We start from the raw sequence: 57,671 nt of genomic DNA, 5'->3' as shown, positions 1-57,671 counted from the left end.
AAGGATAAAATAATTATGTCAAACGTTACTTTACCAAACCTACCGTATGCAAAAGACGCGCTTGAGCCACATATCAGTGCCGAGACGTTAGAGTATCATCACGATAAGCATCATGCTGCTTATGTGAATAAATTGAACGAATTGCTACCAGGTTCTGGTCTAGAAGACAAAACGCTATCAGAAATCATCGTAGCAACGGCGAAAGATGACAGCAAGCAAGGTATGTTTAACCAAGCAGCCCAAGTATGGAACCACACGTTCTATTGGAACTGCATGACGCCAGACAACGGCGGCGGCGAACCTACTGGTGATCTAAAAGCTAAAATCGAAGAAGATTTTGGTAGCTATGATAAATTCCGTGAAGAGTTCAAAAACGCAGCAATGACTCAGTTTGGTTCAGGTTGGGCATGGTTAGTTGCTGATAAAGTTGGCGGCAAACTGTCTATCGCTAAAACGGCTAACGCTGATACTCCACTTGCACATGACCAAGTAGCGGTATTGACTTGTGACGTGTGGGAACATGCATACTACATCGATTATCGTAACCGTCGTCCTGACTATGTTGACACGTTCCTAGACAAGCTAGTGAACTGGGACTACGCAAACGCAAAATATAAAGGTCAAGATGCTGGTGTTGAAGAGTAATCTTTAACCATTAAGTATTTGATTAATAAAAAAGGACGCTGAGAGGCGTCCTTTTTTTGTTATATAATCTCTTTACAATACTAATCAGTCTTTTAATGCTTTTGTCCAAAAGGTTCTCAAAGAGTCAATATAGCGTTGGATATCAGTCTCCGATAATATAATACTCTTGTTAATGAAAAGGTTTGGAGCAATTTTATATAATTGTTTTGCAGCACTACTCCCAGGACCGTGTTTGATTGCGTTCGCAGCATTTCTTAGTTCTTTATGTAGTATTTTCCAGTCAGGACAAGCATCAATATTGTAATTCTTTTTAGCTAACATAGGCTTTAAAGTATTTGTTTGATCTGACTTAAAGATTCTTTTCTTTTGGCGCTCAAACATATGAAACAGCCAAACTGCCGTAGAGTTTACAAACTCTTGCCTTAATTCTTGTTCTATGGAAAGGTGGCTAATTTCCTTGAAATAAGCATCTTCTTCTATATCTGCTTCATCGTCTATATCAGGATCGAAGTTCTTTGATTTTCTTTCAAGAAATTTCCTTCTTTTTTCTGTGGCTTCTAATTCGATATCTTCAAAGCTATTTAATAATCGAGTAAGAGTTGCTCGTTCGAATCCATCTATTTCGTGCTTGATATCTAGCTCCACTATTTTAGGGTACATTAAATTACTCCGCTACATTAATTTAAATTTATCTAAAGTCTTACTTTTATAAAAATATTTTTTATTGAGCATACTACTTTTCTTAAAGCGAACATGTAAATCACAACACCTTAAACCCAAATCTCCCCAACGCTTCCCGCAACATCGCAATATTATAATACGCATGCGCATTGACAGTGTTTTGAAAGAAGATATAGAGCGTATCAAAATGCTGACGCTGATTGGCAATCGCTTGCGCCCAGTCCTGCATCTCCGCCTCGCTATAGCGATAATCGTGACGGTCAGCTGCACTCATCGCATCCCACCAGTTTAGATTATTACCGTGCATGCGCAGATAGCCAGTGCGCTCGGTAAATATCAGCCGTGACGGCGGTAGTCCGCTGACCTTAGGATAATCAACGCTGCACCAAATCAGCCCTTGCTCGATAAAGCTATCGACCACTTTCGGGGTATGCCAGCCATTATGACGAAACTCAACGGCTAACGGATAATCTTTAAACCAGCTGACAAGGTTTGCTAGATATAGACGATGTTCGCGGGTACGATCAAAGCCATGTGGGAATTGTAATAATAGTGGCGCTAGACAATCGGCTTCGATAAGTGGCGTGAGGGCAGTAAGAAAGGCTTGCGCGTGTTCGGCGGTACCTTTACGTGCATGAGTGAAGTCTTGATGGAGTTTGACGGCAAATTTTAATTCACTGTCTGTTTGCACATAGGCTTTATTGACCATACCGGCAAAGGCTTTTTGTCCGATAGGCGCGTAGAATGTGCTATTGATTTCTACTGCGCCATATTGTTTGGCGTACTCCCGTAAGAAGTCCGTTTTTTTGGTGCCAGTAGGGTAGAGCGTGCCGAGTAAATCGGTATCGCTATAACCACCAGTGCCGAGGTATATTTTTGGTGAAAGATTGGAGGAATCAGTAGAGCTATTACCAGTATTAGTAGCCTGATTTAAGGAGTTAGAGGTCTCGGAACTATTATTAATCATAAATGAATTCCTTATCAGGTGAACTTTATCAGGTAAACGTTGAGGTTAAAAAAGCAAAGTAGATAAAGCCATAAGCCATAAAACAAATAATAAAGTCAGTGCCAAAAATTGTGCTGCTGATCCTACATCTTTACCTATCTTGGCTAATGGGTGCTGCGCAGTTGATGTGTGGTCGATACTGGCCTCTAACCCTGTATTAAACAGCTCAACGATAATAGATAAAAAAGAGGCGATAAGCAGGATCATTTTTATAGTGATGGTCAAAGGGATGAATACGAGCGCAATGAGCAAGACTAAATTGAGCCAAAATGCTTGTCGAAAAGCCGCTTCATTTTTATAGGCCGCCATAAAGCCATCGGCAGAGTAGCCAGCAGCTTTAACGATTCTCCCAAATCCTGCCTTACCTTTTACATTATCAGCGAAGCTTTCAGCAGTTTCCGTTCCCGACTCTGGCGTATAAGCAGCATGGTCATGATGGTCATGATGATTGGGCGGTTCAGGCGAGTGAGAAATAGGCTGTTTATCAGAGTTAGGCTGTTTAAGGTCGCTCATATGTAAGTCTCAATCATCGTTGTAGAATAGTTGTCAGTTTAGCACGCACAAACTTACTTTTGTCTAGCCCATAACCATTCGATGAGTGCCAATAGCGCATCGCCTTCTGTGCTTTTATTAATGCCGTCACCAATACTGCTATCAACATCACTACCAAGCTCACGAGTAATTGCTGCACGTCCATCATTAAATAGCGATTGCGCATAGTTAGTGGCATTATCAACGCCCATCAATTTTACATAAGTAGATTTGTCTAGTTTTTCATCGCTGCCGGCAGGTTTGCCGAGCGTATCGGTAGAGGTCGTTACGTCTAAAATATCATCTTGTACTTGAAAGGCGAGACCAATATGCTGGGCGCATTCTTGTAATGCCATACGCTGCGGAGCGGTAGCGCCAGCACAAATGCCGCCCATCAGCATGGCTGCTTCAATCAAGGCACCGGTTTTATCACGGTGGATAGCTTCTAAATCGTTTTGTGAAATGCCAGTAGTGGCTTCGGCATTGAGATCTAGCATTTGACCGGACACCATACGCCGTGCGCGCGGTGCAAAGATAGCAAATAGCTGGCTGGCGATAGCTGAATCAAAAGGCGCAAAGGTGGGCATCTCTGCCGTTAATACCTCAAAGGCTAGCGTCTGTAATACATCTCCTGCAAGCAGGGCGGTTGATTCTTCAAAGACGATATGCGCAGTTGGTTGACCACGGCGCAGCTCGTCATCGTCCATACACGGTAAGTCATCGTGCACCAGCGAATAAGTATGTAGCAACTCTACTGCCAACGCAGCACGGCGACACATATCATAATCCGAGTCGTTTTCTAACAAAGCTTCCAAACCATCGGCGTTAGCCATGCTATTTTCACTATAATTATTATTATAGGTGCTAGCAAAGGCGCTGGCGACTAATAATGGGCGTACCAATTTACCTTGACCGGTCATTACATAACGGCACGCATCAAGCAGCGGACTTGGCAGCTCAGCATAAGCAAATAACACGTCAATATCTTGGGCTAATTGCGTGCGCACATCGTGATGAAACTGCTTGGTATTGGTAAAAGGCATAAAGCAGCTATCTGCAAGGTTTGGCGTAAAAGAAACAGTCATAATCCAACCATCTATCAGGTGAATAATAAAAATATCGTTAGTGTAGCATGATAGATTATATTCCTTCTGCCACACGTTGCCTCCGTGAATCATTTTTTACGCTTTAGGGTTAAAAAAACCGTTTGAAACACTGCAATACGATAACAAGCCGTTGTTACGTATTGGCGACTTAACTTAGCGGCTGAATATGTTTTGATAAGAGGTTACGTTAAGCGTTTGCTTTTCACGCGCTAATTCTAGTATACAAACAATCACTTAAGGCAGATTGCTAGTCAGGTAAAGGGCTGCTGTCGATTTAAGAATGACTTGCGAGTATGGTATTAGCTTGTGACAGTCGGGGGCATAATCCCCTACACTAATTGGCGTGAAATTGGTCTAGCGATTAATTAGTGGGGTTTTACACCATTATTTAATCGAAAAACGACTATCAGACCAATTCTCAGTCAACAGCTACAACGGTAGTAATATAATATAAGTACATAGAACATCAGTACATAGCTATAAATGTACAAGCATAAGCGCTGGATAATAAAGATATCTTCACTGTTTAATCTGGCTTGCTTTTATTACAACTATCACAACCACATCACCACAACGTTGCTTGTGATAATTGTAATAAAAGTACAGATTAGCGGTGCTATTACCCATTTTTCTAACAATAACTGGCTATGTACTTTAATTTTAAAACTTTTAATTTTAAAACGTAGCTTTCGTTATATAGCAAGGAGTTCCAAATGGTATACCAAGGAAATCGCATTACGGTGACAATGCTAGAGGATGGCATCGCCAACATGCAGTACAACGCCGAAAATGAGAGCGTGAACAAGTTTGATGCTGAAACTAATAAGCAATTTGCTGAAGTTGTTAACGCGTTAGAAAAAGCGGATGACGTTAAAGGTTTGATCGTAACATCAAGCAAAGGCGTGTTTATCGCTGGTGCTGATATCACTGAATTTGTGGCGTCTTTTAAGCAGCCAGAAGAAGAAATTAAAGATTGGGTTATTAATATCAATGATGCCTTTAATCGCTTTGAAGATTTGCCATTCCCGAAAGTAGCAGCTATCAATGGCGCAGCGCTTGGCGGTGGTTGTGAGATGACCTTGGTTTGTGAATACCGTGTCATGAGTGACAAAGCGATCATCGGTCTACCAGAAACTCAACTGGGTATCTTCCCAGGTTTTGGTGGTACGGTTCGTACTACGCGTGTCATTGGTATCGATAATGCGCTTGAGCTGATTGCGACTGGTACACCAAAGAAAGCACTTGATGCGCTAAAACTAGGCTTGGTCGATGCGACCGTTGCTGCTGATGACTTGCAAGATGCGGCCATTGATTTGGTCAAAAAATGTATCTCAGGTGAGCTTGATTGGAAAGCGAAGCGTGAAGAGAAGCTGGTTCCAGTTAAATTAAATCAGCTTGAGCAAGCGATGGCATTTAACAGTGCCAAAGGTATGATTTTTGCCAAAGCCAATCCGAAGCAATATCCTGCGCCAGCACTGGCTATTGCTGCGATGGAAAAACACGTTAACTTACCACGTGATAAAGCAATCGAAGTAGAAGCCGCTGGTTTTGCAAAAGCGGCGAAAACCCCACAAGCAGAAAGCTTGGTTGGTTTATTCTTGAGCGATCAGTTGGTTAAGAAGTTAGCCAAGCAGCATAGCAAAAAAGCACATGAAATCAATGAAGCTGCGGTACTAGGCGCAGGCATCATGGGCGGCGGTATCGCTTATCAAGCAGCCAGCAAAGGCTTGCCAATCATCATGAAAGATATCAAGTCTGAGCAATTAGACCTTGGTATGGGCGAAGCCAGCAAGTTACTTGGTAAAATGGTCGATCGCGGCAAAATGACCCCAACTAAAATGGGTGAAACCTTAAGCCGTATCCGTCCTACTTTGAATTATGGCGATTTTGCTGAGACTGACATCGTTATCGAAGCGGTCGTAGAAAATCCAAACGTCAAACGTGCGGTACTAAAAGAAGTCGAAGGCTTGGTAAAAGATGATTGTATCTTAGCCTCAAACACTTCAACTATTTCTATTACTTTCTTGGCTGAAGCACTTGAGCGTCCAGAAAACTTCGTTGGTATGCATTTCTTTAACCCAGTACATCGTATGCCATTGGTCGAAGTTATCCGCGGTGAGAAATCATCTGAAGAAGCGATTGCGACGACTGTTGCGCTAGCCTCTAAAATGGGCAAAGTGCCTGTTGTCGTTAACGATTGCCCAGGCTTCTTAGTTAATCGTGTATTGTTCCCATACTTTGGCGCTTTTGATTTATTGCTTAAGCAAGGTGCTGACTTTGCTCATGTCGATAAAGTCATGGAAAAATTCGGCTGGCCTATGGGTCCTGCGTACTTAATCGATGTTGTCGGTTTAGATACGGGCGTACATGGCGCAGAAGTGATGGCAGAAGGTTTCCCTGACCGCATGAAGCCTGATTATAAAGGCGCGATTGAGCTTTTATATGAAAACAAACGCTTAGGTCAGAAAAATGGCGTTGGTTTCTATAAATATGAAATGGACAAACGCGGCAAGCCAAAGAAAGTTGCTGATGAAGCGACTTATGAGCTGTTAAAAACCACTACTGATAGCGACAAGCAAACGTTTGATGATCAAGCGATTATCGACCGCACCATGCTAGCGTTCTGTAATGAAACCGTCCGTTGCCTAGAAGACAATATCGTCAGCACGCCATCAGAAGCGGATATGGCGATGATTATGGGTGTTGGTTTCCCACCATTCCGCGGTGGCCCTTGCCGTTATATCGACCAAATGGGTCTAGATAACTACTTGGCACTGTGTGAAAAATACGCGCACCTTGGCAAAGCTTATGAAGCCCCGCAGAAGATTCGCGATATGGCAGCAGCAGGCGAGACCTTTTACGCCACCGCGTAATAGGCAGTCATTACTAGGATGAAGTGCAGTACACGTGCTCGATAAGATTACTGGTAATTTATTTATTATCAGTAACCTTCTAAATTAGATAGGCGAGCATGGCAGTACTGCCACTGACAATAAAAATTGAAAAGGAAGATAGTATGACAATTTTAAGTCCAAAAGACGTGGTCATCGTAGATGGCGTACGCTCAGCGATGGGTAAAACCAAAAACGGTATGTTCCGTCATGTCCGCGCTGATAGCATGTCTGCTGAATTGGTCCGTGCATTGGTTGAGCGTAATGACTTTGACCCACGTGATGTAGAAGACATCATCTGGGGCTGTGTTAACCAAACGCTAGAGCAAGGTTTAAACATCGGTCGTAACATTGGTCTACTTGCTGATATCCCTAAGACAGCTGGCGGTCAAACCGTTAACCGTCTATGTGGTTCTTCTATGCAGGCGCTACATACTGCTGCTGCGCAAATTATGACTGGCCAAGGTGATGTATTCATCATCGGTGGTGTTGAGCATATGGGTCACGTCGGCATGATGCATGGCGTTGATCTGAACCCTGAAGCGTCAAAGCATTATGCTAAAGCGTCAAACATGATGGGCTTGACCGCTGAAATGCTAGGTCGTATGAATAACATCACCCGTGAAGAGCAAGATGCTTTTGGTCTTGAATCGCATCGCCGTGCATGGGCTGCGACGGTAGAGGGTCGTTTTGATAATGAAATTATCGGTATCGAAGGTCATGACGAAGCGGGTCGCTTGCAACTATGTACTGTCGATGAAGTAATTCGTCCGGATGCAACGATGGAGCAAATGCAAAAGTTACGCCCAGCCTTTGATCCAGTAGGCGGTACGGTAACGGCTGCTACCTCATCTGCATTATCTGATGGCGCATCAGCGATGCTAATCATGAGCGCGCAAAAAGCCAAAGAACTAGGTCTAAAGCCTCGTGCTCGTATTCGTAGTATGGCAATTGCTGGATGTGATGCCGCTATCATGGGTTACGGTCCTGTTCCAGCTACTCAAAAAGCGCTTAAGCGTGCTGGCATGAGCATCGATGATATGCAAACCATTGAGCTAAACGAAGCGTTTGCAGCACAAGGCTTATCAGTGCTAAAAGCCTTGAACTTGACGGATAAGCAAGACATCGTCAACATCAACGGTGGCGCGATTGCATTAGGTCATCCACTAGGGTGTTCTGGTGCGCGTATCACAGTGACCTTGCTAAACGCCATGGAGCAATCAGATACTGAAATTGGTCTAGCGACGATGTGTATCGGTCTTGGTCAAGGTATTGCGACTATTATTGAACGTGTGTAAATTTCAGTTAAGCTGATATTTGTTGATTAATATGCTTTGATATCTTGTAAAATGAGCGCCTCTAACTTAATGTTAGAGGCGCTTTTTTGTGTTTGCAATAAAGTAATACGAGTAAATATGCTGAATCCAATCAGGTTTTATCGATTAAGGAAGAAAGTCATCAAAGTTGGGGCGTGGTTTGCTATAAATGAATGGTGAAGGTAAATGCGAGATAACAATAAAAGAAGCCAGTATAGATATAAGAATAAAAATAGAAGCAGAAATAGAGTAGGTAAACAGGATAGGCGTAAAATTACCAAGCGTAAGGAGAAGAAACCCCAACGTACTAAAGGGTCGACTAAAATAAAACTAAAGCAGGTATTTTTTCCTTATTTGGGCTTAAGTATCCTCAGCATTCTAATTTTTGGTGCTTTACGCTGGTTACTGGATGTTTATCTAGACGTTCTACCTTTAAAAGAAAGCTACTGGGATTTTGGTATTCCTTTTCTTTTATCTATTTTAGTCGTTAGTATTTGGATATGGCCGAGGTACGAGCTTCTGACTTTAAAGTGGGTTCAGCGTAGTAGTTCAGGCTACTTTTTTATAACGATGGTTTTAGCATTAGTGATACCGCTTGTTCTCAGCCAAAACTATTTGTCTAAAGCTGCGTACGAGGTTATTGAAGTAAACAACCTGAATGATGTTCGTAACTATCCAAAACAAAAGTATTTCAAGGTGGATAATTTTAAACCACTAAAATCAGAGCAGGTTTCTTATATAGAGACACAAGTAGTCAGTGGACGGTATTTTGACTCGACATTGCATGTTTATTATTACATTGCGACGCCATTTGGGGCCGCTGATAATATTTGGCTAGGTTCTAGTTACCATACAAGCTACGATAATCGTGAAGACCAAAGTATTAAAGACCGTCAATACTCAGCATTTATTAATGACTCTCGCCACAAATATCAAGCCAAAGACCTCTCTACTATCAGCTACTTTAAGAAACTTAAATCGTCAAATCAGAGAAGTGGCTACTTACATACGATTTCGACAGTTGATAAGCAGTCTAATTTAACACCCTTGATATTGGTACCTGAATCAGGATTGTTTGTTGACAGTTTAGAGCGAGATTTCGTCTGGGGGTTTGGCTCATTTGTTATTGGTATGGGAGTGTGCTTACTACTCATTCTGGCAGCAGATATTGATAATCAAGAAAAGAAAGGCACGCGAAAACACATACAAAAACAAAAGCATGTAAAAAAACGAGATCCAGTGAAGGATGTGTCAAAAAGTCTAGTAGCTTTGTTTAGAAGTAATAAAAAACAACCTGCAACGTTAGTGTTAATGCTGACTTGTATAGGCGCATTTATCCTGACCGTATTCATGGGTATGGATATCATTGATCCCTTGTCTAGGCAGGTAGATAAGGTAGGCGGATTGAGCACAGACGCGCTGCAAGCTGGTAAATATTGGCGGGTAGTGACATCGCTTTTTGTACATGCAGGGATTATGCATTTGGTAATGAGTCTAGGGATGCTTTTTGCTGCTGGCTATATTTTGGAAAAAGTATTAGGTCCTGTACGTTTTATGATTGCCTTTTTTATATGTGGAATCTTTTCCAATATTTTAGGTGTTCTCTATTATGATATGGACATGGTAGGTGCTTGGAGCGCTATATTTGGCTTGTTTGGTATAGCGATAATACTGATTACTTATAAGATTTTTAACAAAAAGCATAGAGAGCTATATGGTGCTACCGTGGCTGTCATACTGATTATTACTTTAAACAGTATGTTTTTTGCTTTCATAAACACGCTCAGTTATATGGTGTATTATCTTTTAACCTTATGTTTTGGTATTGTTCTTGGTTTGGTCATGGTAATGACTCAAAAACAGCCTTTATTAAGGAATGCTAGACGCCATAATATATAGTTATTGGCTACTCATAATCAAAAACCTATGCTAAGCAGTATAAATCAAGCGTGATGAATTGTTATTAATCATTATTAGAGACTATCTCCATTGACGCACTCAGCAAACTATGACTAAATGAGTGTAAGGCTAATAATGATAATATCAATGATAAAACTAACATAGCCTTTAACAATAAAGTCAGCCGTACAAGGAGTGTACTATGTCCACCATGATTACTGATCGTACCTACCGTATTGACCGTGAAAATACCCAAGCAATGATAATTGACGTCCAAGAACGTCTGACCCCGCATATCTATGACCATGAAAATATTATCAAAAAAATAACGACTTTGATCAAAGGTTTGCAAGCGCTTGATATTCCAATTATGCTCAACGAGCAGTATAAAAAGGGCTTAGGCGAAACCTTGCCCGAAATTCGTGAGTTGTTAGAAGGCGATAATGCCAAAGGCTTTGAAAAAGTTACTTTTAGCGCCTGCGACAATGACGATTCATGGAATCACCTTGCTCAGCAAAATCGCAGTATTGTTTTACTGTTCGGCGTTGAAACTCATGTTTGTGTCTTACAAACCGCGCTTGATTTGCTAGATAATGGTATGCAGCCGGTCATTATTGGTGATGCGGTTGGTTCGCGTTTTCCGTATGATAAAAAGCAAGCCATTCGCCGTATTCGCCGTGCCGGTGGTGTCATTACCACGGTTGAAACTATTCTGTTTGAGCTATGCCGAAGTAGTAAAGACCCTGCGTTCAAAACCATTAGCAACTTGATTAAATAGTTGTTTTTTGCTCGATTTAGAACAGATAGCGCTTACTAAAATAAGCGCTATTTTCTTTTTATAGTAACGCCAGTTAATTACAGGCTAGCATCCTCTTTTATAACACTCATAAAATGTATAATAACCGCTGGTGCTTAAAGATAAGATAAAGCGCTATACATTCGTAGAAAAGTTAAGAGAAAATTTATGTCATCAACCAATTCCATCTTATTAACCAACCCAACGCTTGCCTCAAACATTGATATAGATAATGTCACTCATTTTTTACTAGAGTTAGATGCCCTTAAACGAGTTAACAGGCGCAGTTACGTGACAGGTACGACTCGTTTGGAAAACTCCGCTGAGCACTCATGGCATTTAGCGATGGCATGTTGGTCAATCGCTGAGTTGTTCGAGTTGGATGTTAATCATGAGAAATTGCTAAAGCTGGCACTGGTACACGATTTGGGTGAAATCGATGCAGGCGATACTTTTTTATATGCTGATACACGCAGTGATGCGCACGTTGAAGAGCGTGCAGGCATTGCGCGCTTACAAGCTGAGCGCGGTAATGGTATTAAAGGTTTAAATGAGATTTGGGAAGAGCAGGAAACTGGCAGCAGCAAAGAAACTCAGTTGCTGAAAGTAGTTGATCGCTTATTGCCGTTTTTACTCAATCTAAATACGAATGGCAAAACGTGGACTGATTCTAACGTTACGCGCTCGCAAGTGAGCGGGGCGCATGCCTTTATTAAAGACAGCTTTCCGAGTATTTATGATTGGCAGGTACGACAGATTGAATTTGCGACGGCGCAGGGCTGGTTGATTGATGCTTAAATGGATAAGAGATGATTTGATCGTTTAAGTGTTTTACAGCCCGTCATGATTTTCAAATGCTAGATTTTCAAGTGCTAGAGCATTTATAGTTAAATTAATAACAAAGAGATCGACACATGAGAGTATCTGATACTTATAAAACCTTCGCTAAATCGCTAGCCTTTATCAGCCTGCTAGGATTGGCGCAAATGGCTCAAGCTATTGCCCCTATCAGCGATGGCAGTAAATTGGCACACGATGCCAAAAAACAAATCGGCATTACCACCAGCTATGATCCTACTTATCGTAAGCTGGATTTTCCACGCGGTGATGTACCGATAAATACCGGCGTCTGTACCGATGTTATCGTACGCGCGTATCGCTTGCAAAATATAGATCTACAGCAATTGCTCAACTATGATATGAAATCCAACTGGTCAAGCTATCCAAAAACTTGGGGACTTAAATCAACCGATAAAAATATCGACCATCGCCGTGTACCCAATCTTGAAGTGTTTTTTGCGCGTCACGGACAGACGTTATCAATCACTGACAAATCCAGCTTTCAGGCAGGAGATGTGGTGACATGGCGACTACCGAACGGCAATTTACCGCATACAGGTATCGTATCAGACAAAACAGCGGCTGATGGCACACCGCTGATTATTCATAATATCGGACGCGGTACGCAAGAAGAGAATATTTTGTTTGCCTATCCTATTAATAAACATTTTCGTTATTAATTTTAAAACAAGGTTAGAGAGACTATTTGTTAGTATTCATGCCAGCATTGGTGGTTTGTTGTACAATTTCTTCTACCCGTAAAAAATCCGTATGCCGCACGTCTTTGCCGCTGGTACAAAAAATGACCAGCTCAGCAATATTTCGAGCATGGTCGCCCACACGCTCGAGTGCGCGCAATACCCATAGTATATTAATTACTTTAGACACATGACGACTGTCTTCCATAATATAGGTCATCAAGGAGCGAGTGGCAGACTGATACTCTTCATTAACAGACACATCGCTTTGCAATACCGAAAATGCCTGCTGAGGATTCATCCATAAGAAGGCATCAAGCGCATCAAGCAGCATTAAACGCACCTGATTGGATAAATGCTGAACCTCTGAATAGCCTCTTGGTGAAGCACCATCTTCAATCAATTGGCATGCCATACGCGCTATCTTTTCTGCTTCATCACCCACACGCTCAAAGTCAACAATGCCTTTGCTAATGGCCATGACTAAGCGCAAATCATTCGCTGCTGGCTGGCGCTTAGCAACCAATAAAATAATTTGCTCATCGATTTTAATTTCTAACTGATTGATTAGATCATCATCAGTAATCACTTTTTTCGCTGTTGCCTCATCTGCTGCTATCAATGCACGGGTCGCAACCATGACTTGCTCTGCTGCCATGCGCCCCATTTGCATAAACAACTCAATAACTTCATTTAAATCATTATCAAAACTCTTTGATAAATGCTTTTCAGTTACCAGCATGGTTACCTCCTTAATCGAATCGGTCTTAATCGTATTGGTATTGGTCATAAAGATATTGCCAAAATGATGATGGTTATGAAGGACCACTATAAATCATTGCTATAAATAACTGCTATAAATAACCGCTATAAACAACTTCTTTAAATAAAGAGCAACTTAGCCATAACGACCGGTAATATAATCTTCAGTCGCTTTTTGTGCTGGGTTGGTAAATATTTGATCTGTCTCACCCATCTCTACCATGTCACCCAAATACATATAAGCGGTGTAGTCGGAAATGCGCGCAGCCTGTTGCATATTGTGCGTTACGATAGCAATCGTATAGTCGTTTTTTAAATCCGTAATCAAATCTTCAATAGCGCCAGTGGAGATGGGATCAAGCGCTGAGGTCGGTTCATCTAATAACAGTACTTCAGGTTTCGTTGCCACCCCACGGGCGATACAAAGTCGTTGTTGTTGACCACCTGATAATGACAATCCTGAGGCTTTAAGTTTGTCTTTGACCTCGAGCCATAACGCCGCTTTTTTTAGTGCCCACTCGACACGCTCATCCATTTCTACTTTGCTCAGCTTCTCATATAGACGTACGCCAAATGCCACGTTGTCGTAGATGGACATGGGAAACGGCGTGGGCTTTTGAAATACCATACCCACCCGCGCACGCAGCAAATTGACATCCACGTCTTTAGCCAAAATGTTTTTGTTATCCAAGATGATTTGACCTTCGGCATGCATGTTAGGATACAAGTCGTACATACGGTTAAGCGTGCGTAGCAGTGTTGATTTACCGCAGCCTGATGGTCCAATAAACGCAGTTACATTTTTTTCTGGGATGTCGATATTGATGTTTTTTAACGCTTTAAAATCACCATAATAAAAATCCAAGTCCCGAATGGCAATCTTAGCAGGCGGCATATTGTCAGGCATATCTGCCATGGTTTGTTTGGTCAGATGAGCGCTATCTGGCTGCTTGTGCTGGCTATTAGTAGAGGTTGGCTGACCTAGTAAACGACCTTTGATACTGCCTTTATCTGTTTTCTGCTTAGCGGCTTTTCTTTCTAGTACATCAGTCATAATCGTATCCAGCTATTTTTAAATATCGTTAAAGGAGGAGTGGGTTATCAGCCGTACTGCTCACTATGGTTTTCAAAGTTTTCAGATAGTAAGTTATCTTGTATGATCTTTACCGCCTATAAAGCGCGCCGCAATATTCAATAGCAATACTGTCATAGTAATTAGTAGTGCCGCCGCCCAAGCCAGCGCATGCCAGTTGTCATAAGGACTCATGGCAAACTGATAAATAGTATTAGGTAAGTTTGCCATCGGTTGGCTCATATCGGTACTAAAGTACTGGTTATTTAACGCAGTAAATAGTAATGGCGCGGTCTCGCCCGTAATACGAGCAAACGCTAACAGCACACCTGTGGTCAAACCTGCTTTGGCGGCTTTAAGCGTGACCGTACTGACCAGCTTCCATTTCGGTGTGCCTAGTGCATAGGCAGCTTCACGCAGGGTATTAGGCACAAGATTTAGCATGTTCTCCGTCGTACGTACAACAATGGGAATCACAATCAGCGCTAATGCTAATGCACCTGCCCAGCCTGAAAAGCTTTGACCTTTGACCAGCAACGCATAAACAAACAGCCCAATAACGATAGATGGAGCAGACAGTAAAATATCATTTAAAAATCGGGTGACTTTACCTAACAGACTACCATGTGAAAATTCAGCCAAATATATGCCTGCCATCATGCCGATGGGTGCGCCAATGGCTAAACCTGAAAAAGCCAACATCACTGAACCAATAATGGCATTACGCAGACCACCCTCACCCATAGGTGGCGGTGTATCTGCTGTAAAGACAGGCATTTTTATTAAACCTTGAAAGCCTTCAACAAACAGCGTGATCAAAATCCAAACCAGCCAAAACAAACCAAATACGATCGCTGATAGAGCAAAACCAAGCCCCAATCTATTGATAAAACGGCGCTTGTTATATAAGCGCTTGTCATAGCGGTCTTCAAAGCTTAAAGCAGGCTGGCTAATCTGGGCAGTATGAGTATCGACTGTTGCTAAAGTCATCAGGCTTTTGTCCTTTTTGAATCAGATAACTGCTTTAAATATCACAAGCTATCTAGCAGCTACATGGTATTTAGGAGCTCACTATTATTAATTGCCAGCTTTTTGGTCAATACGCATGAGCATCAGCTTAGATATCGACAGCACGATAAAGGTAATCACAAAAAGAATTAAACCTAAGTGCAATAATGACGCTAAATGTAACTCACTTGAAGCTTCAGCGAATTCGTTGGCCAATGCCGATGTAATCGTAACGCCAGAAGTGAATAGACTTGGGCTGATGTTAAAGGCATTACCAATTAAAAAGGTCACTGCCATCGTCTCACCCAACGCTCGACCAAGCCCCAAAATCACCCCACCAACCACGCCCGCTTTGGTATAAGGCAAGATGATTTTGAACATCACCTCCCACGTGGTTGCGCCCATACCGTAAGCGGATTCCTTTAATAAATCAGGTACCACAGAGAAAACATCGCGCATGGTGGCGGCAATAAAAGGAATAATCATAATCGCCAGTATCAATGAAGCGGTAAACATACCAAGCCCCATGGGCGCGCCCGTAAATACTTTGCCAATAATAGGTAGGGGACCAATATTTTCAATAAACCAAGGCTGAATGTGATCGCCAAAAAATGGCGCAAACACAAACAATCCCCACATACCGTAGATAATAGAAGGGATACCCGCCAACAGTTCAATAGCAATACCCAAAGGCTTTTTCAAAAAATTGGGGCATAATTCTGTTAAGAAAATAGCAATCCCAAAGCTAACTGGAACGGCAATACAGATCGCGATAAACGAGGTGACAACCGTCCCATAAATGGGCGCGAGTGCACCGTATTGATCGTTCACCGTATCCCAGTTATTGCTGGTATAAAACCCTAGTCCAAACTCAGTGATACTTGGCCAAGCACCCACAATTAATGAGAGGAGAATGCCACCAAGCGACAGCAGCACCAAGATTGCAAAGGCTTTGGTCGCATTCACAAAAACGGCATCGTAGCGTTTTTGTTTTGCCAGTTGGGACCTTAAATCATTCATAAGTGTCTCAGCGTTGAATAGAATCAAGTCAAAATAGTAAAAGAGTCAATGAGGTTTTATCACAACAAACTTAAAAAAATCTTTAAATTTTCTGTGATAAAACCTCTCAAACCCATACCGGAGAATAGTGGTTTGAGAGGTTGGCTCGACAGTGATTATGCAATCACTAGAATAAACAGGTTACTGTGCAGGCTTATAGACAGGCTGACCGTTGCTATCAACGACTTCATTCCATTTTGCTTTAAATAAAGCAACGGCAGTATCAGAAAAAGGAACGTAATCAAGTGCGAGAGCATCATCGCCACCTTGAGCGTATGCCCAATCAAAGAATGCTAATACACCAGCGACTTGTTTGGCATCTTGTGGCTGCTTATGTACTAAGATGAAAGTGGCAGCGGCGATAGGCCATGCTTGAGCTGTTTCGGAGTTGGTAATGACTTTATAAAAACCTTCTTGCTGTGACCAATCGATGTCACCAGCAGCAGCAAAGGTTTTTGCAGAAGGCTGGACAAAGTTACCAGCTGCGTTTTTCAGGGCCACATGTGACATGCCGTTTTGCTTAGCGTAAGCATATTCAACATAACCGATAGAGTTTTTCATACGCGTCACGTAGCTTGAAACGCCCTCGTTACCTTTACCGCCCGCACCAGTTGCTGACGTTGGCCATTTCACTGTCTTATCGACGCCAACACTGTCATTCCAAGCGCTTGACACTTTTGCTAGATAGTCAGTGAAGTTAAAGGTCGTACCAGAACCGTCTGAGCGAAATACCGTGGTAATAGCCGCGTCAGGAAGGGTTAAGTCGGGGTTTATGGCAGCAATTGCAGGGTCGTTCCAGTTGCTGATTTTACCAAGATAGATGTCCGCTAACATTTCACCATTTAGCTTTAATTGACCCGGCTTAATACCATCAATATTAACGATAGGAACCACACCGCCGATAACGGTTGGGAATTGAATCAGACCGGCTTCGTTTAACTCGTCTGGCGTCATAGGGGCATCAGATGCGCCAAAATCAACCGTTTTCGCAACGATTTGTTTGATACCACCGGATGAGCCGATTGACTGATAGTTAACTTGTCCACCTGTTGCTTTGTTGTAGGCATCTGACCACTTAGCATAGATAGGCTGCGGAAAAGAAGCACCAGCCCCTGTAATATTCATCGATACATTTTCAGCTGAGCTAGCACTAGCGTTACTTGTAGAGTCACCGCTAGAGGCCGTAGTTGCTTGGGCTGCTGTGGCAGGCTCATTGCTTTCATTGCTATCGGGTGTTTGACTGCAGGCGGCTAAGGTAAAAGCACCAGCGACTGCTACAGCTATTAATGAATGACGCATTATTTCTCCTAAAATTAATCAATTTTGAGTATCAAGCATTTATAAATAACAATGACAATAGTTTTCTGGGGTTTTCTGGGGTTTGCTGAAATGATGCTCTGCGGTTAATAAGGAGAGTGTGCCAAATGAATATGACAGTTTGATGACATAAAGCCTTACTAGCAAAAAAGAATAGCGGCTTACAAAACAAGGCGTTTATAGATAGGGAGGTAGAGAAGGGGTTAAGCGATTATTTTTATCGAGATTCTGTTATACAAGGCAAATAAAAAAGCATAGTCAGTAATGTTATTACTGACTATGCTTTTTTATCAATGCTACTCGTTAAAAACGTTTGTTACTTAGATAAATGGGACTAAATTTTAGCGCTACCTAGTAACTGACCCATTTGTACCGTTGAGCCATGCTTCATAGTATTTTGCCAATCAGTGTTTGCTGCTTTTGGCAGTACCACAATCGCGGTCGAGCCTAAATAAAAACGTCCAAGCTCATCGCCTTTCTTAAAGCTCATATCATGATCCGCTTCTTGAATGTCATCGGTGCGGCTAATTTTACCCGTCGCAACCGTTTCGATCCCAGCGACAATCATCGCACCGACCATGATAACAGCCGCTTTACCATAGGCGGTATCAAACAGACAGACTAGGCGCTCGTTGCGAGCAAACAAATCAGGTACATTTGCTGCCGTTGTATTATTGACTGAAAATAGAGTGCCAGGTACATAACGGGTTGTGGTTAAGGTACCATCAAATGGCATATGGACGCGGTGATAATTACTTGGGGCAAGGTAGACAGTGGCAAAGCTACCATCAGCAAAATAATCGCCGTCGGCGCTGTTAGCCAATAGCTGCCCGATATCATAGTCGCGACCTTTGGCTTGCAGAAGCTTATGGTCATTGATTTGCCCAAGCTGAGATATCATCCCATCAGCAGGACTGACGATACCATTGATGGTAGTATCGATAGCGCGCGCATCGTCTTGTAGCTCACGGGTAAAAAAATCATTAAAGCTCTCATAAGCGTTTAAACTTTGACGCTCATATTCATCTAAGCTAACATCATAAGCTTTGGCAAAGCTACGAATGAAAGCGCGTTTGACCCAAGGATGGCGGCTGGCGGCTAAGCGTCCAGCCACTTTGCTGATTTTTTGTTGGGGTACAAACTGTTGTAAGGTAGTAAATACATTCATAATAGATGACCAAAGTAGTGATTAAAAAAGTAGTGATGAAAATAAAAAAGCAATTATTAAAATAAAAAATGGTGCTAGAAAATAATAGACAGTGACACTTATAGATAGTGATATTAATAGATAGTAACATTCATAAATAAATACATTTTATCATGGTCGGCAGCTGACTGTATGACCATAATCGTTAAAGGAAGTAAGTAATGAGAGCACTTATCCAGCGGGTAAATCATGCCAGCGTCAGCGTTGATGACTGCTGCGTTGGCTCTATTCAGCATGGGGTATTGGCATATATTGGTTTGGGTCACGATGATAATCTACAAAGTGCGCAGCGCTTAGTCGATAAAATCCTCACTTATCGTATCTTTGAAAATGATGACGATCCGGCTAAAACCGGTAAACTGGATAAAAATGTCCAACAAGTGGCTGGCGGGTTATTATTGGTATCACAATTTACCTTGATGGCAAAAACGGATAAAGGTCGTCGCCCTGATTTTGGCGGCGCGATGGCACCTGATGCGGCACAGGTATTATTTGCACAACTGGTTACTTATGCAAAGACTCAGTATCCCGCTATTGCAACGGGTCAGTTTGGCGCTAATATGCAAGTTACGAGCGTCAATGATGGACCGCTAAACTTTTTATTAGAAGTAAGTTGAGCGATTAGACTTGATGCCAAATATTAAAATTTTAAAAGTAAATGTCATCAAGCTGTCATAATTAATTCGTTTAATAGGAAGAAGCTAGCGCGTGCGTTTATCGCCTTTTGATAGGCTAGATTTTGTCCTCTAACACTGAGAATGCCGTATGTATAATGAGCAAATTTTGATTGTTGAAGATGAACCTGCGATTCGTGAGATGCTCGTCATGACGCTAGAGATGGCTGGATTTGAGAGTTTACAGGCAGCTGACGTCTCAGAGGCGCATCAGCAAGTGGTGGATCACAGACCGGCGCTGATTTTATTGGATTGGATGCTGCCCGGAGATAAAAGTGGTATCGATTTTTGCCGTATGCTTAAAAATGATGCGCTGCTCGCTGAGATACCAGTCATTATGTTGACTGCCAAAAGTGAAGAAGACAGTAAGGTTCATGGCCTTGATGCTGGCGCTGATGACTATATGACCAAGCCTTTTTCTACCCGTGAATTAATCTCAAGAATCAAAGCGGTATTGCGTCGTAGTAGTGCGCTCAGTAGCGATAAGCCTATCGAAATAGGAAAGCTAAGCCTAGACCCCAAAAGCCAGCGTTTCATGGTTGATGATAAAATTATCGATATGGGTCCGACAGAATATCGCTTATTGGCATTTTTTATGAGTCATCCAGAGCGTGCTTATACGCGAGCACAGTTGCTAGATCAAGTATGGGGCGGCAATGTTTATATTGAAGATAGAACCATTGATGTACATATTCGGCGTTTACGAAAATTACTACACCCTTATGATTGTAATACGTTGATCCAAACGGTACGCGGTACGGGTTATCGATTTTCTAGTCTGGTTGAATCCATCTAATTCACTATAAAAGTGCCATCTAATAGAAAATGGAATAACAATAGAAGCTGACCTAATGCAGCTAATAGTAGTAAATCTAATTGATGAGAATGATAATGCCGACCGAAAATAATCAACAAGGCAAATTAGAGCCAATCTCCCAGCACAATACAACCGATCAGCTGAAAAAAATTAGAAGCGCTCTACTAGCATTACGAGATGCAGTAATTTTGCTCAATGACGATGATGGTCTAGAGTGGTGGAATCAGGCGGCAGAAGATTTATTGTTATTGCAAGCAGCTGATAAGGGCAAGCACATCTTTGATTTTATTAGGGTGCCTGAGTTTCGTCAATATTATCAAGCGGCCACGACGCCTAATGATGGCGATGGCGTTCATGATGGTGTGCATATGGTGTCGTGGCGAGATCCTAATCGCTATTTAAAGTGTGAGCTCACGCCTTTTGGTGACGAAAAGCTACTGATTATTTATGATGTGACGCGCTTGCATAACTTGGAAGAAATGCGCCGCGACTTTGTGGCGAATGTCTCGCACGAGTTACGTACACCATTGACCGTGATGATGGGTTATCTAGAGAATTTCTCAGATCAGCCAGATATGCCAGCGCATTGGCGACGTGGTTTTGAGTTGATGAGCCAGCAGACGGCTCGTATGAATAGAGTGGTGAATGACTTATTGTTGTTATCTCGAATTGAAATCGAAGAGACGCACGAGCTCAATTATATCGATATGACCAAGCTGCTTACGCATGTTTATGATGATGCGCAAGCCTATAATCAAGAATATGGCCATACCATTCACTTGCAGATAGATACTTATGACGGGCTACAAGGCTCAGAGATGTACCTAAATAGTGCGTTATCCAATCTGGTGATTAATGCCGTTAAATACACCCCAAAGGGCGGCAATATAGCTATTAGCTGGACCAAGACAGCAGAAGGCTGCCGGTTTGCCGTCGAAGATAATGGGATTGGTATTGCCCCTGAGCACATCGCGCGTTTGACTGAGCGCTTTTATCGTATCGATAAAGGTCGTAGCCGTGCCACAGGCGGTACGGGACTGGGACTAGCGATTGTAAAACACGTCTTATATCAGCATGAGGCCAACTTGCAAATTGAGTCAGTAGAAGGGGTAGGCTCAACCTTTAGCATGGTGTTTCCAGCTGCTCATGTGCGATCTGCATCGATAAGTTGACGACAAAACGGCCTTCTTGATAGGTATAAATAGTGCGTTTCAAATCTAGTAAAGATGCCTAATTGGTCGTTAATTTTTGCGTTGTTTAGGACACAGTTCTGATAAATCAACACGACCTAATTTTGATTGATAAATTTTTCAAATAGCCTAATTTTTTTGTAAAAGTGGGTAAGGGTTTACCGCGCTGCCATTAATATAAATCCCATAATGCACATGCGGCGGCGTGCCTTTGGCGTTGCCACTATCACCAACATAACCGATGATATCGCCTGCATTGACCCAGTCATTGGGAGAGATGTCAGCATAGTCTTCTAAATGCGCATAATAATGTCCTGCACCGCCGGGTCCCACGACCACCACTACACGCCCACCCAATCTATCGTCTCCAACCTTGCTGACGATACCTTGTGTCGTTGCTTGTATCGGCGTACCTCGATCTGCAAAAATATCAATCCCCTCATGGGAGCGTCCTTGGCTACGCGCAGCGCCCCAAGTATCCGTCAGATGCTGCTTTGGCAGCGGACTGGGCAGGCTGTTTTCGGTCGGCGGTTCTTGTTGTAACAGACTTAGCTGCTGCCATTTTGCCAGCACAAATGACTGTGTTTGTTGGCTGATACTTGGTACGAGTTTATCGAATACAAATAACAGCGCTAATAGCACAGCAGCCTTAATCAGCACCTTTAGCATACGGCTTAACAATGTTGGTTGTGCTGGTCGTGGTGGTTGGTTTTCTTCATTTGGTCGCATCGACGTCTCTTAAACTTATTGTGTTGTTTTAACTAATATTATATTGATCTTGTCCTTTAACGTTTGTATAGCATTGTTATATCTGGTTTTTATCCCCATAAATATAAATACAGTAACTATAACTATAACCCCTCTAATAGAACGCTTCTTTTAGACTATTAAGGCGGGTATTGATGGCCAATTTTTTATGAATGACTTTCTATGATTGATTTTTTATGATAAATCTTAATACTGCACTTATTATCGATACCGAAACCGATCAAGGTCGTGACCCACGACCTATTCAAGTGGCAACGATTAACGTAGCTACTGGCTTTGAGTGGATGAAATACTTTAATAGTGGACGCTCAATATCATCAGTCGTGATTAGAATTCATGGTATCACTGATGATGATGTGGCTGGGCTTGAACGTTTTGAATTGGAAGAATTTGAATTACCGGAATATTTAATTGGTCACAACGTACGTTTTGATTGGCGTGTTATTGGCAGTCCATCGGCCAAGCTGATTTGTACTGTTAGGCTGGCGCGCGTTGCCTTTCCAGAATGGAGCGCTTATGGTCAGTCTAAGTGTATTGAGCAGTTATTGGGCAAGGGTGAGGCGAGTAGGATGACGATTGCGGCTCATGACGCGTTAGGTGATGCGCGCATGTGTTATTTGCTCTATCAGGCTTGTTGCGAGCGTTTAGAGATTGCGCCGACTGATTTTGTGGCTGCCCATGCTATCGCCAACAAAGCCAATCCTGTGAGTAAAATGCCCTTTGGTAAACATAAAGGACAGCTGATTAGAGAAGTGCCCATCAGCTATGTTAAATGGATGCTCGGTAACATCCATAATATGCAGCCGTCACTTTATTCTGCATTGACTAAGCGTATCAAGGCAGAAGCGGAGGCGGTAAACTCGACAGATTAAATAGCTTGATTTGGCGTTAAATAGAATATTGAATCTATTGCTGTTTGTTCAACCAATCAACGGCCATTTGCCACAACTCAGGTGCTTTGACATTGGTTCTACGACTAAAATAACGCATATGACCGATACTTTTTAGGCCAAAGTCTGTAGGGGCAAAAAAGCGCTTTTCTACCGGCATCTGCGTAAAGACGCGAATCATATCATCCATATTTTTGCTGTTGGCAATTTCATCATCGCTAAAACCTAGCCACAATGCTTGGATGTCAATCTCATCATAAAAATGGCGATGTATGCTTTTGCCAAACGCCGTCTTGATATAACCTGCGCCATTACACCACTCGCGCCATTGACGAGCAACGCCACGTGGTAGCGGTTCGCCCATGCCGATTTTATCCGAAGGCGTATAACCTAATGCCAAGTTCGTGAGTGGAATAAAAGCATCCATAAAACCCATTGCCTTGAGCTTATAAGGCATATCCATGTTTTTAATACGACCTGATGAGCAGGCAACATTAAATACTGAGGCGATAGCTTTATAATTGGGCATCAAACCAATCAGCTGACCACCCGCGCTATGACCGATTAAGTGGTAAGTGGCATTGGTAAACTCGTCCTGCAAAGCATCGAGGACGGCTGGCATGTCATGACGGCCCCAGCTGATTAAAGAAGCATCACATTTTGCCAAATCGCATGAAAGCGACTCACCGATACCTTCATTATCAAAAGTCAGTACACCAAAGCCACGCTCTGCCAAATAAGTGGCAAAATTATGATAAAACTGACGTTTGATACCTGTTGCTGGCGCTATCATCAGCGCTATTTTTACTTCATTTTCAGGGCGATATACGGTCGCCGCCAATGCTTGATTGCGATCAGTCATTATGCTTAATGAGTAAATGTCTATTTGAGTATTGGTAGAGGTGCTTTCCATGGTTGAACCTTAATATATTTTTGTCGTTCTTATGAGCGAGTTTTATTGATACATAAAAAGTGTTAATTTGCCATAAGCTGCCAATGTGTAGCCTTAAAAATGTAGTAATTGCGTAGTGATAAATCGTTGCTACCGCGTGATAGCATTGCTTATGTTAAAATAAATCTCAGTAGGGAAGGCGTTCAAATATGACTTCTAAGTTCTATTGCAGTTTATCTTGCATGATATTATCCATAAAGACTCGACTGAATCTTTAATTAAAATATTCAATACGTACGAATAAAGATGCTTTAATAAACAAGTTCTCAATAAAAACAATCGATGTGAAAATTAAGGAAGCTATATGCAAATGAAAATTAACAATAACACTTATGAAGTTATTACTAGCCAAGATATTACTCATATTGAAAAAGCAGTGGATAAATCAATGCTTACCATGCCATTAGTAGCGGTGTACTGCGGTTCACGCTTGGGCAATAATGAAGTATATGAGCAGGCAGCACGCGAGCTTGGTAGTGCTTTGGCAGACAACGGTATGGGTCTGGTTTATGGCGGTGCGAGTATCGGTTTGATGGGTGCGGTCGCGGACGAGGTTATTCGAGGCGGTGCACAAGCAGTCGGTGTGATTCCAACTTTTATGCTAAAGCATGAGATTGCCCATGAGCAGCTAACTCGCCTACATTTGACCGACACTATGCACACGCGTAAGACAGTGATGGCAGAATATGCTGATGCCTTTATCACCTTGCCGGGCGGGCTTGGAACATTAGAAGAAATTATGGAAATTGCTACATGGCGCCAGTTGTATCAGCATGAAAAACCGATGATTATTCTTAATATCAATGGTTTTTATGATCGTATGATTGAGCATTTAAAATATACCGCTGAACAAGGTTTTATGAAGCGAGAAGATCTTGAGCGTTTGGTGGTTTGTAATACGATTAATGATGCCATTGACCTGCTAAAAACACTGGTAAAAATAGATGACGCTGTCAACACTGAAAAAATGGTTGGCAACTAAAGGCTAGCGTAAGGGGTATTTATGACAGTATCCTGAAAGAAAATAGCTTTATATAAAAAAGGAGAGAATGACTCATGATTAGTCATTCTCTCCTTTTTTTTGATTGGTTTTTAGAACAGCTCCTGACTAATGCTATTGCTAAAAAGCTATTAGTCACTGGTAAGTTATTGCATTTCAGTGACGTTTAAATCATCTAAAGTCATCTCGCAAATACCGTGATTCACGCCCGCCATCGCCAGCGGAAAACCGCGTTCTTCAGCCAAGGTACAGGCAAGTGTATCAATAGTTATACTATCGTTGTGCGCTAGATACGCCCACTTATGAGCATAACGATTCCGATTTGCTTGCGTATCATAATCAAGCAAACCAAGCTCCGTCAACTCATCGACAATTTGATCCGCCGCTATCAAAGTCGATGACGCTTTGACATTTTCAGCGCGCGCATAGCGTATATTAGAATATAGACTCACATCGGCGACTCGTAAGGTATCATCTTCACCGGGAATTTGTTGCCCACCATATAAGGCATTACCAACGCTACGCGCACTATGGAAGGTTGGTACAAACTCAGCCACATAATCAATGGCTTGCTGGCTACGCGCTTGTAGAGGCGCTTTATCCCAGCCATCTTCGATATAGTGTACATATTGTTGTGGCAATTTAGGTTGGGCGCTGTCTTTACTGGAAGCGACCAATCCATCATCGAACAGCGTGATAAATTTACTCATCCCATGTATCTGAAAATAGCCACCCGGATAAGGGGTTAGCTGCGCCATACCTTCTGGTGTACCGCGATTGCCATAGACGATAATCTCTGGTATCTGTCCGCCAGTGTCACCCCAGTGGGTAATATAAGAGGATTTAAACTCGACCATGCGTGTGACTTTTACGCCGACCATATCGTCGATCACACCAGTACGAAAGCCACAAGCATTGATTAAGTAATCCACTTCGATAGATTTAAATTCGCCATTAGATTCAGATTCACGTTCGGAACTGGCAGCTTGCTGATAATCAATACGCCACTTAGTAACATGATGGTCAGCGTTTGAGCAATTTTCACAATCGACAGGCATCACTTGCTTAACCTGAGTGTCAGTAAAGATATGGGCATGCTCATAACCTTCTAACGCCAATTGTGCAGAGGCAGCCAAGCGAAAAATATTCCAACCGTATTCTTGTACGACAATAAGTGGAAATTTGACTTTATTCAAATCCAGATATTTCGCGACCGGTATCATCCACTCGTCAACCGTATGTGGTACTGCAACTTGTTCACGCTCAGACAGCTCAATCAGCTGTTCATGATTATATAATTGATAATAATTTTCAGGTTCGCCCAGTACTTTGTTATTAGCATCTTCGGCGATAAGCTTGCGATAAGCATCGGTCAATATGTCGAGACGCGGCAGCAAATCTTGTGGCAAGCCTTCATCGCGAGTCGGAACGGCAAATACCGTTGGGCGTACATCGATGGTATAAGGATAAAGACGTAAAATATCGATGCATTGTTCGAGCAGCGCGACGCAGTCTTCGTCAGGAATTTCACGGTATAAATTGCCACCGGCATGCAAATGGCACATCGGTGGACCATCGATTAACGATTTGTTTTTTTCAAAAACATAAGTCTCAAGCCCTAACGCCGCAAGGCGGATAGCGATGGTTGCCCCTGCCGTACCACCACCGAGAATACCAACGCGTTTGGTGGAGTGCGCTTTATTTATCATAAAAGAGTGAGTCATTTTCGTGTTCATATCCTTAATAGCATTTGCATCAAGTGTCACTTAAAATGTTGATTAAAGTGGTACTTGGCATATTCATTAGGTGGCTTATGCATATTGATATGCGTGCAGAGCCAGACAAGTTCAACCGTCATATTAGGCCGCAATGGTCATATTTTCCATTGTGTAGTAATTCTTAATTTTCATAGCCTTATTGTACGAAAAACTACAAGTAATATGATGGCAAATACGTAAGTGGGTACATGAGTTTTGTCAACAAGCAACACCGCAATTTTCCAATATTTCAAACCTACAGTTTTCCAATATCTAAAAGTAGTCAGTGGAGCGGCTTATCAATTAAATTAAGTGTTTTAGTTTGCTTGTTTTGTAATCTTTATGAGCTTTTGTAAATTTATATATTGCTATAAACGACTACTGTTTTGGGTATGTTATATTAAAAGTGCTTCAAATCAGGTTTAAGTAGTCTTTTAAGCTGCCTTAAATCATAAGATGACAAGAAAATACCTAACAAAAACTTATTATGACCATAACAAGGAAGTTATATTATGAAACATATACTTATCTTATCTGTTCTTTCAGGAGCGTTAGCGCTTAGCGGTTGTTCGACTTTTAACAATATGTTTGGCAATGACGATTCTGGCATGCATGATGTGCAAGCTACCAATAAAAACACCGCGCCAGTCGCTAGCAAATACGGCATGTTAGTCGATGCTAGCAACCATATGACCTTGTATACCTTTGATAAAGACTCAATGAATAAATCAGAATGTGGCTCTGCGTGCTTGGTTGCTTGGCCAGCGTTTTTGGCACCTAGTAACGCAAAAGCTTCGGGACAGTTTGCCGCTTTTAAACGCGAAGATGGCAAATATCAGTGGGCAATGAATGGTAAGCCTTTATACTTCTATGCCAATGATACTAAGGTTGGCGACAAAGATGGCGACAATAAACTTGGTGTTTGGCATATTATTAAAACCGCCAGATAAAGTTTAACAATAACTTCATTTGTATAAAAAAAGCAGCCTTTTAATGGCTGCTTTTTTTAATGGTTTTTTTAATAGTCGATTATTTTTTAACAATAGCAATAGAGTACAGTTTTAGATATGACGCTTTTACTTTCAACAGATTATAAAGTTAATAGTAATCAGTCTGAGTTATTTTATAAGTTACTTTGCTTTATTTTTTGCAGTGGCTTTTTTCTCGACCAATTCACCATCGATTTGAATCGGTACTTCAGTTGTGATGCCACTTGCAAAAGCCGTCATGCCATAAGCAGCACGGTCAATGATACCGGTCGCGCGAAAACCAATAACAGGCTCTTTGGTCAGCGGACTATTGGCAATTTTGTTTAAAGTCACATCTAGGGTCAGCGGCTTGGTTTGACCTAGCATGGTAAAGTCGCCGGTGACTTTGGCTTGCTGTGGGTTTTTGAACGTGACACTGGTAGATTTAAAGGTCATGGTTGGATATTTTGCCACATTAAAAAACTCATCCTTTTTTAAATGAGCATCACGCGCATCCCAATTGGTATCGATGCTATCAGTTGCAATGCTAAAGTCCATACTGGCTTTATTAGGTGCTTTGATATCGTAATTGACCGCACCTTTGACATCATTAAAGTGACCCATGGTGGTCGAAAATCCTAAATGATTGACAGAAAATCCGACGCGAGTGTGCGAGTCATCTAACTGCCACTGAACTGGCAGCGCCGCACTTGCTAAAGTAGCTGCCGTAAGAGCGGATGTCATTAGTAAAGTTTTTACTGTTTTTATTAACAAAGAGGTTGCCATTTTATATTGTCCTTTAGGAAGTTTTTTATAAGTTACTATCATATGAATAGCTATCATATAAATCACGCTTATCACCGTAGTGTTTATTAGCATGACGCTTGTCATTTATAACGTATTCATCGTTGAAAGTCAGTAGGTTTATTAAAAATAACTTAACAACATTAGGTGAATACGGGTCATTAAGTAATCAATGATGATACTCAAGCGATATCTTTAGGCTCTGTTATTATTTAGTAATGTCACTTTAATATTATTATCCTAGCCCCGACGTGCTTGCATCAAACGCCAAAAACCGTTAAAATCCCTCTTTAATTTTCCCGCTGGGGAAAGGCTAAGAGAGCGGAAGTGTGGTATTGGGTGCTGGAATAAGCCAGTGATGCAGTTGCCAGACTGATAGATGTCCTTAGTGCCTCAGTTACGTATGCCCAGTCTGACGATTATTCTGATATGTCGTCAATCTACTTGTGTATACATCGGACATAGAGAGATTATTATGCGTAAAGATATCCATCCTAATTACCAAGAAGTTTTGTTCCATGATACTAACGCTGACGTGTTTTTCTTGACTCGTTCAACCGTTAAAACCAAAACCACTCGTGAATACGAAGGGTCAGAATATCCGTATTATCCACTTGATATTTCAAGTGCGTCGCATCCGTTCTATACGGGCGAGCAACGTAAAACTTCTACTGAAGGCCGTGTTGCTAGCTTTAACAAACGTTTCGGTGCTTTCGGTGGCCGTAAGAAAGCTGCTGATACTGACGCTGCAGAATAAGTCATACATATTGCGTGACATTATTTTGAGGATACATTGCCTCAAGCATGCACTGTTATAGTATCAAGAATATAAAAAAACCGCTGATAACTCAGCGGTTTTTTTTGGTTTTTTGAGATAGGTTTTAGATGGTTTTCAGCCATTAAACTCAGCGCTGGAAGGGTTCAGCAACTGTGTAATCAGCTCTGCTAACTGCTGTGCCCAATAGCCATACATCAGGCTACTTGGATGAAAACCGTCACTGGCGAACATCACTGCGATATCGATTGGCGTGCCATTAGAGTGCTCTGCTATCATTCTCTTAAAGTCAGTCGCCATGTAAGTGACACGGTCATGAGCAGCACAGACTTGCTGTAACATCTCATCAAGGATTGCCGCTTTAGCACCCACAAAGTTACTGAGTGGGGCAGGTATTGCAGGCATTTGAGCCATCGGTGGTAAACTTAAAAAAATCAATTCTCGCACGCCAAATTTACGCTGAGCGATAGCAATAATGTCTTCGATTTGCTGTTGCCATTTATCCACAGAAACACTCGTCGTTGTATCATTGACACCGACACTCAGCACCATCACATCAATAGGCTGGCTAGGAGCGGGAAGGACATAAAGCCTACGCAAGATATCAAAGCTGGTATGTCCGGTAGTCGCTTGCAAAGACCAGTTCAGCGCATCAAACTGCGTATGAATAGCGGGCTGCTGCTCCAAGATTGGCATCAGCTTGCCAGCGAGCGCCTCTTGCTGCGTCTCACTGCCAACACCAGCCGCCGCCGAATCACCAACGATCATTAGGTTTAAGGTTTGTTTGCTATCATTTTTTGACGTATTAATAGACTTGTTTAGTTGAATATGTCCGTGCCTTTCACCATTTGGCTCAAGGAGGCGAACAGTATCACGCTTGATTTTGCGACCTTGATAAAGATACACAGGCGCAAGTAGCACATCCTTTGCAACAGAGGTTATTTTATTCTGTATTTTTTTAGTCGCTACCATCCTGCACGCTCCCGAATAGTGGTTAAATTGTCTTCAACCAATAATTCGCCATCGATATAAACATCACGTAATAGGTTGTCTACATCAGTGGCTAAATCATCAGCTTTGATGGTTTTTAGCTGTCCGTTACTATCTTTAACCAAGGCTAAGCGCCCTTTTTTTGAGCGTTTTGAGCGGCTGGTTACGGGGTCTTTATAAATATCTTTCCATATACCATCGATAGAGACGGCACTGGCCTTCATCGCCCAGCTCATCGTATCGCGGTTGACTTGTTGCAGTAGTCCGCCACCCATACCGAAAGTAACATTGTCGGTACTAAAGCCTGCCTTCATTACTACCTCAATAATCTTACTTAAGCTTTGCGGACTGATACCATCGCCTTGGATAACGCGTACGTAGTCAGGCAGTACTTTGTAGCCTTTACTATTAATAGTCGTGCCAAATTTCACCGCCAAACGCTCTAAGGCTTCGCGAACGACTTTAGCAGGATCACCACTGTCTGGTCTGATAACCAAAGTGCCGCCCATATTTTTCACATCTTCTTTTAAGCTACCACCCCAAATATTATCAATGGCATTCCATAAGTCGTAGCTATCAGAAACCACAGAAAAACTTTTACCTGCACCGCTAAATTGTTCAATCATATTGGCAAAGGCGGCGGTCTCACCATCACGTCCCCATGCAGTCATGGTACTGTGTTCAGCAGCAGGAATAGAGAATGCAGGCATATCATTGCCCATACCATACCAACGGCTGGCAGCGACCAAAGCAGTCATGGAATCGGTACCTGCAAAATTGACCAAATGTGCCAAGCTGCCCAGTGCGACTGACTCTTGACTAGACGCACCGCGTGAGCCGAAATCATGTAAACGGAAAATAAGCGATTTAGTATTGTCCGCTGATTTTTCCAGCGCTTGGCGAATGATGCCTTTGCAGTAATGCGAGACACTAGCGACCGTTGATGGATACCAAATCGCCCGTAATAGCGCTGTTTCGATATAGCTTGGTAGCCAGTAAAACTCAGGATCGGTATTAATGATTTGGCAGACCACGTTGGACACCGGCACGATGCTGCCTTCAGGTATGGCTTCGATACGTAATGGCAAATAACCACCGTGTTTATCGACCAAACGCTCCCAGCCAGCACGATTAAAGGTCAAACCATGCGCTTGAATGACCATTTCGGCTTCATCGATATCTTGATGGGTAATTGGGGTGCTAAGGTATTCTTTGATAAAGGCTTGTAAGCCAAAAAATACCACGTCATAGTCGCCATGTCGCGCTTCGACATAGCTAGACATATATTCGCTGCCAGCTGGATATTGTACCCAGTGTGAGGTTTTATAGCTGTCGCTATTGAGAATTAAATTATTAAGATTACTAGTATACATCACAGAACTCCTCTGCTTTGAGATACCGCAATGGCTGCGGCGATTAGCCTCTGCCGTCTATCGGCTCGGGCGGAAAAATTGATAAAGTTAGATCAATGATTTTCAATGAAAACTAACGATTAAAAATTGAGTTGTACAATACCTTACAGTCCAACCATCTTCATAATAATCGCATAGTGATCTTCGAACATCATCTTAGAATCAAGCTCAGCAAGCGGCAGCCAAAAAGCTTGTGCGGCGTCGTCACCACCCTTAACTTTTGGTAAGCCTTTTGGGTCATTTTTAAGCTGAAAATAAAACGCTTGCGTGATGGTACGACCACGTGCTGAGCGATAGGGATCGTCAAAGGTATGTTGACTGTGGCGCGAGCCACGCAATACGGGTTCAGGAACTTTTAGGCGGGTCTCCTCGCGTAGCTCACGGATACAGGCATCAAACAGGGTCTCTTTTGGGTTAAGAAAGCCACCCGGCAATGCCCAAAGCCCGCGCCCCGGCATACTGCGCCGCTCTACCAAAAGAATGTGTCCGGACTGCACTACCAAGGCGTCGGCAGTCATGAATGTCGGTGGATAAGGGGCAGATTCCCATTGTTTTTTATACTTATCAATAAAGCCTGCTTCTTCATGAAGCTGCTGATATTCGGCTGTTTTTTTGAAATCGTTTAATATTTTTCGAGTCGATTCTGGGGTGCGCTCAGGAGTAGGTGTTGCGCCCATCAGATAGCTTTCACGAATAGGCGTTGCTGATAGATTATGATAACTAGGAACAGAAATGGATGCCCAGTGAGGGAATAGTGATAAGTAATAGGAGGAGTTATCTTTAGAATGCCCGATCAAACCGATATTGCTTTGCAAGTCACCGGTGACCGATCTTACTCCAGCCTGTACGTATTTTAGCCAGCGCGTGTCATTATATAGCGCATCATCGAGCGCCACGCAGTGAATACGTGCGGCCTCATCTTTAGAATAAGCGCCTTTAATCATTGCTGTGCGCTCAGCAACCGAAAACGGATTGCGTAAGCTGCGCGGTAGATTGGCCGAACCGATAAGTATGATTACATCATCTGCGCGCTTTAACGCCTCGTCAATAACGGCTTTATGGCCGCTATGGAACGGCTGAAAACGACCAATAAATACCAAATAGCGATAATGTTTGGCGTCTGTTTCATCTAAATTAATGGCGCTTTCTGCTTGGCTTTCTGCTGGATTTTCTATTAGGTCATATTCCGATAATCTACTCATAAACGCCAACTCCGTGCGATACATTGATCAATTACTATCAATTATTTATTTATTCAAAATTGTACAATGGCGCTAATACTGACACAGCATCTAACTTGCTGACAAGTACAAAGATGTTTTATAAGGGTTAATTGTCACTGAATCTTTGAGCTTGATAGAAAGAAGCTAATGTTAGCGGCTGTGCTTGTCAATCCAAGCGGCAACCGTTGGCCAAATCTCTTTGGCAGCATTACGGCTGGTCATGATACGGCTATGAGTATAATCATCCGAATCGCCATTACTAAGCGAATATTCGCGAAAGACGTTAGCAGGGTTGTTGAAGTCATTGAAAAGCAACTGACAACCACGCGTGGGGGAAATGAGCTTGTCTCCTTTGGCACTAATCGCATAAATAGGGGTAGTAATCTTTGGCATATGCTGTCGGTAATCAAAAAGCTCAGTATCAGCCATAACTGTTTGCGCTGTACTTTTATGAGAGGTGTGTTTATTGTTACCACTTTCATTGTTGCTTTCATTATCGCTTTCGTTAATGTCACTTTGTTTGATAAAAAAGCTACTGTTAAAATTTCGATGCAAATTCCAGTCATACCATTGCTTCATCGTATGGTAGCTTTCGTTAATTGGTCCCATATTGAGCTTTTTGGCAGGGATGTAGCCAAATAGTCGGGTAAAAATTTTGGCTGTGAGGATTCTAGCGTAGCTGATGGGGTTCAATGCAGCGCCATAGGCTTGGCAGGCAAACATGCTGATGCTATTTATTTTATCGATATAAAGTGGATTTTGGATCAGAAACATGGTCAATCCAATGCCGCCGCCGCTATGGGTGACGCAGTGCAAGTTATCCAGTTTTAACTCATCAAAAAAATACCGAAAGGTGGCGTCGAAATCATAAGTTGCGATGGTCTCAAAATTAAACTTATCTTTTGGTATTTCGCTCGCGCCATGACCACGCCATTCCATGATATAGCAACGATGTCCAAGAGCTGCCAAGTATTCAGCGATTCTTAGACAGGTTTTTTTATCTGAAAATGTACCATGTGTTAAAAATATGTTTTGTGCTTTATGAGCAGAAAGATTAGATACATTATGGCGTTTTTCGCTATCGAAAATCTCCCAAATAGCGATTTGCATATGATCCTTAGTGGTCACTAGTTTTAGATTTTCTGTCAACATAAAGGTGTCTCTTTAAAGTCAGCGCATTCTCATGAGAAGATGCTGTAAGTGTTCAGTAGGTTATAGCATAACTTATTTATTTCCCATGTGAGTTTTATCATAAGCATCCTAATCACAAGCATAAAAAAACTGCCAATAGTCATTCAACCATGGGCAGTTTTTTTATATCTATCGAACCAAAAACTAGCTTTCTTTACTAAACTCATTGAATGACGCGACAGCTTCAGCGGCATACATCATTGAAGGACCACCACCCATATAGATACACATACCCAATGTTTCAGCGACCTCCTCTTCAGATGCGCCAAGCTGTACTAAAGCTTTGGTATGGAAACCGATACAGGCATCACAGCGCGCGCCAACTGCCAATGCTAAGGCAATAAGCTCTTTGGTTTTTTTGTCCAGAACGCCATCAGCCGTTGCCGCTGCACCAAGTTGCGAGAACGCTTTAGTGGTTTCAGGGATATGCTTATGTAGTTTTGCTAAGTTGGTTGAAACGTGTTTAGTGATGTCTTTAAATGATTTGCTCATGGGATGCTCCCTGTTAAGCGAGATTAATTAGTACACTAATAAATATAAGTTTGACAGTTTTCAAATTGTTATATTTAATTATAATATATAAAATTATATATTAAATCAAGCTACTGACTGAATTTACTTAACTGAAGACTGAACTGATGCGTTCATCGCGGTGTTATTTTTGAAGCTAAAGCATCTGACACGCCAAACGAGTAGGGACAAAAGGCGTTTATAAAAGATATTTTTTATAAACTTGATAAGTAGGTTTTGGGTCTTTATATAGAATGAAGAGCAAAAAGATATAGTGGCTTATTTTCTGACATTTTTTTATGTTTCTTCAATACTTTTCGATAGCAGTTTTAACCGTTCAAACGCACTATTTAAAGGGCGTTATTTAAAAGTTACTATCTAAAAGCTACTATTACCTTGGTCTCAATGTCTTTATGTTAGGTAGCAGAGCAGTCATTAGAGAAGTCAATAACCAGTATTTGTCGGAGTCAGTGCTAATTCACACTGGCACAGTCGGAATAGTCGACCAAGTGCGCTATAATGAGTAGTATCAATAGACAACCATCACCGTCAGACAAATAAAATGATAAGCCAAAATGATGGACGACTCCATATAACTCCACCTCACATTACATTTGACGACACAGTAGACGTGACCAATATAACGCTTGTGTCATAACACATAGGAAGCATTATGAGTGAACACAATTCAACTGATACTCAAGTAGACCCTGCTGCCGATTACGAGTCAGCGTTAGATACTGAGCAAGCTGAGACCAAAAGTAACATCACCATCACTGAGGCCGCCCAAGGTTATTTGGCGGATTTACTATCTAAGCAAGATACCGATGGTATCGGTGTACGTATCTTTGTTGAGCATCCAGGGACACCGCGTGCTGAGTGTTGTATGGCTTATAATCAGCCGGGCGAAGAAGACAGTGCTGATTTAAAATTTAGCTACGATAATTTTTCTGCTTTTATTGAAGCGGCGTCAGTGCCTTATCTAGAGGATGCCGTCATTGATTATAATAAAGACCGTTTTGGTGGTCAGCTGACCTTCCGTGCGCCAAACTCTAAAGTGCCAAAAGTGGGTTCGGATGCCAGTGTTGAAGAACGCATCAACTATGTATTGCAGTCTGAGATTAATCCAAGCTTAGCCGCGCATGGTGGCGACGTGCAATTGCTTGAATTGATTGAAGAAGAAGGTATTGGTCTGACCGCTGTATTGAAATTCGGTGGCGGTTGCCAAGGCTGTTCGGCGGTTGATATGACGTTGCGCCAAGGTGTCGAAGTACAGTTGAAACAGCAAATACCAGAGCTGACTCAAGTAATTGATGAGACTGACCATACACGTACTGAAAATGCTTATTATAAATAACAGTTAAATAACCGCTAAATAAAAAATGCAGATGGCTCTTAACTGTCTCATTAGTTTGGTTGCTTATGAATATTAGTTATTAAGCGATGATAAATTTGCTGTTTTATTCATATAGAAGCTGAGTTATGATTAACTCAGCTTTTTTTATGTATCAGTTTTTGTAGCGACGCTAAAAGTGCACTTTTTATAGCAGCTTATAGCAATGTTTTGCTAGTAATATTGTAGATAAGCGATATTGTTGATAAATAACTTTTTAACTTATATTTAGGAGCACATGATGAGTGACGAACAATCAGTTAGCCAACCACAACACCAGCAACGTCTTGAAACGCTGGCTATTCATGCCGGATATAGCGTTGAACCGACGACTAAAGCGGTTGCCGTGCCCATTTATCATACCAGCTCGTATGCGTTTGATAATACGCAGCACGGTGCAGATTTATTTGACCTAAAGGTTGCAGGCAATATTTATACCCGTATCATGAACCCGACCAATACGGTATTAGAAGAACGTGTTGCGGCGCTCGAGGGCGGTATGGGTGCGCTTGCGGTTGCGTCAGGGATGGCTGCTATCACTTATGCCATTCAAACTATCTGTGAAGCCGGTGATAATATCGTTGCGGTATCGACTTTGTATGGCGGCACTTATAATTTGTTTGCCCATGCACTGCCGCGTCAAGGTATCGAAGTACGCTTTTTTGACTACAAAAATCCTGAAGCGATTCGTGATCTAATCGATGATAAAACCAAGATGGTCTTTGCTGAAAGTATTGGCAACCCATTGGGTAATATTGTAGATATCCAAGTGCTTAGTGATATAGCTCACGAGTACGGCGTACCGGTAGTGATTGATAGTACGGTTGCGACGCCTGCGCTATGTCGTCCGTTTGAGTTTGGTGCTGATATCGTTATTCATTCATTGACCAAATATATGAGCGGTACAGGTACCTCGATTGGTGGCGCTATTGTCGATAGCGGTACATTCCCTTGGGGCGATTATCCTGAGCGCTTCCCGCTACTTAATACGCCTGATGCCAGTTATCATGGCGTAAACTTTGTTAAGGACGTTGGCGCTGCTGCATTCATTGCTCGTGCACGTGTTGCGCCGCTACGTAATACCGGCGCGGCACTTAGCCCGCTCAATGCCTTTGGTATTATGCAGGGTATGGAGACTTTAAGCTTACGCATGGAGCGTCATGTACAAAACGCGCAGGCCGTTGCTGAATATCTGCGTGATCATGACAAAGTAGCGTGGGTAAAATATGCTGGTTTGCCAGATCATCCGGATCATGAGCTTGCCAAAAAATACATGAAGGGTACGCCATCTGCTATTTTGACCTTTGGGGTAAAAGGTGGACTTGAAGCAGGCGCACGCTTTATTGACGCCTTACAGCTGATTACACGCTTGGTCAATATTGGTGATGCAAAATCGTTAGCGTGCCACCCAGCGACGACGACACACCGCCAACTCAATGAGCAAGAGCTTGAAAACGCAGGCGTAAGTACCGATATGGTTCGTTTGTCGATTGGTATTGAACACATCGAAGATATCAAAGCAGATTTAGAGCAAGCATTGGCTTCTGCTTAGTTTGCATATTTTTGCTTAATTAAGTACATAATAGTTCATAAAAGAAAAAGCCCATATCAGTTTAATATGGGCTTTTTTTATTCGTTAAACTATCTAAATAGTTGCTAAATACTGCTAAGTATTAGGCTTGATTGCTTAGACAGAAAGCACACGTTTTGCAATTTCTTGGTAGTTTTGCGACTCTAAACGTGGACCGAACTGTTGAATGACTTGTGCGGCGACTTCGCTGGCAAGACGACCACATTCTGGCAAGCTATAGTGCTGCGATAATGCGTATAAAAACGCCCCAGAATAGTTATCGCCAGCACCATTGGTATCAATGACATTGGTCACTACTGGCGTAGGAACGTCGTAAACCTCAATCTCTGACTCGTCATTTGGTTTATGAGCGATGACTGCACCATTTGAACCATCAGTGACAACCGCAGTTTGGCAATGCTCAAGTAAGGCACGCGCCGCTGCCTTATGCTGCTTTTTATCCGTGAATAATTTTGCTTCTTCACTATTGCAAAATATCACCGCGACTTTATTGCCGAGCATATTAAGCAGACCGTCTTTAGCAAACTTCACCACCGCTGGGTCGGCAAAGCTGACCGCAATCTTAGCACCATGAACTCCTGCTTGTTGACGCAATTGGTTCATCGCTGGTTGGATACCTTCAGACATGGCTAAGTAGCCTTCTAAATATAGCCAATCAGCCTGTGTTAGCGCTTCAAAATCGACATTATCAGCGGTAATATCACTTGATGTGCCAAGGAATGTCTGCATGGTGCGTTCGCCATCTTCAGTGACTGCAACCACACATGAGCCGGTCACACCACCTGCATGGATAGATTGTGGAGAGGTGGCTACGCCTGCCTCATGCAAGTCTTTTAGGTAAAACTCACCTTGCTTATCATCGCCAACGCGGCAGGCATAAAAAGGTTTGCCGCCTAAACTTGCAAAAGCGTACATCGCATTGGCCGCTGAGCCACCACCGGCGTGTTTTGACGGTTTGATTTCTGCGAGTTTAAAATAAGCCAATAATTGCTGTTGCTCTTCAATACCTGCTAGGGTCATATTACCTTTGGTCAGATCAGTTTCTTCTAATGCTGCATCTGATAACACATACTCGTGGTCAACCAAGGCATTGCCTATCGCCATTACGTCGTACATTGCTTATGTCTCCTTAATAAATTTATAAATGTGTCTGTTTTTTTTATCTAAAAATTATTCGGCTTGTAGCTCAAGTAAGCGCTGATATAAGGCGTTCTTTTTTACCCCAGTGATATCAGCGCCTAAGGCAGCCGCTTTTTTAACGGATAAATCTTCTAGCAGGCGGTGTAATAACTTATCATGAATGCTGATATCGTCATCATCTTGTGCCACCTTGATCCCAGCAACTACTACAACAATCTCACCGCGCTGCTGATTGTCATCTGCTTTAACAAACTCAACCAAAGCGCCAAGCGTACTCTTACGTACCGTCTCAAAGGTTTTAGTCAGTTCACGGCAAAAGGTCACTTCGCGCTCTGCGCCAAATATGGCGGCCATATCTTCTAAGCTGGCAATAATACGATGCGGCGCTTCATAAAATATCAAAGTTTCAGTACGCGTATTTAGGGTAGAGAGTTGTTTTTGGCGACCATGCGTTTTTGCTGGTAAGAATCCAATGAAGCTAAAGCGATCTGAGGGCAGCCCTGCAACCGATAACGCAGCAATAGCAGCGGAGGCGCCAATAATAGGTGATACTCGAACGCCTGCAGAATGGGCGGCTTGTACCAATTGATAACCGGGGTCACTGATCAGTGGCGTACCGGCATCACTAATCAAAGCAACCGAATGACCTTGCTCAATCATCTCAATAATTTTAGGCGTTTGAATGGCGCTATTGTGCTCATGATAAGCCCAAAGCTTATTATGTCCTTTTTGCTTTGATGTGGTATCAGCATCATTTGCAACACCATCTTCGGTATTGTTTTCAGTGTTATGAGCCACGGCATCTTTTGTATCGTCAGCTTTACTGCCTTTGGTATCAATGCCAAAATGTGACAATAGCTTACCTGAGGTGCGCGTATCCTCACAGGCAATGATGGCGACTTGCTTTAAGACATCAATCGCATGCGGCGTCATGTCGCTAAGATTACCAATCGGCGTGGCAACGATATATAGACAAGCTGGCATCGCGGTAGGGCTAGACATGAAAACCTCGGGTCATTAATTTGATAGATAAAAAGGGGATAGATAAATGGATACGGCGCGATGATTGATAAAACATCACTTATATAAAAAGTATTACTCATATAAAGAGTGAATCATTAAATCATCATAAGCACGCACAGAAACACGCAAAGGTGGTTAGTTTAGCATGTTGTGCTATGATAATTCTGAAATGTTAAGTAGACCAATAGACGTGATGGTGAATGATAAACCTTTGACTCTAACCTCCCCAAAACAGCGACAAGGTAGCCGTTTTGAACAACAGGCCTGTGAGTTTTTACGGGCGCAAGGGCTGATATTGATTGCGCAAAATTGGCAGCAGCCTAAAGTTGGCGAGCTGGACTTAGTCATGCTAGAAAAAGGGCAGGCGTGGTCGACACTGGTCTTTGTTGAAGTGCGTCAAAGGCAGCGTTCAGAATTTGGTGACGCTGCGCTCAGCGTAACGGCAAGTAAACAACGTAAAATTATCAAAGCGGCGCGCTATTTTTTGCAGCAACATCCTAAATACAATGATTATGAATGCCGATTTGATGTGATGGCTTACAATACTATCGATAATAACCATAACAGTCAGATAAATAACATCCCAAAAACGCAGTCGGAAAATGTTCAGCCGGAATGGCTAAAAGGCGCTTTTATAGCGGCAGCTTGGTAGTAAAGGTTTTTGATCGCTTGTTTTAAGATTGTTTAATTTGATAGCGAAATAAATCGCATCAAGCTGTCTTTACCAAAAGCCTAACTGTCTACCATAAAAATTAAGTAAAGTAGCGGTATTAAAAATCATTAATTGAATCAAATTTACATCACTACTTTTACATCGCCACTATCAACTATTCAATTATTATAAACCATGTTCTAAGAGGTAAATCATGACACGGATGCATTTGCGCACTGCTATTTTTGGCTCATCACGCCGTACCGCGATTGGCGTGATGCTAATGTCTAGCATTATAACTACTGGCTGTACCACCAACTATTTGACCAATAGTACAGAAGGCACGTATGGCGTGCCGATGACTGAGCGTACCATTCCGCAGCGTCTGCTCGATCGTAGTATCGAACATACTGTCAAGATTAACGTTTATGGTTTGCAGGAAAATTTGCAGCAAACCAGTCGCATGAGCATTGATAGCTTTAATAGCACCGTATTGCTTACTGGCGAAGTGCCGACTGAGGCAATCAAGACCGAAATCGGAAAAGTCGTTGGCTCTATGCCAGACGTTCGCCAAGTTTATAATGAGCTGACCGTCGGTGCCTCAAAAGGCTATAGCCAAACCGTCCATGACGGCTATATCACATCGAAGCTAATGGCAAAAACAGCCACAGCTAATGGTGTTAAAGCCTCACAGATAAAGGCAGTGACTAATAATGGCGTGGTTTATATCATGGGCCGTATGACACCGACGCAACAAAGCCACTTGATCGATATCGCCAATAATACAGTTGGCATCACAGAATTGGTACTGCTGACCACCGTCGTCGACGATAGAGGGGTAAAGCTCGGTAGCGATGACATTATGTACGAGAACAATTTAGCCAATCCTACCAAAGGGCCAGCTGTTAACAGCAGAGCAGCCCCCGAGGCAAACAGTTCGATAGCAGCAGATACGGCTATCAATGCCACTCCGATTATCATCACAGAAGATGGTTCGCCAGTCAATGAGCCTTCATCGAGTCCGTATATTGACCTGTATCAAAACCAGTAAATAGGTTGCCTAATATCGTTATAAGTGCAGCTTTTTTATTTTGAAATCACAATGTTTAATTACGACTTTCGGACGCCTCAAACCGTCAAAATGCTACTCACAATAAGCCTAAATATTCATAACAGTAAAAGCACGATAAATCCTTAGTCAGCCCGTAAGATATGAACAGTAAAAAAAATATAAGCAGTAAAAACAAGATGAGATGGCACAGATAAAATAACAAACGGTCATGGCACTATCGCTGGCTGGATGATATTGACTGAATGATAACGACTGAATGATATATAACAGGGATGCTGCTATGAAGGGTTTAAGTAAGGATGCACGGCGAGCCAAAGCAATGACGCCGAAAATCATCAGCGCAGGGGTTACCGCGGCATTGGCAGTCGGTGGAATTGCTTTAGCAACACAGCAAGCACAGGCTTTATCGGCGCTTGCTATCGTCAATGGTCTTACCTCAAGTGGCGGTGTTGGGGTCAGTAAAGATATTCTGTATGGCGACGAGCCGTCGCAAGATTTGGATATGTATTATCCTAAACCTCTTGCAAAAGCGATGCAGAGTGAGCGGGCAATTACGGATACTTATCCTATGGTAGTGTTTGTATATGGAGGCTCATGGGAGAACGGAACTAAAGAAGAATATGCGTTTGTCGGTCAAAGCCTGGCGCAAGCAGGTTATGTGACCGCAGTGATTAATTATCGTAAAGCCCCTGAGCATGTGTACCCTGATTATGTCGAAGATACCGCACAAGCTATTGCGTGGAGCTATAAGAATGCAGAGCGTTTTCATGCTGACCCAAAACGCCTAGCAGTGGTTGGGCATTCTTCTGGCGCATTTAATGCCGTTGCCGCCGTCGCCAATGAGGACTTTTTAAAGCCTTACGGTATTAAGCCAAAAGACATCAAGACAGTGGTTGGTATTGCTGGTCCTTATAGCTATGATTTTCGTAAATTTGATAGCGTGACGGCTTTTGCTGCCGACGCCACGCCGGATGAAGTGATGCCAGATCGACAAATCAAAGGCGAGCAACCACCGTATTTATTGCTGACTGCCGAAAAAGATAAAGTTGTGTATCCTACCAATACTATTAAGATGACCAAAGCATTGCAAGGCGCCGGTGTTACCGTTCAAACGGGTGAAATTGCAGGTGCCAGTCATGCCACTAGCATTGGGGCGATGGCGCCGCCATTACGTTGGGTCAATGACGTACGTGCGCAAGTGGTGAGTTATTTGGACAAAACGCTTAAATAATTAGCTAATACTGCCATTAATACTTAGACGCAGTTGCGTAAGACAGTACTGTAAGATAGTCAAACTCTTGTTATAATGTCGTCACTTTAAATCTATACCCTATTTTAAACCTTAAGGCAGAATATTCTATGAGCATGAACGCTGACGATTTGATCGCATTTTTACAAACTCACTTTCCGGATGCTTTTATTCAAGCTGCCAATCAAGGAACTAAGTTTGATGTACGCGTGGTTGATGCCAGTTTTGAAGGCAAACGTGCCGTTCAGCGTCAGCAAGCGGTTTATGCTTTGGTAAACGACAAAATTGCGAGTGGCGATATTCATGCGCTCAATATTCAAGCGTTAACGCCTGTTGAGTGGGAAGTTCAATCGCAAGGCTAGGCTACGACTTTTCATCTATGACCGGATTTTCTACTACTAGCAATATTGTTGCCAGTTTTATACTATTTGGTTTTCCATCATTTTTTATACTTATTGCTAGGTTGTCACCTTTATGGATCAATTTTTAATCACTGGTAGTAGTCGTATCGCAGGGGAAGTCAATATCTCAGGCGCCAAAAATGCCGCGTTGCCGTTACTTGCGGCCATGATATTGGCCGAGACGCCAACGACATTGCATAATGTGCCATCGTTACAAGATGTGCGCACTTTGATTGAGTTGATTGGTGGCATGGGTATCAATATCCAAAAGCAGGGCGATACCGTCACGTGCGATACCAAAAATATTGATAATTTTTATGCGCCATATGATTTGGTCAAAACCATGCGCGCATCAATTTTAGTGCTAGGGCCATTGCTGGCGCGTTTCGGTGAGGCAGAAGTGTCGTTGCCGGGCGGCTGTGCGATTGGATCACGTCCTGTTGATCAGCATCTCAAAGCCTTTGAAGCGATGGGTGCTACTATTACGGTAGAAAACGGCTATGTGATAGCGCAAGCGCCAAAAGGCGGCAAGCTACTTGGCTGTAAATTCTCTTTTGATATGGTAACTGTTGGTGGTACTGAAAACGTTATCATGGCAGCAGCCCTAGCCAAAGGGACTACCGTATTAGGTAACTGTGCGCTTGAGCCAGAAGTGGTTGACTTGGCCAATATGCTAGTAGCAATGGGCGCTAAAATTAGTGGTATTGGTACAGCAACCATGACTATCGAAGGCGTTGAGCGTTTGCATGGTTGCGAGTATTCAGTGGTGCCAGATCGTATTGAAACGGGTTCATACTTAGCAGGTGCGTTGATGACGCGCGGTGATGTATTGACCAAAAATACTTCTGCACTATTATTGACGCCCGTGTTAGAGAAGTTCGAAGATATGGGTGCGATCATTACCACTGGCGATGATTGGATTCGTGCGCAGATGAAAGGGCGTCCAAAGTCAGTTGATATTCGTACTCAGCCACATCCAGGCTTCCCGACGGATATGCAAGCGCAGGTAATGGCTATTTCTTGCCTAGCTGATGGCACTAGTACTTTCATCGAAAATATCTTTGAAAATCGCTATATGCACGTGCCAGAGCTTAACCGCTTAGGCGCATCTATCCAAGTAGATGGTCATACCGCTGTCGTTAAAGGTGTTGATTGCTTTACAGCAGCGCCGGTTATGGCTACCGATTTGCGCGCTTCGATGTCGTTAGTGATGGCTGCAGCTGCTGCTGAAGGCGAGAGTTTAATTGACCGTATTTATCATATCGATCGTGGCTATGAGCATGTTGAAGAAAAACTGCGCGCCTTGGGTGTGAATATCGAACGTATCAATACCAACGATTAGTATTGATCGGCTTACCCTATCCTATTTAGCCTTGTAACGTCAGCTATTGATAATATTGGCGTTACAGCTTTAAAAACTTGGCATTATAAAATCAAAGAATTCCCTGTGATGGGAATACCAACTGCACACGGACACGAGTCATTATGACTGAAGCAACCAATAGCCTAGCAAATAATGGCTTATTAAATGAAGTAAATGATGAGTTTTCAGGCTTAACACTTGCGCTATCAAAGGGTCGCATTCTCGAAGAGACGATGCCTTTACTACGCGCCGCCGGTGTTGAGCTTCTCGAAGACCCTGAAGCGTCGCGCAAGCTTATTTTTCCGACCTCAAATCCTAATGTCCGCGTATTGATTTTACGCGCCAGTGACGTGCCGACGTACGTTGAACACGGTGCTGCTGATTTTGGGGTGGCTGGTAAAGACGTGCTACTTGAGCATGGTGCCAATCATGTTTATGAGTTATTAGATTTAAAAATTGCCCAATGTAAGTTGATGACCGCTGGTGTGAAGGATGCGCCACTGCCGAATCGTCGTCTGCGTATTGCCACTAAATATGTCAATGTTGCCCGCGCTTACTTTGCTAGTCAAGGCCAGCAAGTCGATGTGATTAAGCTATATGGTTCAATGGAGCTTGCACCGTTGGTTGGTTTGGGCGATTTGATTGTCGACGTAGTCGATACTGGTAATACACTACGCGCCAATGGGCTTGAAGCACGCGACCATATCTGTGATGTTTCATCCCGTCTAATCGTCAATCAGGTCAGCTATAAGCGCAAATTTGCACTCCTTGAGCCTATCTTGAATAGCTTTAAAGACAGCATTAGCATTGCCAGCGCTTCATAAATCAGCCCCTTATAAAACGCTGCCAATCATTGGTAATATAAAGCATTGTCATACAAAATTTTAAACCAGTTTAGCGCTCTAGGATAGATATAGCGTGCTAAACTGGTTTTGTTGTATTCGCTTGCCAGATAATAAAAGCTCAGTATAATCTGAGTCAGATAATAATAAATAAGCTGGTTTATAAGAAGTAGTAATTTTCCATTTATTTATATTAGCCCTTTTATTTTTTACAGCAGTATTCCATGCCCAAATACAGGATAAAGTCATGCGCCAATTAAGTACTCAAGATGCCGATTTTGACAGTCAATTGACACAACTGCTTGCTTTTGAAACGGTCAATGATGCTGATTTACTAAAGACTGTGGATGATATTATTACTAAAGTGCGTCATGGTGGCGATAGCGTCGTACTACAATTGACCCAGCAATTTGATCAACATCCAGCGACGACGATGCAAGCGTTAGAGCTATCTAAAGAGGCACTTGCTGAAGCCTTTATAAATCTTGATGATAAAGTGAAAACAGCGTTGATTACAGCGGCGGCTCGGGTACAGACGTTTCATGAGCGCCAAGTACAAGAGACATGGCAGTATGAAGATGAGCTGGGCAATCGCTTAGGTCAAAAAGTGACAGCGCTTGACCGCGTCGGTATTTATGTACCGGGCGGTTTGGCGTCTTATCCGTCTTCCGTATTGATGAATGCTATTCCTGCCAAAGTTGCTGGCGTCGCTGAGGTTATCATGGTCGTGCCAGCACCAAAAGGCGTATTAAATCCTTTGGTATTGGCCGCGGCACATTTGGCCAAAGTCGATCGTGTCTTTACCATCGGTGGTGCGCAAGCGGTGGCCGCATTGGCATACGGTACCGAAACGATTCCAGCAGTGGATAAAATCACCGGTCCGGGTAATAAGTACGTCGCGGCAGCCAAACGTGCCGTATTTGGACAAGTAGGCATTGATATGATCGCTGGTCCCTCTGAAGTGCTGGTCTATGCAGAAGGCGAAGCGCAAGACCGTGCCGATTGGCTCGCCATGGATTTATTATCCCAAGCTGAGCATGACCGTATTGCCCAAGCGATTTTTGTCACTACTTGTGAAAAACAGCTTGAAGAAGTTGCAATTGAGATTGAAAAAGCATTAGTAGAGTTACCAAAAGCGGATATCGCTCGTGATTCGCTAAAAAACCGCGGCGCGCTTATTTTAGTAAAAGACCGTGCAGAAGGTATGGCGGTTATTAATCGCGTCGCACCTGAGCATTTAGAATTGTCGGTCGACGACCCTGATGCATTGCTTGATAGTATCCGTCACGCGGGCGCTATATTTATGGGTCGCCATACGCCAGAGGCGATTGGTGACTACTGTGCAGGACCCAATCATGTGCTCCCAACATCCGGTACCGCACGTTTTTCTTCACCGCTCGGTGTTTATGACTTCCAAAAGAAATCATCGATTATTTATTGTAGTGAGGCTGGTAGTAAGCCGCTAGCTGAGACGGCAGATATTTTAGCGCAACGCGAAGACTTAGAAGCCCATGCGCGTTCAGCCCGTTATCGTTATCAGTAATATTTTTTGATTGCTTCAACAGTAGGTATTTTAAAATTAACTGTTGAAATTTATTTTTAATAGTCTCTGTGGCTAATAGTAGGATAACTTATGAGTGAGTTAAAGGTAGACACCAGACTTTGGTCATCTAAAGCGCGCAATTTATCGCCTTATGTCCCCGGCGAGCAGCCTAAGCATGACAATTTATGCAAATTAAATACCAATGAAAACCCGTTTCCGCCGTCACCAAAAGTCGGTGAGGCAATTACAAAGGTGTTAGCGCGGCAAGCGGACGACCTGCGTTTGTATCCAGCACCTGAATCTGATGATTTACGTGGCGCATTAGCAGAACTTTATAACCTTGATATAAACCAAGTATTTGTCGGAAATGGTTCAGATGAAGTATTGGCGCTAGTGTTTGCCAGCTTTTTCTTAAAAGAGCGCCCTGTCTTAGCACCTGATATCAGCTATAGCTTCTATCCGGTCTATGCCACTACCTTTGGCATAGAGCTGGTGCAAATTGCGCTTGGTGCTGATTTTAATATCGACCCTGATGATTATCGCCAGCCTTGTAGCGGTATCATCATCGCTAATCCTAACGCCCCAACCGGTTTGTTATTATCGCTTGCTAACATTCGTAAGCTTGCCAATGAGCACTCTAATTCAGTGATTGTGATTGATGAAGCATATATTGATTTTGCCCAAATAGAAGAAGGTAGCTCAGACTCACAGGTCTCAGCCGTCAGCCTTATTAATGACTTTGATAATTTGCTGGTGACGCAAACCTTTTCAAAGTCGCGCTCGCTTGCTGGCTTGCGCGTTGGTATGGCGTTCGGGAATGCCTCATTAATCGAAGCACTGACACGTATGAAAAATAGCTTTAACAGCTATCCATTAGATAAGTTGGCTCAAGCAGGAGCGACAGCTAGTGTGTTGGATAACGAGTATTTTGAGCAAACCCGCCAGCAAGTGATTGATTTGCGTACATCGTTGACGGCAGAATTGACAGCATTGGGCTATGACGTACTACCATCACATGCCAACTTTGTATTTGCTCGTCCAAATGACGGTGATGCAATAACAGTGGCAAATGCGTTACGCGAGCAGGGTATTATCGTGCGTCATTTTGATAAGCCGCGTATTAACGAGTATCTGCGTATCACGATTGGCACCGCTACACAGCACGAGCGCTTAATTGATGCATTAAAAGCTCTAGAAACTGTTGCTGATGTCGTTGCTAATTAATATTTAGCAGTACTTTGTTTTTTTAAAGTGAATCGGTTAAAGTTCTTGATACGTACTAAAAATAAAGCCTGCCCAACATAACGTTAGCAGGCTTTATTTTTTTAGCGACTTTGAATTTATCTTTAATATAACGATGAATCTTATTTGCTGATATGCTTTTGAGTCAAGACGGTCATCAGATTACCGACCTTATCGAGACATTCTTGATATTCCGCATCGCTATCAGAGGCAATAGTAATGCCGCCACCTGCCCACAAACTGACTTGGCTTGTATGGTCTACTATATTATCTGATGCATGGTTAGCTTGCAACGTGCGAATCAATACATTCCATTGACCACTACCATCAAAGTTCATATAGCCCATGGTGCCGCAATAGGCACCACGCGGCGCTGCTTCTAATTCTGCGATAATCTCGACCGCGCGTTTCTTTGGCGTTCCAGTGATTGAGCCGGCAGGCAAACTGCCAAATAAGACGGCTAACGGATGCGTATCTGTCTTTAACTCAGCGGTAATGGTGCTGACCATATGATGCACATTACTAAAGCTCTCAATCGCAAATAACTGTGGTACTTTTACGCTACCGATTTTGGCATACTTACCTAAATCATTACGCAATAAATCGACAATCATCACGTTTTCCGCACGGTCTTTTTCGCTATCGATTAATTGCTGCTTATAGTTATTATCTTGCTCAGTAGTTAAGCCGCGCGGCATCGTCCCTTTGATGGGTTTGGTGCGTATATGGTGCTGACCTGTTTGATCGTCTTTACTAAAAGTAAAAAATAACTCAGGTGAGCAACTTAATAATTCAAAGGGACACTTTGGCGTATTAGCGTTGACTTCACTTTTAATATAATTAACCGCTAAATAGCCTGCAAATGGTGCTTGTGTATTACCATACAAAGCAGGCAAATAATCGATAAGCATGGCGGCTGATTTATTACTTCCATTTACATCAGTTACATCATTGAAATCACCATTCCATACTTGGGTTAAATTTATTTGATAGCAATCGCCTTGCTGTAAATAGTTTTGAGTTTGATTAAATGCCTGCTGATAATCATTTTTATGCCATTTAGCATCTAGCTTTAAAGGTAGCAATGGACAGCTAGCGTTATTGGCCATATCTATACTGGACAGTTTGCTCTCCAGTTCATCCAAATAGGCTATGAGTGCTGCTACGACCTTATTTTTTTTCTTATTATCAGTACTTTTATCACAATCATTACTGAGCGTAGTTACTGTTAGCTCCCAATATTTTTCATCGTCTTTGTTAGGTGCTAGATAAATATCATAATGTCCAAGTAGCGCACACGGCTGGACTGCCAGCTCAATTTTAGCTTTTGGACTTAACTCATGAGCGGCAATATCATATCCAATAAAACCTATAAGACCATGATAGTAACTGGGCTTCTCATTGTTTTTGTTTATCGAAGTTGAGAGGTCGTTTTCGCTTTCATAAGCCTGACTATAAGCAATTAATTCATCCTGCCAGTCGCTATAACTTATATACGCTGTAGTAACCGTATTATCATTGTTGTGATGGGTAGCGCGGCAAGTTTTTTCAACTTTATAAGGGTTTGTTTGATAAAAACTTGCTTGTCTATCAGAATATGACGTCTCGTTAGCACAAAAGTAAACTGACCAGCTTACTTTTGGCAATAATCCAATCACAGGTCGTCCATCATTATTCAGCCAAATCAATTGCCAGTTTGCCTTGGCATCTTGTACTAGCAAATGACGCCGTAGCTTTGGCATCAGTTCTGCGGCAGACAGATCACCAAAACGCCAGCTAGGTTTAGTAGCTGGCGATGGGGCAGAAACTGTCTGCACAGTAGTATTATGATGTGATGCGACCATAGTTTAGGCGTCAAACTTTTTGATGACTAGAGTGGCATTAGTGCCACCAAAGCCAAAGCTATTGCTCATAAGGGTTTCAAGCTTAACGTCACGTTTTTCAGTGACGATATCAAAGCCTTTGGCTGCCGGATCTAATTCTGTAATATTGATACTTGGCGCAATAAATCCTTCTTGTAGCATGAGTAAGCAATAAATCAGTTCTTGCGCGCCTACCGCACCTAAGCTATGACCCGTCATAGATTTAGTGGAGCTAATAGCGGGCACTTTACTGACATCATTACCAAATACTTTAGCAATGGCTTTAAGCTCAGTAATGTCACCTAACGGCGTGCTTGTACCATGACTATTAATATAATCAACGCTTTCTAAACCTGCTTCAGCGAGTGCTTGCTGCATACAGCGTACCGCCCCTTCGCCACTTGGAGCAACCATTTCCGCACCGTCAGAGCTGGCACCGTAGCCGACGATTTCGGCTAAAATATTGGCACCGCGTGCTTGGGCATGCTCAAGACTTTCAACGACCACCATCGCACCACCAGCGGCAATGACAAAACCATCACGGTCTTTGTCATAAGCTCTTGAGGCGAGTGTTGGCGTGTCATTATATTGGGTGCTGACTGCGCCCATCGCATCAAACATACAAGACTGGGTCCAATGCTCAGCTTCACTACCACCAGCGAGCACCACATCGGCTTTACCCAACTGAATAAGCTCAGCAGCATGACCGATACAATGCGTTGAAGTTGCGCAAGCAGACGAGATAGAGTAGGAAACACCTTGGATTTTTAGGCCAGTGGCAAGCGCTGCGGATACTGAGCTGCCCATCGTTTTTGGTACTGCCATGGCACCGACACCGCGCAGACCTTTTTCTCGCATGGCATCGACAGCATTGACGATATTTTCTGTTGAAGCGCCGCCTGAACTTGCAACCACACCTACGCGCGGATTGCTATTGATGGTCTCAAGTGACAATCCAGCGTGCTCAATGGCGTTTAAGGCACTGACATAAGCGTAGAGACTCGCGTCACTAAAAAATCGTTTCAATTTACGGTCAATACCTGAGGTATCAAGCTCTGATTGATCAATACTGCCACTAACGTGTGATTTAAATTCGTGCTCAGCATAAGATTCATTGAATGTAATGCCAGAGCGCCCTTGTTTCAGAGCATCTGTGACAGTAGCCAAATCATGTCCGATACAAGAGACAATCCCTGCTCCAGTGATAACAACACGGCGCATATTCTATTCCTTATTAGTAACGATATTAGTAACGATTTTTTGATAATTATCTGTAATCATCGTCTTTAAACCTCTACTTCTATTGTTTAACGTCGAAACTATCTCTGACAGTAAAAATATTGCAAAAACAGACAGTGTTTGAGCGCTAAACGCTGCTTCTAAAACTATGGTTGCGGTCACAATAAAACCACTATTGAGATAATGTGGCCAATACAAATAATTTTCTATGAGTAGTGGTGCAATCATGCTTGAGCTTATGGCATATGATAACGTATCAAGGGGGCAAAATCCTTGTGTAAATGCAAAACAATGACAAAACAGTATTTATTATCAAAAATGGATATTCAGGTTTTTTTTCGATATTTGCAGTAGTAGAATAATTGCTATGACTGCCATGGTAATAGAGTAAAATTATTTAACGTCAACCCAATTAAGAGATATACTAATAAAGTTATCGAGTTATCAATAAGGGATACTTTTGGATACAAAAGGGGCGATAGCGATAACATTGTTCGCACTGACACTCACAATAATTGTTCGCTAGAATGGCACACAGATTACGACTATAAAAAACAATCAATTTATAAAAAGCAACCAATCATCATATTAAGGATATCACGATGGGAAAGCGTAGCACTTTATCTAAAGGCATCAGTACGGTTGGAACTTTTACTCGCAGTAACCTAGAACGTATGGGCGCCATGATTGATAGCGTTAATGCCAAAACGGGCAAACCGCGTCAATTTAAAGCTGTAAATCTAGGGGATGAAGATTATCAACAAGATTTATTTCGTGAGCAAACATTAAAAGCAACCCAGCAATTATTGGGCACCCGTTTCGCAACTTATGGTAAATATGCCAAAAAAGTAGTGCCAAACAGTTTGTTTGAATCGACCGTTGATGGCGCTTTTGCCCAAGTTGCAAAGCTTGCTGCCAACTGGAGCCAAATTGATTTACCTAACGAGCACCGTTTTGCTAATATCGCCAGCTTAGATGATGAAGAGCGTTACGCATTAGCGACCGCTATTGCCAATCAAAATCGTGCGTTGGCAACGATAGGTGGCTTGACAGGTCTGGCTGGGCTACCGGGTTTGCTCGCCGATACCTTGTGGCTATTGTTGGTATCATTGCGTACCGTTTATCAGCTGGGTGCGGTATACAACAAGCCACTAACCGGTAAGCAAGGCGTCAAGATGGCTTATGAGCTGCTTGCAAATGCTGACCTGAGCAAGATGCAAGAAAAACAAGCATTACTTGCAGGTATTGGTATTGGTAAAGGTTTACTTGACAATGCTCAAAGCAGTGGCTTGCACAACGAACTTAAAAACCTAGGTCTAAAAAACAAAAATGTGAATTTTTATGCTGAACAAGTCGATAGTATTGCCAGTCAAGTCGGTATTGATTTGGATAAAATTAATTTATCATGGATACGCCGTTTCTTACCAGCCACAGCAGTGATTATTGGTATGCGCTATAACAGCCAGCTGATTGATGAAGTGATTGGCGTTGCTCAAGCAACTTTTGCACCAGAAGCCAAGCTTGCCAACCGTGCTATTACTGATGATAGAAGTAGCGAAGCTGAGGTTAATAAATCTGCGAGTAATAATGAGCAAAAAGAAGATAAAGCTCAAGATAATGCCTCAAAGGACGCTGCTAAAAAAGATACTGTGAAAGAGAGCGAGAAAGGCAGTAAAGCCAACTCTGAGCAGAAACAGTCTGATTCTAAAGAAGCCAACTCTAAAGAAGATAAGCCTAAAGAAGATAAGCCTAAAGAGACAAAGTCAGAAAAAGTTGTTTCAGAAGAAGCTAAAAAAGACACTCAAAAAACTGGCAATGATAAAGCCGACAGTATCAAGGATGACCAGCAGGGTAGTGCAGATAAATCTTCTGCTAGCAAATCAAAAAAAGACTCTGCTAAGTCGAGCAAATAACAAGAACTTAAGGTTTGTTGATTAAAGGTTTGCTGATTGTTTTTTAGCAAACTGAAGCTTTATGCTTTTACTGTTTAACTTTAATATTGGCGATATTGTCTTACTTCTCTTGAATAGTAAGACAATATCGCCATATAGCTAAAATAAACGACTTTTTTATCTCTAAATATCTTATCCAAATGATGTATACGTCTACTTTTGATACCATATTTAGTCCACTGTTTTTTGGCTTATGTCACCGAAAACAGATAAAGTGGTATAGTACTAGACTGAATACATATCTATCCGCTGCTGTAAAGTCCAACTGCTCATAAGTGGTTGAAATAGCAGCAACAAGTCTTTATAATACACTGTCCTAAAAATGGGTGTGCCAAAATCTGTCGTTAAAGTCAGATAGATGGTGCGTTTCCCTATTTTTTTGTTTTTTACCAAACGGGAGAAGGATGCCTCATGGCAACAACTAACCAATTGATTCGTAAAGGTCGCAAAACCATCAAGGAAAAGTCAAAAGTTCCTGCGTTGGAAGCGTGCCCACAACGCCGTGGTGTATGTACTCGCGTATATACTACTACCCCTAAAAAACCTAACTCAGCCATGCGTAAAGTATGTCGTGTACGTTTGACTTCAGGCTATGAAGTATCAAGCTACATCGGCGGCGAAGGTCATAACTTACAAGAGCACAGTGTTGTTCTTATCCGTGGTGGTCGTGTAAAAGATCTACCAGGTGTACGTTATCACACCGTTCGTGGTGCACTAGATTGCGCAGGCGTTAAAGACCGTAAGCAAGGTCGCTCTAAATATGGTGCTAAGAAACCTAAAGTTTAATAACTAATCGTTATTAAATGAGTTTCGATGTATCACCCATTAACTGTGCATGGGTCTGATGTGAGTAATTTTTTGACCAAATGAGTCATTAACCCTTATCACATAGCGCCATGCAGTAAGGCTGACTGACAACTCGATATAACGCCATCCAATATTAATTGGTGCGAGATTGTGAATGTCAGACACTCCTGAAGAAAAGGATTATTATTATGCCAAGACGTCGCGTCGTTGCTACCCGTGAGATCCTACCGGATCCTAAGTTTGGTAGCCAAACTGTTGCAAAATTCATCAACCATGTCATGAGTCATGGTAAAAAATCTACTGCTGAGCGTATCGTTTACGGTGCACTTGAGACAGTAAGCCAAAAGCGTAACATCGAAGATCCAGTTTCTTTTTTCGAAGAAGTATTGGAAAATGTTCGCCCAATGGTTGAAGTAAAAGCTCGCCGCGTTGGTGGTGCAACCTACCAAGTGCCAATGGAAGTACGCCCCTCCCGTCGTACCGCCTTGGCTATGCGTTGGTTAGCTGAAGCTGCTGCAAAGCGTTCTGAAAAATCAATGGCTTTACGTTTAGCTGGCGAATTGAATGACGCTGCTGATGGTAAAGGTAATGCTATGAAGAAGCGTGACGAAGTTCACCGCATGGCAGATGCGAACAAAGCATTCTCTCATTACCGTTTCTAAGCTACTTTTATTTAAGCTGTTCTTTATCAATAACTATTTTTAATAGCAGCTTTTTTAATAATAGCTTTGGATTGCTGGTTTAGGCCAAGCAATCCTCGTATTGTTGATTTATTCTATTGATTGCCGCCATTATTAATGGGTGGTTCTATTGTTTTGATCGCAAGATACTTAAACAGTTAACCACCTTAGATGGCGGACATCTGTCAAGATGCTGTTCTGAAAGGGATGCTACTTTTCAAAGCCTGCAAAGCTTACGAAGAAGGTTTCCTGAGTTTAATGCCGCACTATTCTTAGTATTTACTCTTTTTTGTCCGTATTAGGCCTAATAATTAGTAAATAATATTACGAAGCCAAGTAGCTTTGTCATAGAGTATGAGGTAGAGACACAACACATTAATCTATACACGAATTTCCCTAGGAAAACACTATGGCTCGTATAACTCCCCTAAAACGCTATCGTAATATTGGTATCTCAGCGCATATTGATGCTGGTAAGACTACTACTACTGAGCGTGTTTTGTTCTACACCGGTGTCAGTCACAAACTTGGTGAAACGCATGATGGTGCGGCTACCATGGACTTTATGGAGCAAGAACAAGAGCGCGGTATTACCATTGCTTCTGCGGCGACAACTTGTTTTTGGTCAGGTATGGCCAAGCAGTTTGATGAACACCGTATCAACATCATTGACACCCCAGGTCACGTTGACTTCACGATTGAAGTTGAACGCTCTATGCGTGTGCTTGATGGCGCGTGCATGGTGTATTGTGCAGTAGGCGGCGTACAGCCACAGTCTGAGACCGTATGGCGTCAGGCAAATAAATATAAAGTGCCACGTCTTGCATTCGTTAATAAAATGGATCGCGTTGGTGCCGACTTCTTCCGTGTTGTCGAACAAATTAAAACTCGTCTAGGCGGCAAGGCAGTACCATTGGTTATTCCAATTGGTAAAGAAGACTACTTTGAAGGTGTTGTTGATCTTGTGACCATGAAAGCCATCTATTGGGATGAAGCCTCTCAAGGTATGGAATACGAAGAGCGCGAAATTCCAGCTGAGCTACAAGAACAAGCAGAAGAGTATCGCGAGTATCTGGTAGAAAATGCTGCTGAAGCTACAGAAGAGTTGATGGAAGAATATTTAGAAAATGGTGAATTGTCTGTTGAGCAGATTCATAGTGCCATTCGTCAACTAACGATTAATAATGAAATCATCCCATTACTTTGTGGTACAGCCTTTAAAAACAAAGGCGTTCAAAAAATGTTGGATGCAGTTATTCAGTATCTTCCAGCACCAATAGATGTACCTGCTATTAAAGGTATTCTTGACGACAAAGACGAAAGCGAAGGTACTCGTGAAGCTTCAGATGATGCACCGTTTGCTGCTCTAGCGTTCAAAATCATGAACGACAAGTTCGTTGGTAACTTAACCTTCGTTCGTGTTTATTCAGGTGTTCTAAAGCAAGGCAGTAGCGTTTATAACCCTGTTAAAATGAAGCGTGAGCGTGTTGGCCGTATCGTGCAGATGATGGCAGATGCTCAACAAGAGCTACAAGAGATTCGTACGGGTGATATCGCAGCCTTAGTTGGCATGAAAGACGTGACTACTGGTGATACCTTATGTGATGAGCAAAATGTTATCACGCTTGAGCGTATGGAATTCCCAGATCCAGTTATCAGCCTAGCGGTTGAGCCTAAGACTAAAGCTGACCAAGAAAGAATGTCTATCGCTTTAGGTCGTTTGGCTAAAGAAGATCCGTCGTTCCGTGTACATACTGACGAAGAATCTGGTCAGACTATCATCAGTGGTATGGGTGAGCTGCATTTAGAAATTCTTGTAGACCGTATGAAGCGTGAATTCAACGTAGAAGCCAACATCGGTGCGCCGCAAGTTGCTTATCGCGAAACGATTCGTGAAACTGTTGAACAAGAAGGCAAATTCGTACGTCAAACGGGTGGTCGTGGTAAGTTTGGTCACGTTTGGTTACGTCTTGAGCCTATGGATCCAGCAGGCGAAGTTTTATACGAATTCGCTGAAGAAGTTGTTGGTGGTACAGTACCAAAAGAATTCCACGGTGCGGTTGATAAAGGTATTCAAGAACGCATGAAAAATGGCGTACTTGCTGGTTATCCAATCGTTGGCGTAAAAGCAACCTTGTATGATGGTTCTTACCATGATGTTGACTCGGATGAGTTATCATTTAAAATGGCAGGTTCTATCGCTTTCCGTAAAGGCTTCATGGCTGCAAACCCAACGCTACTTGAGCCAGTAATGAAAGTAGAAGTTGAAACACCTGAAGATTATATGGGTGATATCATGGGCGATCTTAACCGTCGTCGTGGTATGGTTCAAGGTATGGAAGATTTACCTGGTGGCACCAAGCAGATTCGTGCAGAAGTACCATTAGCAGAAATGTTTGGTTATGCGACACAAATGCGCTCAATGTCACAGGGCCGTGCAACATATTCAATGGAATTCCAGAAATACGCTGAGATTCCAAAATCAGTTGCTGCTGACATCATCTCTAAGTTCAACTCTAAAGATGGCGACGAGTAATTAATAGCTAATTAATAAAGGTAATATAGAGCCTAGCTTTGTGTTGTCAGATTTATTAAGCCAATAACTTGTTAAAAGACTTGTTATTGGTCGCAAATTTCTTATAATATCTGCACATTAGTATGTGCACCCTTTTAACTAATTATCTTAATGTGGTTAAAATTGCTTTAAATACTGTCTCAATATTATTTAAGCACTGACCCCAAAAAAAGAGGAAATACCCATGGCAAAGGCCAAGTTTGAACGCGTAAAACCACACGTTAACGTCGGTACCATCGGACACGTTGACCACGGTAAAACAACCCTTACCGCTGCTATCGCAACTGTAG

General features: G+C 42.5%; 53 protein-coding genes. 29 read left to right on the top strand and 24 right to left on the bottom strand.

The features are described from left to right. Positions 1-15: 15 nt before the first annotated feature. Positions 16-645 carry a superoxide dismutase gene (locus tag EPB74_RS11630; protein ID WP_079692730.1) on the top strand — a complete coding sequence of 210 codons (630 nt, stop codon included), beginning with the start codon at positions 16-18 and terminating at the stop codon, positions 643-645. A gap of 84 nt (positions 646-729) precedes the next feature. On the opposite strand, the gene EPB74_RS11625 is transcribed toward EPB74_RS11630, so the two are convergent. The 4 genes from EPB74_RS11625 to EPB74_RS11610 form a co-directional block, all read right to left on the bottom strand. Beyond that, a complete protein-coding gene (locus EPB74_RS11625) occupies positions 730-1,305 on the bottom strand; it encodes a hypothetical protein (protein WP_274904298.1) in 576 nt (191 codons plus the stop codon). A gap of 100 nt (positions 1,306-1,405) precedes the next feature. Further along, positions 1,406-2,293, bottom strand: coding sequence for a DUF72 domain-containing protein (locus EPB74_RS11620; RefSeq protein WP_274904296.1), 888 nt, complete (start codon positions 2,291-2,293; stop codon positions 1,406-1,408). Positions 2,294-2,338: 45 nt separating this feature from the next. Beyond that, entirely contained in the window at positions 2,339-2,845 is a 507-nt protein-coding gene (locus tag EPB74_RS11615) for a diacylglycerol kinase (RefSeq protein WP_274904294.1), read from the bottom strand. A gap of 53 nt (positions 2,846-2,898) precedes the next feature. After that, positions 2,899-3,948 (bottom strand): polyprenyl synthetase family protein, encoded by a 1,050-nt coding sequence (locus EPB74_RS11610; protein WP_274904293.1) that lies wholly within the window; start codon positions 3,946-3,948, stop codon positions 2,899-2,901. A gap of 734 nt (positions 3,949-4,682) precedes the next feature. On the opposite strand from EPB74_RS11610, the gene fadB reads away from it, so the two are divergent. From fadB to EPB74_RS11580, 6 genes are all read left to right on the top strand, one after another. Further along, entirely contained in the window at positions 4,683-6,842 is a 2,160-nt protein-coding gene (gene fadB / locus EPB74_RS11605) for a fatty acid oxidation complex subunit alpha FadB (protein WP_274904291.1), read from the top strand. A 143-nt stretch (positions 6,843-6,985) separates the two neighbouring features. Continuing rightward, on the top strand, positions 6,986-8,158 hold the full coding sequence (gene fadA, locus EPB74_RS11600) for an acetyl-CoA C-acyltransferase FadA (protein ID WP_274904290.1): 1,173 nt from the start codon (positions 6,986-6,988) through the stop codon (positions 8,156-8,158). 204 nt (positions 8,159-8,362) lie between these two features. Next, positions 8,363-10,075 (top strand): rhomboid family intramembrane serine protease, encoded by a 1,713-nt coding sequence (locus EPB74_RS11595; protein WP_274904288.1) that lies wholly within the window; start codon positions 8,363-8,365, stop codon positions 10,073-10,075. A 202-nt stretch (positions 10,076-10,277) separates the two neighbouring features. After that, positions 10,278-10,853 carry an isochorismatase family protein gene (locus tag EPB74_RS11590; RefSeq protein WP_079692724.1) on the top strand — a complete coding sequence of 192 codons (576 nt, stop codon included), beginning with the start codon at positions 10,278-10,280 and terminating at the stop codon, positions 10,851-10,853. Positions 10,854-11,039: 186 nt separating this feature from the next. After that, positions 11,040-11,669 (top strand): HD domain-containing protein, encoded by a 630-nt coding sequence (locus EPB74_RS11585; RefSeq protein WP_274904287.1) that lies wholly within the window; start codon positions 11,040-11,042, stop codon positions 11,667-11,669. Between the two features lie 116 nt (positions 11,670-11,785). Continuing rightward, positions 11,786-12,391 (top strand): DUF1287 domain-containing protein, encoded by a 606-nt coding sequence (locus EPB74_RS11580; RefSeq protein WP_274904285.1) that lies wholly within the window; start codon positions 11,786-11,788, stop codon positions 12,389-12,391. Positions 12,392-12,413: 22 nt separating this feature from the next. On the opposite strand, the gene phoU is transcribed toward EPB74_RS11580, so the two are convergent. From phoU to asd, 6 genes are all read right to left on the bottom strand, one after another. Further along, a complete protein-coding gene (gene phoU / locus EPB74_RS11575; protein WP_274904327.1) occupies positions 12,414-13,151 on the bottom strand; it encodes a phosphate signaling complex protein PhoU in 738 nt (245 codons plus the stop codon). Between the two features lie 156 nt (positions 13,152-13,307). Next, on the bottom strand, positions 13,308-14,087 hold the full coding sequence (pstB, locus tag EPB74_RS11570; RefSeq protein ID WP_274904326.1) for a phosphate ABC transporter ATP-binding protein PstB: 780 nt from the start codon (positions 14,085-14,087) through the stop codon (positions 13,308-13,310). 231 nt (positions 14,088-14,318) lie between these two features. Continuing rightward, positions 14,319-15,233 carry a phosphate ABC transporter permease PstA gene (gene pstA / locus EPB74_RS11565; protein WP_274904283.1) on the bottom strand — a complete coding sequence of 305 codons (915 nt, stop codon included), beginning with the start codon at positions 15,231-15,233 and terminating at the stop codon, positions 14,319-14,321. A gap of 87 nt (positions 15,234-15,320) precedes the next feature. Beyond that, a complete protein-coding gene (pstC, locus tag EPB74_RS11560; RefSeq protein WP_274904282.1) occupies positions 15,321-16,271 on the bottom strand; it encodes a phosphate ABC transporter permease subunit PstC in 951 nt (316 codons plus the stop codon). Between the two features lie 180 nt (positions 16,272-16,451). Further along, complete coding sequence (gene pstS, locus EPB74_RS11555) at positions 16,452-17,609, bottom strand: phosphate ABC transporter substrate-binding protein PstS (protein ID WP_274904280.1); 1,158 nt, start codon at positions 17,607-17,609, stop codon at positions 16,452-16,454. A gap of 352 nt (positions 17,610-17,961) precedes the next feature. After that, a complete protein-coding gene (asd, locus tag EPB74_RS11550; protein WP_274904279.1) occupies positions 17,962-18,795 on the bottom strand; it encodes an archaetidylserine decarboxylase in 834 nt (277 codons plus the stop codon). Positions 18,796-18,995: 200 nt separating this feature from the next. Here asd and dtd point away from each other — a divergent pair, with 200 nt between their 5' ends. The 3 genes from dtd to phoR all read left to right on the top strand — a co-directional run bounded on the left by dtd (position 18,996) and on the right by phoR (position 21,497). Next, on the top strand, positions 18,996-19,451 hold the full coding sequence (gene dtd, locus EPB74_RS11545) for a D-aminoacyl-tRNA deacylase (protein WP_274904277.1): 456 nt from the start codon (positions 18,996-18,998) through the stop codon (positions 19,449-19,451). Between the two features lie 148 nt (positions 19,452-19,599). After that, on the top strand, positions 19,600-20,304 hold the full coding sequence (phoB, locus tag EPB74_RS11540) for a phosphate regulon transcriptional regulator PhoB (RefSeq protein WP_079692715.1): 705 nt from the start codon (positions 19,600-19,602) through the stop codon (positions 20,302-20,304). A gap of 95 nt (positions 20,305-20,399) precedes the next feature. Then, positions 20,400-21,497: a phosphate regulon sensor histidine kinase PhoR gene (gene phoR / locus EPB74_RS11535; protein ID WP_089554483.1), complete on the top strand. Its 1,098-nt coding sequence runs from the start codon at positions 20,400-20,402 to the stop codon at positions 21,495-21,497. Positions 21,498-21,644: 147 nt separating this feature from the next. Here phoR and EPB74_RS11530 read toward each other — a convergent pair whose 3' ends face one another. After that, a complete protein-coding gene (locus tag EPB74_RS11530; protein ID WP_274904274.1) occupies positions 21,645-22,244 on the bottom strand; it encodes a M23 family metallopeptidase in 600 nt (199 codons plus the stop codon). Positions 22,245-22,459: 215 nt separating this feature from the next. Here EPB74_RS11530 and EPB74_RS11525 point away from each other — a divergent pair, with 215 nt between their 5' ends. Then, complete coding sequence (locus EPB74_RS11525; protein ID WP_274904272.1) at positions 22,460-23,155, top strand: putative quorum-sensing-regulated virulence factor; 696 nt, start codon at positions 22,460-22,462, stop codon at positions 23,153-23,155. Between the two features lie 34 nt (positions 23,156-23,189). Here EPB74_RS11525 and EPB74_RS11520 read toward each other — a convergent pair whose 3' ends face one another. Then, entirely contained in the window at positions 23,190-24,086 is an 897-nt protein-coding gene (locus EPB74_RS11520) for an alpha/beta hydrolase family protein (protein WP_274904270.1), read from the bottom strand. A 343-nt stretch (positions 24,087-24,429) separates the two neighbouring features. Here EPB74_RS11520 and EPB74_RS11515 point away from each other — a divergent pair, with 343 nt between their 5' ends. Beyond that, positions 24,430-25,107 (top strand): LOG family protein, encoded by a 678-nt coding sequence (locus EPB74_RS11515; protein WP_079692710.1) that lies wholly within the window; start codon positions 24,430-24,432, stop codon positions 25,105-25,107. A gap of 164 nt (positions 25,108-25,271) precedes the next feature. Here the strand turns inward: EPB74_RS11515 and EPB74_RS11510 are convergent, their stop codons facing one another. Continuing rightward, on the bottom strand, positions 25,272-26,834 hold the full coding sequence (locus EPB74_RS11510) for an FAD-dependent oxidoreductase (protein ID WP_274904268.1): 1,563 nt from the start codon (positions 26,832-26,834) through the stop codon (positions 25,272-25,274). A 560-nt stretch (positions 26,835-27,394) separates the two neighbouring features. Here EPB74_RS11510 and EPB74_RS11505 point away from each other — a divergent pair. Then, the gene (locus EPB74_RS11505; RefSeq protein WP_089554489.1) at positions 27,395-27,832 is read left to right on the top strand and encodes a COG4315 family predicted lipoprotein; all 438 of its coding nucleotides are present in this window, start codon (positions 27,395-27,397) and stop codon (positions 27,830-27,832) included. A 180-nt stretch (positions 27,833-28,012) separates the two neighbouring features. Here the strand turns inward: EPB74_RS11505 and EPB74_RS11500 are convergent, their stop codons facing one another. Further along, on the bottom strand, positions 28,013-28,636 hold the full coding sequence (locus EPB74_RS11500) for a YceI family protein (RefSeq protein WP_274904267.1): 624 nt from the start codon (positions 28,634-28,636) through the stop codon (positions 28,013-28,015). Between the two features lie 493 nt (positions 28,637-29,129). Here EPB74_RS11500 and EPB74_RS11495 point away from each other — a divergent pair, with 493 nt between their 5' ends. Next, the gene (locus EPB74_RS11495; protein WP_011281173.1) at positions 29,130-29,411 is read left to right on the top strand and encodes a type B 50S ribosomal protein L31; all 282 of its coding nucleotides are present in this window, start codon (positions 29,130-29,132) and stop codon (positions 29,409-29,411) included. A gap of 135 nt (positions 29,412-29,546) precedes the next feature. On the opposite strand, the gene EPB74_RS11490 is transcribed toward EPB74_RS11495, so the two are convergent. The 5 genes from EPB74_RS11490 to EPB74_RS11470 all read right to left on the bottom strand — a co-directional run bounded on the left by EPB74_RS11490 (position 29,547) and on the right by EPB74_RS11470 (position 34,737). After that, positions 29,547-30,401 carry an SGNH/GDSL hydrolase family protein gene (locus EPB74_RS11490; RefSeq protein WP_274904265.1) on the bottom strand — a complete coding sequence of 285 codons (855 nt, stop codon included), beginning with the start codon at positions 30,399-30,401 and terminating at the stop codon, positions 29,547-29,549. Then, positions 30,395-31,792: a nicotinate phosphoribosyltransferase gene (locus EPB74_RS11485; RefSeq protein WP_274904264.1), complete on the bottom strand. Its 1,398-nt coding sequence runs from the start codon at positions 31,790-31,792 to the stop codon at positions 30,395-30,397. The genes EPB74_RS11490 and EPB74_RS11485 overlap by 7 nt, the downstream gene beginning before the upstream one ends. A 143-nt stretch (positions 31,793-31,935) precedes the next feature. Beyond that, positions 31,936-33,033: a bifunctional nicotinamide-nucleotide adenylyltransferase/Nudix hydroxylase gene (locus EPB74_RS11480; RefSeq protein WP_274904263.1), complete on the bottom strand. Its 1,098-nt coding sequence runs from the start codon at positions 33,031-33,033 to the stop codon at positions 31,936-31,938. 171 nt (positions 33,034-33,204) lie between these two features. Continuing rightward, the gene (locus tag EPB74_RS11475) at positions 33,205-34,206 is read right to left on the bottom strand and encodes an alpha/beta fold hydrolase (RefSeq protein ID WP_274904262.1); all 1,002 of its coding nucleotides are present in this window, start codon (positions 34,204-34,206) and stop codon (positions 33,205-33,207) included. Positions 34,207-34,389: 183 nt separating this feature from the next. After that, on the bottom strand, positions 34,390-34,737 hold the full coding sequence (locus EPB74_RS11470) for a carboxymuconolactone decarboxylase family protein (protein WP_079692703.1): 348 nt from the start codon (positions 34,735-34,737) through the stop codon (positions 34,390-34,392). Between the two features lie 691 nt (positions 34,738-35,428). On the opposite strand from EPB74_RS11470, the gene nfuA reads away from it, so the two are divergent. Next, positions 35,429-36,112: a Fe-S biogenesis protein NfuA gene (nfuA, locus tag EPB74_RS11465; protein WP_079692702.1), complete on the top strand. Its 684-nt coding sequence runs from the start codon at positions 35,429-35,431 to the stop codon at positions 36,110-36,112. 277 nt (positions 36,113-36,389) lie between these two features. Then, positions 36,390-37,700 carry an O-acetylhomoserine aminocarboxypropyltransferase/cysteine synthase family protein gene (locus tag EPB74_RS11460; protein WP_274904261.1) on the top strand — a complete coding sequence of 437 codons (1,311 nt, stop codon included), beginning with the start codon at positions 36,390-36,392 and terminating at the stop codon, positions 37,698-37,700. Positions 37,701-37,835: 135 nt separating this feature from the next. Here EPB74_RS11460 and EPB74_RS11455 read toward each other — a convergent pair whose 3' ends face one another. Both EPB74_RS11455 and rsmI read right to left on the bottom strand, forming a co-directional pair. Next, complete coding sequence (locus EPB74_RS11455; protein ID WP_274904260.1) at positions 37,836-38,855, bottom strand: adenosine kinase; 1,020 nt, start codon at positions 38,853-38,855, stop codon at positions 37,836-37,838. A gap of 54 nt (positions 38,856-38,909) precedes the next feature. Continuing rightward, positions 38,910-39,881 (bottom strand): 16S rRNA (cytidine(1402)-2'-O)-methyltransferase, encoded by a 972-nt coding sequence (rsmI, locus tag EPB74_RS11450; protein WP_274904259.1) that lies wholly within the window; start codon positions 39,879-39,881, stop codon positions 38,910-38,912. 166 nt (positions 39,882-40,047) lie between these two features. Between rsmI and EPB74_RS11445 the strand changes: the two genes are divergently transcribed. The 8 genes from EPB74_RS11445 to hisC all read left to right on the top strand — a co-directional run bounded on the left by EPB74_RS11445 (position 40,048) and on the right by hisC (position 48,248). Continuing rightward, entirely contained in the window at positions 40,048-40,554 is a 507-nt protein-coding gene (locus EPB74_RS11445) for a YraN family protein (RefSeq protein WP_274904258.1), read from the top strand. Positions 40,555-40,768: 214 nt separating this feature from the next. Then, on the top strand, positions 40,769-41,605 hold the full coding sequence (locus EPB74_RS11440; protein ID WP_089554500.1) for a BON domain-containing protein: 837 nt from the start codon (positions 40,769-40,771) through the stop codon (positions 41,603-41,605). A gap of 301 nt (positions 41,606-41,906) precedes the next feature. After that, positions 41,907-42,857, top strand: a complete 951-nt coding sequence (locus tag EPB74_RS11435; protein ID WP_274904257.1) for an alpha/beta hydrolase — start codon at positions 41,907-41,909, stop codon at positions 42,855-42,857. A 134-nt stretch (positions 42,858-42,991) separates the two neighbouring features. Beyond that, on the top strand, positions 42,992-43,237 hold the full coding sequence (locus EPB74_RS11430) for a BolA/IbaG family iron-sulfur metabolism protein (protein WP_197684697.1): 246 nt from the start codon (positions 42,992-42,994) through the stop codon (positions 43,235-43,237). Between the two features lie 112 nt (positions 43,238-43,349). After that, positions 43,350-44,618, top strand: coding sequence for a UDP-N-acetylglucosamine 1-carboxyvinyltransferase (gene murA, locus EPB74_RS11425; protein ID WP_274904256.1), 1,269 nt, complete (start codon positions 43,350-43,352; stop codon positions 44,616-44,618). Between the two features lie 143 nt (positions 44,619-44,761). Continuing rightward, positions 44,762-45,463 (top strand): ATP phosphoribosyltransferase, encoded by a 702-nt coding sequence (hisG, locus tag EPB74_RS11420; protein ID WP_274904255.1) that lies wholly within the window; start codon positions 44,762-44,764, stop codon positions 45,461-45,463. Between the two features lie 265 nt (positions 45,464-45,728). Next, complete coding sequence (hisD, locus tag EPB74_RS11415) at positions 45,729-47,024, top strand: histidinol dehydrogenase (protein WP_274904254.1); 1,296 nt, start codon at positions 45,729-45,731, stop codon at positions 47,022-47,024. Positions 47,025-47,114: 90 nt separating this feature from the next. Further along, on the top strand, positions 47,115-48,248 hold the full coding sequence (gene hisC, locus EPB74_RS11410; RefSeq protein WP_274904253.1) for a histidinol-phosphate transaminase: 1,134 nt from the start codon (positions 47,115-47,117) through the stop codon (positions 48,246-48,248). A 140-nt stretch (positions 48,249-48,388) separates the two neighbouring features. On the opposite strand, the gene EPB74_RS11405 is transcribed toward hisC, so the two are convergent. Genes EPB74_RS11405 through EPB74_RS11395 form a run of 3 tightly spaced genes read right to left on the bottom strand, consistent with a single transcriptional unit; the run spans position 48,389 to position 51,595 of the window. Next, positions 48,389-50,110, bottom strand: coding sequence for an anthranilate synthase component I family protein (locus EPB74_RS11405; protein ID WP_274904252.1), 1,722 nt, complete (start codon positions 50,108-50,110; stop codon positions 48,389-48,391). Between the two features lie 3 nt (positions 50,111-50,113). Further along, positions 50,114-51,349, bottom strand: a complete 1,236-nt coding sequence (locus EPB74_RS11400) for a beta-ketoacyl-ACP synthase II (protein WP_274904251.1) — start codon at positions 51,347-51,349, stop codon at positions 50,114-50,116. Between the two features lie 3 nt (positions 51,350-51,352). After that, the gene (locus EPB74_RS11395) at positions 51,353-51,595 is read right to left on the bottom strand and encodes a hypothetical protein (RefSeq protein WP_274904250.1); all 243 of its coding nucleotides are present in this window, start codon (positions 51,593-51,595) and stop codon (positions 51,353-51,355) included. 374 nt (positions 51,596-51,969) lie between these two features. Between EPB74_RS11395 and EPB74_RS11390 the strand changes: the two genes are divergently transcribed. The 5 genes from EPB74_RS11390 to EPB74_RS11370 form a co-directional block, all read left to right on the top strand. Then, positions 51,970-53,280, top strand: coding sequence for an EcsC family protein (locus EPB74_RS11390; protein WP_274904249.1), 1,311 nt, complete (start codon positions 51,970-51,972; stop codon positions 53,278-53,280). Between the two features lie 450 nt (positions 53,281-53,730). Continuing rightward, complete coding sequence (gene rpsL, locus EPB74_RS11385; protein ID WP_011281154.1) at positions 53,731-54,105, top strand: 30S ribosomal protein S12; 375 nt, start codon at positions 53,731-53,733, stop codon at positions 54,103-54,105. Between the two features lie 209 nt (positions 54,106-54,314). After that, complete coding sequence (rpsG, locus tag EPB74_RS11380) at positions 54,315-54,788, top strand: 30S ribosomal protein S7 (protein ID WP_011514497.1); 474 nt, start codon at positions 54,315-54,317, stop codon at positions 54,786-54,788. 427 nt (positions 54,789-55,215) lie between these two features. Next, positions 55,216-57,342: an elongation factor G gene (gene fusA / locus EPB74_RS11375; RefSeq protein ID WP_079692687.1), complete on the top strand. Its 2,127-nt coding sequence runs from the start codon at positions 55,216-55,218 to the stop codon at positions 57,340-57,342. A 223-nt stretch (positions 57,343-57,565) separates the two neighbouring features. After that, on the top strand, positions 57,566-57,671 hold a 106-nt coding region (locus EPB74_RS11370), incomplete at its 3' end, for a GTP-binding protein (protein WP_244656565.1).

Origin of the sequence: Psychrobacter sp. DAB_AL62B, from assembly GCF_028895345.1 — a bacterium.
GTDB lineage: Bacteria > Pseudomonadota > Gammaproteobacteria > Pseudomonadales > Moraxellaceae > Psychrobacter.
The sequence above is the reverse complement of the archived record's forward strand: the minus strand, read 5'-3'. Positions and strand labels throughout refer to the sequence as shown.

Excerpts from the sequence above, each read along its gene's own strand:
- EPB74_RS11620 (WP_274904296.1), bottom strand. The coding sequence starts at position 2,293 with ATGATTAATAATAGTTCCGAGACCTCTAACTCCTTAAATCAGGCTACT.
- EPB74_RS11430 (WP_197684697.1), top strand. The coding sequence starts at position 42,992 with ATGAACGCTGACGATTTGATCGCATTTTTACAAACTCACTTTCCGGAT.
- EPB74_RS11520 (WP_274904270.1), bottom strand. The coding sequence starts at position 24,086 with ATGGAAAGCACCTCTACCAATACTCAAATAGACATTTACTCATTAAGC.
- EPB74_RS11395 (WP_274904250.1), bottom strand. The coding sequence starts at position 51,595 with ATGATTGCACCACTACTCATAGAAAATTATTTGTATTGGCCACATTAT.
- fadA (WP_274904290.1), top strand. The coding sequence starts at position 6,986 with ATGACAATTTTAAGTCCAAAAGACGTGGTCATCGTAGATGGCGTACGC.
- EPB74_RS11455 (WP_274904260.1), bottom strand. The coding sequence starts at position 38,855 with ATGTACGACGTAATGGCGATAGGCAATGCCTTGGTTGACCACGAGTAT.
- asd (WP_274904279.1), bottom strand. The coding sequence starts at position 18,795 with ATGAATGTATTTACTACCTTACAACAGTTTGTACCCCAACAAAAAATC.
- EPB74_RS11580 (WP_274904285.1), top strand. The coding sequence starts at position 11,786 with ATGAGAGTATCTGATACTTATAAAACCTTCGCTAAATCGCTAGCCTTT.
- pstC (WP_274904282.1), bottom strand. The coding sequence starts at position 16,271 with ATGAATGATTTAAGGTCCCAACTGGCAAAACAAAAACGCTACGATGCC.
- EPB74_RS11525 (WP_274904272.1), top strand. The coding sequence starts at position 22,460 with ATGATAAATCTTAATACTGCACTTATTATCGATACCGAAACCGATCAA.
- EPB74_RS11490 (WP_274904265.1), bottom strand. The coding sequence starts at position 30,401 with ATGGTAGCGACTAAAAAAATACAGAATAAAATAACCTCTGTTGCAAAG.
- hisC (WP_274904253.1), top strand. The coding sequence starts at position 47,115 with ATGAGTGAGTTAAAGGTAGACACCAGACTTTGGTCATCTAAAGCGCGC.
- EPB74_RS11440 (WP_089554500.1), top strand. The coding sequence starts at position 40,769 with ATGACACGGATGCATTTGCGCACTGCTATTTTTGGCTCATCACGCCGT.
- fadB (WP_274904291.1), top strand. The coding sequence starts at position 4,683 with ATGGTATACCAAGGAAATCGCATTACGGTGACAATGCTAGAGGATGGC.
- EPB74_RS11595 (WP_274904288.1), top strand. The coding sequence starts at position 8,363 with ATGCGAGATAACAATAAAAGAAGCCAGTATAGATATAAGAATAAAAAT.
- dtd (WP_274904277.1), top strand. The coding sequence starts at position 18,996 with ATGAGAGCACTTATCCAGCGGGTAAATCATGCCAGCGTCAGCGTTGAT.
- fusA (WP_079692687.1), top strand. The coding sequence starts at position 55,216 with ATGGCTCGTATAACTCCCCTAAAACGCTATCGTAATATTGGTATCTCA.
- EPB74_RS11470 (WP_079692703.1), bottom strand. The coding sequence starts at position 34,737 with ATGAGCAAATCATTTAAAGACATCACTAAACACGTTTCAACCAACTTA.
- hisD (WP_274904254.1), top strand. The coding sequence starts at position 45,729 with ATGCGCCAATTAAGTACTCAAGATGCCGATTTTGACAGTCAATTGACA.
- EPB74_RS11610 (WP_274904293.1), bottom strand. The coding sequence starts at position 3,948 with ATGACTGTTTCTTTTACGCCAAACCTTGCAGATAGCTGCTTTATGCCT.
- EPB74_RS11485 (WP_274904264.1), bottom strand. The coding sequence starts at position 31,792 with ATGTATACTAGTAATCTTAATAATTTAATTCTCAATAGCGACAGCTAT.
- EPB74_RS11585 (WP_274904287.1), top strand. The coding sequence starts at position 11,040 with ATGTCATCAACCAATTCCATCTTATTAACCAACCCAACGCTTGCCTCA.
- rpsG (WP_011514497.1), top strand. The coding sequence starts at position 54,315 with ATGCCAAGACGTCGCGTCGTTGCTACCCGTGAGATCCTACCGGATCCT.
- EPB74_RS11625 (WP_274904298.1), bottom strand. The coding sequence starts at position 1,305 with ATGTACCCTAAAATAGTGGAGCTAGATATCAAGCACGAAATAGATGGA.
- phoR (WP_089554483.1), top strand. The coding sequence starts at position 20,400 with ATGCCGACCGAAAATAATCAACAAGGCAAATTAGAGCCAATCTCCCAG.
- EPB74_RS11515 (WP_079692710.1), top strand. The coding sequence starts at position 24,430 with ATGCAAATGAAAATTAACAATAACACTTATGAAGTTATTACTAGCCAA.
- EPB74_RS11510 (WP_274904268.1), bottom strand. The coding sequence starts at position 26,834 with ATGATAAATAAAGCGCACTCCACCAAACGCGTTGGTATTCTCGGTGGT.
- EPB74_RS11505 (WP_089554489.1), top strand. The coding sequence starts at position 27,395 with ATGAAACATATACTTATCTTATCTGTTCTTTCAGGAGCGTTAGCGCTT.
- phoB (WP_079692715.1), top strand. The coding sequence starts at position 19,600 with ATGTATAATGAGCAAATTTTGATTGTTGAAGATGAACCTGCGATTCGT.
- EPB74_RS11530 (WP_274904274.1), bottom strand. The coding sequence starts at position 22,244 with ATGCGACCAAATGAAGAAAACCAACCACCACGACCAGCACAACCAACA.
- EPB74_RS11400 (WP_274904251.1), bottom strand. The coding sequence starts at position 51,349 with ATGCGCCGTGTTGTTATCACTGGAGCAGGGATTGTCTCTTGTATCGGA.
- EPB74_RS11475 (WP_274904262.1), bottom strand. The coding sequence starts at position 34,206 with ATGTTGACAGAAAATCTAAAACTAGTGACCACTAAGGATCATATGCAA.
- rsmI (WP_274904259.1), bottom strand. The coding sequence starts at position 39,881 with ATGTCTAGCCCTACCGCGATGCCAGCTTGTCTATATATCGTTGCCACG.
- hisG (WP_274904255.1), top strand. The coding sequence starts at position 44,762 with ATGACTGAAGCAACCAATAGCCTAGCAAATAATGGCTTATTAAATGAA.
- EPB74_RS11590 (WP_079692724.1), top strand. The coding sequence starts at position 10,278 with ATGTCCACCATGATTACTGATCGTACCTACCGTATTGACCGTGAAAAT.
- phoU (WP_274904327.1), bottom strand. The coding sequence starts at position 13,151 with ATGCTGGTAACTGAAAAGCATTTATCAAAGAGTTTTGATAATGATTTA.
- EPB74_RS11495 (WP_011281173.1), top strand. The coding sequence starts at position 29,130 with ATGCGTAAAGATATCCATCCTAATTACCAAGAAGTTTTGTTCCATGAT.
- EPB74_RS11500 (WP_274904267.1), bottom strand. The coding sequence starts at position 28,636 with ATGGCAACCTCTTTGTTAATAAAAACAGTAAAAACTTTACTAATGACA.
- EPB74_RS11460 (WP_274904261.1), top strand. The coding sequence starts at position 36,390 with ATGAGTGACGAACAATCAGTTAGCCAACCACAACACCAGCAACGTCTT.
- murA (WP_274904256.1), top strand. The coding sequence starts at position 43,350 with ATGGATCAATTTTTAATCACTGGTAGTAGTCGTATCGCAGGGGAAGTC.
- EPB74_RS11480 (WP_274904263.1), bottom strand. The coding sequence starts at position 33,033 with ATGAGTAGATTATCGGAATATGACCTAATAGAAAATCCAGCAGAAAGC.
- EPB74_RS11435 (WP_274904257.1), top strand. The coding sequence starts at position 41,907 with ATGAAGGGTTTAAGTAAGGATGCACGGCGAGCCAAAGCAATGACGCCG.
- rpsL (WP_011281154.1), top strand. The coding sequence starts at position 53,731 with ATGGCAACAACTAACCAATTGATTCGTAAAGGTCGCAAAACCATCAAG.
- EPB74_RS11445 (WP_274904258.1), top strand. The coding sequence starts at position 40,048 with ATGTTGTGCTATGATAATTCTGAAATGTTAAGTAGACCAATAGACGTG.
- EPB74_RS11630 (WP_079692730.1), top strand. The coding sequence starts at position 16 with ATGTCAAACGTTACTTTACCAAACCTACCGTATGCAAAAGACGCGCTT.
- pstS (WP_274904280.1), bottom strand. The coding sequence starts at position 17,609 with ATGCGTCATTCATTAATAGCTGTAGCAGTCGCTGGTGCTTTTACCTTA.
- pstA (WP_274904283.1), bottom strand. The coding sequence starts at position 15,233 with ATGACTTTAGCAACAGTCGATACTCATACTGCCCAGATTAGCCAGCCT.
- EPB74_RS11405 (WP_274904252.1), bottom strand. The coding sequence starts at position 50,110 with ATGGTCGCATCACATCATAATACTACTGTGCAGACAGTTTCTGCCCCA.
- nfuA (WP_079692702.1), top strand. The coding sequence starts at position 35,429 with ATGAGTGAACACAATTCAACTGATACTCAAGTAGACCCTGCTGCCGAT.
- EPB74_RS11615 (WP_274904294.1), bottom strand. The coding sequence starts at position 2,845 with ATGAGCGACCTTAAACAGCCTAACTCTGATAAACAGCCTATTTCTCAC.
- pstB (WP_274904326.1), bottom strand. The coding sequence starts at position 14,087 with ATGGCAGATATGCCTGACAATATGCCGCCTGCTAAGATTGCCATTCGG.
- EPB74_RS11390 (WP_274904249.1), top strand. The coding sequence starts at position 51,970 with ATGGGAAAGCGTAGCACTTTATCTAAAGGCATCAGTACGGTTGGAACT.